51 protein-coding genes (2 of these 51 only partly in view) are annotated in these 57,671 nt (G+C 40.8%); 31 read left to right on the top strand and 20 right to left on the bottom strand.

The features are described from left to right. The 17 genes from QQK06_RS04290 to hppD form a co-directional block, all read left to right on the top strand. A protein-coding gene (locus QQK06_RS04290; protein ID WP_284243376.1) for an ATP-binding protein crosses the window boundary here: on the top strand, window positions 1–1,439 show its 3' portion. It extends 961 nt beyond the left edge of the window; only the last 1,439 of its 2,400 coding nucleotides appear in the window; its start codon lies off the left edge, out of view; the stop codon is at window positions 1,437–1,439. A gap of 508 nt (window positions 1,440–1,947) precedes the next feature. Continuing rightward, window positions 1,948–2,388, top strand: a complete 441-nt coding sequence (gene ndhC / locus QQK06_RS04285; RefSeq protein WP_284243375.1) for an NADH-quinone oxidoreductase subunit A — start codon at window positions 1,948–1,950, stop codon at window positions 2,386–2,388. Then, complete coding sequence (locus tag QQK06_RS04280; RefSeq protein ID WP_284243374.1) at window positions 2,388–3,026, top strand: NuoB/complex I 20 kDa subunit family protein; 639 nt, start codon at window positions 2,388–2,390, stop codon at window positions 3,024–3,026. Before ndhC ends, QQK06_RS04280 begins: the two co-directional genes overlap by 1 nt. Then, window positions 3,026–4,822 carry an NADH-quinone oxidoreductase subunit C/D gene (gene nuoC / locus QQK06_RS04275; RefSeq protein WP_284243372.1) on the top strand — a complete coding sequence of 599 codons (1,797 nt, stop codon included), beginning with the start codon at window positions 3,026–3,028 and terminating at the stop codon, window positions 4,820–4,822. The genes QQK06_RS04280 and nuoC overlap by 1 nt, the downstream gene beginning before the upstream one ends. A gap of 4 nt (window positions 4,823–4,826) precedes the next feature. Continuing rightward, window positions 4,827–5,363: an NADH-quinone oxidoreductase subunit NuoE gene (nuoE, locus tag QQK06_RS04270; RefSeq protein WP_284243370.1), complete on the top strand. Its 537-nt coding sequence runs from the start codon at window positions 4,827–4,829 to the stop codon at window positions 5,361–5,363. Beyond that, window positions 5,360–6,661, top strand: coding sequence for an NADH-quinone oxidoreductase subunit NuoF (nuoF, locus tag QQK06_RS04265; protein WP_284243369.1), 1,302 nt, complete (start codon window positions 5,360–5,362; stop codon window positions 6,659–6,661). The genes nuoE and nuoF overlap by 4 nt, the downstream gene beginning before the upstream one ends. Then, window positions 6,603–9,518: an NADH-quinone oxidoreductase subunit NuoG gene (gene nuoG / locus QQK06_RS04260; protein WP_284243368.1), complete on the top strand. Its 2,916-nt coding sequence runs from the start codon at window positions 6,603–6,605 to the stop codon at window positions 9,516–9,518. The genes nuoF and nuoG overlap by 59 nt, the downstream gene beginning before the upstream one ends. After that, the gene (nuoH, locus tag QQK06_RS04255; protein WP_431313633.1) at window positions 9,508–10,482 is read left to right on the top strand and encodes an NADH-quinone oxidoreductase subunit NuoH; all 975 of its coding nucleotides are present in this window, start codon (window positions 9,508–9,510) and stop codon (window positions 10,480–10,482) included. The genes nuoG and nuoH overlap by 11 nt, the downstream gene beginning before the upstream one ends. After that, window positions 10,482–10,997: an NADH-quinone oxidoreductase subunit NuoI gene (gene nuoI / locus QQK06_RS04250; protein ID WP_348541174.1), complete on the top strand. Its 516-nt coding sequence runs from the start codon at window positions 10,482–10,484 to the stop codon at window positions 10,995–10,997. The genes nuoH and nuoI overlap by 1 nt, the downstream gene beginning before the upstream one ends. Before the next feature lie 2 nt (window positions 10,998–10,999). Beyond that, window positions 11,000–11,524: an NADH-quinone oxidoreductase subunit J gene (gene nuoJ, locus QQK06_RS04245; protein WP_284246568.1), complete on the top strand. Its 525-nt coding sequence runs from the start codon at window positions 11,000–11,002 to the stop codon at window positions 11,522–11,524. After that, window positions 11,521–11,829: an NADH-quinone oxidoreductase subunit NuoK gene (gene nuoK, locus QQK06_RS04240; RefSeq protein WP_284243367.1), complete on the top strand. Its 309-nt coding sequence runs from the start codon at window positions 11,521–11,523 to the stop codon at window positions 11,827–11,829. Before nuoJ ends, nuoK begins: the two co-directional genes overlap by 4 nt. Before the next feature lie 9 nt (window positions 11,830–11,838). Beyond that, window positions 11,839–13,704 carry an NADH-quinone oxidoreductase subunit L gene (gene nuoL / locus QQK06_RS04235; protein ID WP_284243366.1) on the top strand — a complete coding sequence of 622 codons (1,866 nt, stop codon included), beginning with the start codon at window positions 11,839–11,841 and terminating at the stop codon, window positions 13,702–13,704. Further along, complete coding sequence (locus QQK06_RS04230; RefSeq protein ID WP_284243365.1) at window positions 13,701–15,137, top strand: complex I subunit 4 family protein; 1,437 nt, start codon at window positions 13,701–13,703, stop codon at window positions 15,135–15,137. Before nuoL ends, QQK06_RS04230 begins: the two co-directional genes overlap by 4 nt. Next, window positions 15,137–16,588, top strand: coding sequence for an NADH-quinone oxidoreductase subunit N (locus QQK06_RS04225; protein WP_284243364.1), 1,452 nt, complete (start codon window positions 15,137–15,139; stop codon window positions 16,586–16,588). Before QQK06_RS04230 ends, QQK06_RS04225 begins: the two co-directional genes overlap by 1 nt. A 171-nt stretch (window positions 16,589–16,759) precedes the next feature. Further along, entirely contained in the window at window positions 16,760–17,116 is a 357-nt protein-coding gene (locus tag QQK06_RS04220; protein ID WP_284243363.1) for a hypothetical protein, read from the top strand. Window positions 17,117–17,434: 318 nt separating this feature from the next. Then, window positions 17,435–19,198, top strand: a complete 1,764-nt coding sequence (locus QQK06_RS04215; RefSeq protein ID WP_284243362.1) for a DEAD/DEAH box helicase — start codon at window positions 17,435–17,437, stop codon at window positions 19,196–19,198. Window positions 19,199–19,511: 313 nt separating this feature from the next. Then, window positions 19,512–20,555, top strand: coding sequence for a 4-hydroxyphenylpyruvate dioxygenase (gene hppD, locus QQK06_RS04210; protein WP_284243360.1), 1,044 nt, complete (start codon window positions 19,512–19,514; stop codon window positions 20,553–20,555). 331 nt (window positions 20,556–20,886) lie between these two features. Here hppD and can read toward each other — a convergent pair whose 3' ends face one another. After that, window positions 20,887–21,498, bottom strand: coding sequence for a carbonate dehydratase (gene can, locus QQK06_RS04205; RefSeq protein WP_284243359.1), 612 nt, complete (start codon window positions 21,496–21,498; stop codon window positions 20,887–20,889). Window positions 21,499–21,636: 138 nt separating this feature from the next. On the opposite strand from can, the gene ppiC reads away from it, so the two are divergent. Beyond that, entirely contained in the window at window positions 21,637–21,915 is a 279-nt protein-coding gene (ppiC, locus tag QQK06_RS04200; RefSeq protein WP_284243358.1) for a peptidylprolyl isomerase PpiC, read from the top strand. 119 nt (window positions 21,916–22,034) lie between these two features. On the opposite strand, the gene QQK06_RS04195 is transcribed toward ppiC, so the two are convergent. After that, window positions 22,035–25,094: a carboxypeptidase regulatory-like domain-containing protein gene (locus QQK06_RS04195; protein ID WP_284243357.1), complete on the bottom strand. Its 3,060-nt coding sequence runs from the start codon at window positions 25,092–25,094 to the stop codon at window positions 22,035–22,037. Window positions 25,095–25,701: 607 nt separating this feature from the next. Further along, on the bottom strand, window positions 25,702–25,857 hold the full coding sequence (locus QQK06_RS04190) for a DUF2897 family protein (RefSeq protein ID WP_284243356.1): 156 nt from the start codon (window positions 25,855–25,857) through the stop codon (window positions 25,702–25,704). 220 nt (window positions 25,858–26,077) lie between these two features. On the opposite strand from QQK06_RS04190, the gene QQK06_RS04185 reads away from it, so the two are divergent. After that, the gene (locus QQK06_RS04185; protein ID WP_284243354.1) at window positions 26,078–27,244 is read left to right on the top strand and encodes a methyl-accepting chemotaxis protein; all 1,167 of its coding nucleotides are present in this window, start codon (window positions 26,078–26,080) and stop codon (window positions 27,242–27,244) included. A gap of 50 nt (window positions 27,245–27,294) precedes the next feature. On the opposite strand, the gene QQK06_RS04180 is transcribed toward QQK06_RS04185, so the two are convergent. The 3 genes from QQK06_RS04180 to QQK06_RS04170 form a co-directional block, all read right to left on the bottom strand. After that, entirely contained in the window at window positions 27,295–27,897 is a 603-nt protein-coding gene (locus QQK06_RS04180; protein WP_284243352.1) for a PilZ domain-containing protein, read from the bottom strand. 112 nt (window positions 27,898–28,009) lie between these two features. Next, entirely contained in the window at window positions 28,010–28,630 is a 621-nt protein-coding gene (locus QQK06_RS04175; RefSeq protein WP_284243350.1) for a TetR/AcrR family transcriptional regulator, read from the bottom strand. 13 nt (window positions 28,631–28,643) lie between these two features. Continuing rightward, window positions 28,644–29,873 carry a threonine/serine exporter family protein gene (locus tag QQK06_RS04170; protein ID WP_284243348.1) on the bottom strand — a complete coding sequence of 410 codons (1,230 nt, stop codon included), beginning with the start codon at window positions 29,871–29,873 and terminating at the stop codon, window positions 28,644–28,646. 102 nt (window positions 29,874–29,975) lie between these two features. Here QQK06_RS04170 and QQK06_RS04165 point away from each other — a divergent pair, with 102 nt between their 5' ends. The 3 genes from QQK06_RS04165 (at window position 29,976) to QQK06_RS04155 (ending at window position 32,235) form a co-directional block, all read left to right on the top strand. After that, window positions 29,976–30,152 (top strand): hypothetical protein, encoded by a 177-nt coding sequence (locus QQK06_RS04165; protein WP_284243346.1) that lies wholly within the window; start codon window positions 29,976–29,978, stop codon window positions 30,150–30,152. Window positions 30,153–30,259: 107 nt separating this feature from the next. Continuing rightward, a complete protein-coding gene (locus tag QQK06_RS04160; RefSeq protein ID WP_284243345.1) occupies window positions 30,260–31,030 on the top strand; it encodes a class II aldolase/adducin family protein in 771 nt (256 codons plus the stop codon). A 20-nt stretch (window positions 31,031–31,050) separates the two neighbouring features. Next, window positions 31,051–32,235, top strand: a complete 1,185-nt coding sequence (locus QQK06_RS04155; RefSeq protein ID WP_284243344.1) for a mandelate racemase/muconate lactonizing enzyme family protein — start codon at window positions 31,051–31,053, stop codon at window positions 32,233–32,235. 61 nt (window positions 32,236–32,296) lie between these two features. Here QQK06_RS04155 and QQK06_RS04150 read toward each other — a convergent pair whose 3' ends face one another. From QQK06_RS04150 to QQK06_RS04120, 7 genes are all read right to left on the bottom strand, one after another. After that, a complete protein-coding gene (locus tag QQK06_RS04150; RefSeq protein WP_284243343.1) occupies window positions 32,297–32,755 on the bottom strand; it encodes an Lrp/AsnC family transcriptional regulator in 459 nt (152 codons plus the stop codon). A 17-nt stretch (window positions 32,756–32,772) separates the two neighbouring features. Further along, a complete protein-coding gene (locus QQK06_RS04145) occupies window positions 32,773–33,645 on the bottom strand; it encodes an amidohydrolase family protein (RefSeq protein WP_284243342.1) in 873 nt (290 codons plus the stop codon). Window positions 33,646–33,652: 7 nt separating this feature from the next. Continuing rightward, a complete protein-coding gene (locus tag QQK06_RS04140; protein WP_284243341.1) occupies window positions 33,653–34,372 on the bottom strand; it encodes an SDR family NAD(P)-dependent oxidoreductase in 720 nt (239 codons plus the stop codon). Window positions 34,373–34,462: 90 nt separating this feature from the next. Then, window positions 34,463–35,719, bottom strand: coding sequence for an ATP-binding protein (locus tag QQK06_RS04135; protein WP_284243340.1), 1,257 nt, complete (start codon window positions 35,717–35,719; stop codon window positions 34,463–34,465). Continuing rightward, window positions 35,719–36,438, bottom strand: a complete 720-nt coding sequence (locus QQK06_RS04130; protein ID WP_284243339.1) for a response regulator — start codon at window positions 36,436–36,438, stop codon at window positions 35,719–35,721. Before QQK06_RS04130 ends, QQK06_RS04135 begins: the two co-directional genes overlap by 1 nt. Next, window positions 36,438–36,839, bottom strand: a complete 402-nt coding sequence (locus QQK06_RS04125) for a DUF3019 domain-containing protein (RefSeq protein WP_284243338.1) — start codon at window positions 36,837–36,839, stop codon at window positions 36,438–36,440. The genes QQK06_RS04130 and QQK06_RS04125 overlap by 1 nt, the downstream gene beginning before the upstream one ends. Further along, a complete protein-coding gene (locus QQK06_RS04120; RefSeq protein ID WP_284243337.1) occupies window positions 36,829–37,689 on the bottom strand; it encodes a MipA/OmpV family protein in 861 nt (286 codons plus the stop codon). Before QQK06_RS04120 ends, QQK06_RS04125 begins: the two co-directional genes overlap by 11 nt. Window positions 37,690–37,866: 177 nt before the next feature. Here QQK06_RS04120 and QQK06_RS04115 point away from each other — a divergent pair, with 177 nt between their 5' ends. Beyond that, window positions 37,867–39,930, top strand: coding sequence for a beta-propeller domain-containing protein (locus tag QQK06_RS04115; RefSeq protein ID WP_284243336.1), 2,064 nt, complete (start codon window positions 37,867–37,869; stop codon window positions 39,928–39,930). 105 nt (window positions 39,931–40,035) lie between these two features. On the opposite strand, the gene QQK06_RS04110 is transcribed toward QQK06_RS04115, so the two are convergent. Then, window positions 40,036–41,562 (bottom strand): dipeptidase, encoded by a 1,527-nt coding sequence (locus QQK06_RS04110; RefSeq protein ID WP_431313632.1) that lies wholly within the window; start codon window positions 41,560–41,562, stop codon window positions 40,036–40,038. A 275-nt stretch (window positions 41,563–41,837) separates the two neighbouring features. Here QQK06_RS04110 and QQK06_RS04105 point away from each other — a divergent pair, with 275 nt between their 5' ends. Continuing rightward, window positions 41,838–42,320 (top strand): GNAT family N-acetyltransferase, encoded by a 483-nt coding sequence (locus tag QQK06_RS04105; RefSeq protein ID WP_284243335.1) that lies wholly within the window; start codon window positions 41,838–41,840, stop codon window positions 42,318–42,320. Window positions 42,321–42,350: 30 nt separating this feature from the next. Here QQK06_RS04105 and QQK06_RS04100 read toward each other — a convergent pair whose 3' ends face one another. Then, a complete protein-coding gene (locus QQK06_RS04100) occupies window positions 42,351–43,991 on the bottom strand; it encodes a cytochrome-c peroxidase (RefSeq protein ID WP_284243334.1) in 1,641 nt (546 codons plus the stop codon). Between the two features lie 178 nt (window positions 43,992–44,169). On the opposite strand from QQK06_RS04100, the gene QQK06_RS04095 reads away from it, so the two are divergent. The 5 genes from QQK06_RS04095 to QQK06_RS04075 all read left to right on the top strand — a co-directional run bounded on the left by QQK06_RS04095 (window position 44,170) and on the right by QQK06_RS04075 (window position 48,499). After that, a complete protein-coding gene (locus tag QQK06_RS04095; RefSeq protein WP_284243333.1) occupies window positions 44,170–45,690 on the top strand; it encodes an ATP-binding protein in 1,521 nt (506 codons plus the stop codon). A gap of 17 nt (window positions 45,691–45,707) precedes the next feature. Continuing rightward, window positions 45,708–46,379 carry a response regulator gene (locus tag QQK06_RS04090; RefSeq protein ID WP_284243332.1) on the top strand — a complete coding sequence of 224 codons (672 nt, stop codon included), beginning with the start codon at window positions 45,708–45,710 and terminating at the stop codon, window positions 46,377–46,379. Window positions 46,380–46,504: 125 nt separating this feature from the next. After that, the gene (locus tag QQK06_RS04085) at window positions 46,505–46,744 is read left to right on the top strand and encodes a hypothetical protein (RefSeq protein WP_284243331.1); all 240 of its coding nucleotides are present in this window, start codon (window positions 46,505–46,507) and stop codon (window positions 46,742–46,744) included. A 94-nt stretch (window positions 46,745–46,838) separates the two neighbouring features. Beyond that, window positions 46,839–47,264 (top strand): DUF3010 family protein, encoded by a 426-nt coding sequence (locus QQK06_RS04080; protein WP_284243330.1) that lies wholly within the window; start codon window positions 46,839–46,841, stop codon window positions 47,262–47,264. A 248-nt stretch (window positions 47,265–47,512) separates the two neighbouring features. Then, window positions 47,513–48,499, top strand: coding sequence for an aldose epimerase family protein (locus QQK06_RS04075; protein WP_284243329.1), 987 nt, complete (start codon window positions 47,513–47,515; stop codon window positions 48,497–48,499). A 14-nt stretch (window positions 48,500–48,513) separates the two neighbouring features. Here QQK06_RS04075 and QQK06_RS04070 read toward each other — a convergent pair whose 3' ends face one another. Next, window positions 48,514–52,515 (bottom strand): PAS domain S-box protein, encoded by a 4,002-nt coding sequence (locus QQK06_RS04070; RefSeq protein ID WP_284243328.1) that lies wholly within the window; start codon window positions 52,513–52,515, stop codon window positions 48,514–48,516. A 17-nt stretch (window positions 52,516–52,532) separates the two neighbouring features. Beyond that, window positions 52,533–53,705: an EAL domain-containing response regulator gene (locus QQK06_RS04065; protein WP_284243327.1), complete on the bottom strand. Its 1,173-nt coding sequence runs from the start codon at window positions 53,703–53,705 to the stop codon at window positions 52,533–52,535. Between the two features lie 261 nt (window positions 53,706–53,966). On the opposite strand from QQK06_RS04065, the gene QQK06_RS04060 reads away from it, so the two are divergent. Then, complete coding sequence (locus tag QQK06_RS04060) at window positions 53,967–54,230, top strand: hypothetical protein (protein WP_284243326.1); 264 nt, start codon at window positions 53,967–53,969, stop codon at window positions 54,228–54,230. A 40-nt stretch (window positions 54,231–54,270) separates the two neighbouring features. On the opposite strand, the gene QQK06_RS04055 is transcribed toward QQK06_RS04060, so the two are convergent. Together QQK06_RS04055 and QQK06_RS04050 are read right to left on the bottom strand one after the other, a co-directional pair. Beyond that, window positions 54,271–54,651, bottom strand: coding sequence for a thiol-disulfide oxidoreductase DCC family protein (locus QQK06_RS04055; protein WP_284243325.1), 381 nt, complete (start codon window positions 54,649–54,651; stop codon window positions 54,271–54,273). Between the two features lie 160 nt (window positions 54,652–54,811). After that, window positions 54,812–55,210, bottom strand: coding sequence for a DoxX family protein (locus tag QQK06_RS04050; RefSeq protein WP_284243324.1), 399 nt, complete (start codon window positions 55,208–55,210; stop codon window positions 54,812–54,814). Between the two features lie 135 nt (window positions 55,211–55,345). On the opposite strand from QQK06_RS04050, the gene QQK06_RS04045 reads away from it, so the two are divergent. Further along, window positions 55,346–56,233, top strand: a complete 888-nt coding sequence (locus tag QQK06_RS04045) for a LysR family transcriptional regulator (protein ID WP_284243323.1) — start codon at window positions 55,346–55,348, stop codon at window positions 56,231–56,233. A 696-nt stretch (window positions 56,234–56,929) separates the two neighbouring features. Here the strand turns inward: QQK06_RS04045 and QQK06_RS04040 are convergent. Further along, window positions 56,930–57,671: the 3' portion of a DUF5677 domain-containing protein gene (locus QQK06_RS04040; RefSeq protein ID WP_284243322.1), read on the bottom strand. Its footprint extends 242 nt past the window's final position; 742 of the gene's 984 nt are visible here — the last part of the coding sequence; its start codon lies beyond the right edge, outside the window — the gene reads right to left on this strand; its stop codon occupies window positions 56,930–56,932.

Genomic DNA, 57,671 nt, shown 5'->3' with positions numbered 1-57,671 from the left:
CTGTCGTTTATGAGCAAAACCCAACCTTTCAAAATTTGTTTGGTCATGTCGATTTTTCAAGTTTTCAGGGGAGCAGTTATACCAGTTATCGTTTGATCCGCCCTGGCGCATTACATAAAGCGAATGGTGGTTATTTACTGCTAGAAGCGGAGAAATTACTGAACCAGCCATTAGTCTGGGGGCGACTAAAGCTGGCGTTAAAAACTCAGCAGATCACGATTGAAAATCCGTATTCAGAATTTGCTCAATCCAGTGGTGTCAGTTTACAGCCAGAGAAAATTCCTTTAAATGTCAAAGTGATATTGTTGGGCGATCCAGAAATTTATTACACTTTGCAAGATTATGATCAGGAGTTTACTGAGTTATTTCGAGTATTGGCAGATTTTGATCGTCATTTAGATAATAACGAGCAAAACCTGATCGAGTATGCGCAATTAATTCGCCAACGGGGTCAGCAGCGTGATTATCCTCAAATCACTGACGATGCCGTGGTGGAATTGATCCGTTATGCTTTAAGACGTGCAGAACATCAGCATAAGATATCCGTAAACATTGCTCAGGTGAATGACTTGTTGGATGAAGCGGTTTATTTTTGGCAACAGCAAAGTGAGCAAAGTCAAATAACCAGTAATTTTGTCTTGCAGGCGCTAGCAGCGAAACAGCGAAGAACTGGGCGTATCAGTGAAGCCTGGCTCAATGAAATTAAAGAAGAGCAGGTGTTAATTAGTACTCAGGGTGAGCAAATCGGTAAAGTCAATGGCTTAACGGTACTGGAAATTGGCGACAGTGTTTTTGGCACCCCTGCAAGGATAACTGCCACGGTTTATGCCGGTAGTCATGGTATTACTGATATTGAGCGCGAAGTCGATCTAGGGCGTTCGATACATTCTAAAGGCGTGTTATTACTTTCCGGTTATCTCGGTCATAAATACGGTCAAGGATTCCCAGTAGCAATTTCCGCTAACATAGCCATTGAACAGTCATATGGGCACATTGATGGCGACAGCGCTTCGATGGCTGAATTGTGTGCCTTAGTTTCGGCAATTTCACATTTGCCTATCAAGCAGGGAATCGCAATCACTGGCTCGATGAACCAGCATGGTGAAGTACAGTCAATTGGTGGGGTAAATGAGAAAATCGAAGGTTTTTATCGGTTATGTCAGGATAAAGGCCTCACCGGTGAGCAAGGGGTAATTATTCCGAAAACCAATATGATCAACTTAATGTTGTCACCAGAGGTGATTGCGGCGGTTGAAGCGGAGCAATTCCATATTTATGCGGTAGAAAATGTCGATCAGGCGTTAGAAATTTTGACGGGGCAAATGGCTGGAGCTGCAAACAGTGTAGGTCGTTATCCACGTAAATCCATCCACGGTATTGTGTTAGATAAATTAGCGAAACTCTCTGATCTGTTAAATGGTGAAGAAGAAGACGCTTAGCGTTTGATACAGTCGTGAGCTAATTTTTATTGAAAAAACTTTATTTGTTTAATAACTAAGCAAATAAAGTTTTTTTTTCTATACTGAGATTATCACCATAGTTTGTAAGCTATTTATTCTACTTAGTATTTATGAGGATGCCTATTCGGATAATAACAATAATATAATAATACCAGTGGAAGTTTATCAGATCTGATGCGCTATCAGTTAAGTGAATAAATATTCCTGCGTCAAATATTAGCGACGCTCACAATTATTCTAATTTGTTGACAGTATTATTTTACTGTCACAGATATTTATTTGTTTGATGTTATTCAAAGTTGTTGATTATTAAAGAAAATTTGCAATTTTATTGCCTTGTCTTATAGTGAGAGTAAGAGTTTTTTACGAGTTAGCTTGTGATATTTGTTGAGCGTCAAGCTCACCGTTGTCACCAGCACCATGTTCGGTAAGCCAGCTGTCTATCGATTTCATTAGCACTATTTGTGTTAAGGTTTTTGGAGGCGTTGTGGAAAAAGCAAATCTTATTGAGCAATTATGGCCAATAGCCGCGTATTTTATCATTTTAGCGCTGATGCTAGTGGTGATGATGGCGTTGTCATACATGCTTGGCCCTAAAACTCGTACTCGCGCCAAGAATATTCCCTACGAGTCTGGCGTAATTTCTGTCAGCGATAATAAACCCCGTTTTACCAGCCACTTCTTTCTCTACGCTATCTTTTTCGTGATATTTGATTTAGAAACTATTTATCTATTTGCTTGGGTTATTGCCTTTGATGAGGTCGGCTGGATGGGGTTTATTGAAGCCAGCGTTTTTATATTTGTGCTACTAGCTGCCTTAGTTTATATCTGGCGTATTGGTGCGTTATCGTTAAAAAAACGGCATTTACCTTATCGGCAGAATCAATTGGCAGCTTCCACCCACGGTAACTTAGTGAGAGGTGACTAATGGAATGGTCGTTAACTAAAGCTAAATTAGACCAAGCGATGTCTGCGGCGGAAGATATTGCCGAGCAGGAACTAAAACGCAATGTTTTTATGGCCAAGCTCGATGATATGATCAACTGGGGACGCAAAAATTCCGTGTGGCCATTTAATTTTGGTCTCAGTTGCTGCTACGTTGAAATGGCAACTAGCTTTACCTCTCGACATGATATTGCCCGTTTTGGTGCCGAAGTGATCCGTGCTACCCCCAGACAAGCAGATTTAATGGTTATTTCTGGTACCTGCTTTCGAAAAATGGCACCTGTGGTACAACACCTTTATGAGCAGTTATTAGAACCGAAATGGATTATTTCCATGGGCTCCTGTGCCAATTCTGGCGGTATGTACGATATTTACAGCGTGGTTCAAGGCGTTGATAAGTTTATTCCGGTCGATGTTTATGTGCCTGGTTGTCCCCCTCGTCCTGAAGCATTATTGGAAGCGTTATTATTATTGCAAAATTCTATCGCCCATCAGCCAAGGCCATTGAGTTGGGTGGTCGGGGAGCAGAATGTCAGCCAGATCAAAAAACCTTCCCTCCGTGATATTAAGCAGCAAGAGCGCATTAATGTCACTGAACTTGATCAACCGGATTCGGTGTAATGGTCAGTGTTAATTTAGCAGCGAGCCAAGATTGGCAGCCTAATCAGCCATTACCGATAGTGGACGAAATCTTAATACAGGATAGTGGTTTGCAGCTTACTCCTGTGACAGCTATTGAAAATATCGTTGATCAAATCCCCACTTTTTGGGTAACGAGAGAACAGCTTTGTCAGCTGATGCAGGTTGTAAGGTTTGATTTAGCAAAGCCGTTTGAACTGTGCTTTGATATTACAGCTATCGATGAAACTGAACGTGATGGCAAAGCGGGACATGTTAAAGATTTTACTGTGAGTTATCACTTAATCTCCTATGAACGTAATAGTGACCTCAGAATCAAAGTAGCGCTAAATAGAGCGGATAAATCACTTTCAAGTGTTTGTCATTATTGGCCAAATGCAAACTGGTATGAACGTGAAATTTGGGACATGTTCGGTATCGTGTTTGATAACCATCCATTTTTAACCCGTATTTTAATGCCACTAACCTGGCAAGGGCACCCATTATTAAAAACACATCCTGCGCGGGCGACAGAAATGGATCCCTTTACGCTACCGCCGTCAAAGCAAGATGAAGAACAGCAAGCATTGCAGTTTAATCCTGAAGCTTGGGGAATGAAGCGTCAGGGGCGAGATAATGATTTTATGTTTCTTAATCTGGGTCCTAATCATCCTAGTGTTCATGGTGCATTTCGGATTGTGCTGCAAATGGACGGTGAAGAAATTGTCGATTGTGTACCTGATATTGGCTATCACCACCGTGGTGCTGAAAAAATGGGGGAACGTCAATCATGGCATAGCTATATCCCTTATACCGACCGCATAGACTACCTCGGCGGAGTGATGAATAACTTCCCCTATGTGATGGCGGTGGAAAAACTAGCGGGCATTACGGTACCGGATCGGGCAAAAGTGATCCGCATTATGACGGCGGAAATGTTTCGGATCTTAAGTCACTTATTATTTTATGGCACCTTTGCCCAAGATATCGGCGCACTTTCACCGATCTTTTATATGTTTATCGATCGAGAAAAGCTGTTTGGCATTATTGAAGCCTTTACTGGCGCTCGTATGCATCCAAGCTGGTTTCGCATTGGCGGTATAGCGTCTGATTTGCCAAAAGGCTGGGATAAGCTTGTGCGTGATTATGTTAATTATCTGCCAAAGCGTCTCGATCAATATGAAAAAATGGTGATGCAAAACTCGATATTAAAGAGACGTACCGTTGGTATTGGTGCTTATAGTACTAAAGAAGCAATTGAGTGGGGAGTGACAGGTCCGGGCTTAAGAGCAACCGGATTTTCCTGGGATATGCGCAAACAGCGCCCATACAGTGGCTATGATCAATTCGATTTTGAGGTACCGATCGCAGAAAATGGTGATTGTTATGACAGGTGTCGGGTGCGAGTGGAAGAGATGCGCCAAAGTATTCGTATTATTGAGCAATGTTTAAATAACATGCCGGAAGGACCTTATAAAGCAGAACATCCACAAACCACACCACCGAATAAAGCACAAACGATGACAGATATTGATACTTTGATCCCTCATTTTGTCAATGTCTCTTGGGGGCCGGTGATCCCGGCTGGTGAAGTCTCGGTTGGAGTCGAAGCAACAAAAGGTATTATGGCTTATCACTTGATCAGCGATGGCTCTACCATGAGTTATCGCACTCGCATTCGAACACCCAGTTTTGCTCATTTGCAAATGTTACCCGTGATCAGCAAAGGACAGATGATCGCAGATTTAATTGCGACGCTTGGTAGTGTCGATTACGTCATGGCTGATGTCGACAGGTAGTCTTATGAATATTGTCAAACAACTGATCCCGCACCCGTTAAAATATCTTACTGCGACTGAGTTGGCAGAAATAGATCATGAGATCAGCATTATGGAAACTCGTGAAGCTGCTGGTATTGAAGCGTTAAAAATCGTCCAGGCTAATCGTGGCTGGATCAGTGATGATTCCCTGATGGCAATTGCTGCTTATTTGAAGATGTCGAGTGCCGAGCTTGAAGGTGTCGCTACATTTTATAACCTGATATATCGACAACCCGTTGGTAAACATGTGATCCACTTGTGCGATAGCGTCAGTTGTCATCTAACTGGTTATGCCGAAGTGCTGGCAGCGATTAAAGGTTATTTAAATATTGATTATGGCCAAACGACAGACGATGGCCTGTTTACTTTGCTGTCAAATGCCTGTTTAGGGGGCTGTGATAAATCGCCAGTAATGATGATAGGGCAGCAGCATTATCAGCAATTAACTGCCGATACTGCAATCGATATTTTACAGCAATATCAGCAGGGCGTTGAGCAAGTTAATGGAGAGCAACCATGAATGCAATGACTCAACCATTAACGCATTTGGTGAACTTGTCTGAACCGTTAAACTTTCAGCAGTACAGTGCTCAGGGCGGATATGCTGGTGCGCGTAAAGCCCTATGTGAACATAGCCCTGAGGAAGTGCTGGAGATAGTAAAAGCATCAGGATTAAAAGGACGTGGCGGTGCAGGTTTTCCAACTGGAGTGAAGTGGAGCTTTGTTCCTCAATTTGATGCCGGTGATAGCCGAGCTAGAGAGAATAAATACCTTGTTTGTAATGCGGACGAGATGGAACCTGGCACCTTCAAAGACCGGTTGCTGCTTGAAGGTGTGCCGCATCAGTTGATTGAGGCGATGATCATCGCCGCTTATACCATAGGAGCGAACAAGGCCTATATCTTTTTACGTGGTGAATATCACCTTGCAGCCAAACGGTTGCAAAGTGCGATTAATGAAGCTTATCAGGCCGGTTGGCTTGGCGAAAATATTCAACAGCAAGGTTATCAGTTGGATTTGTACTTACACACTAGTGCTGGCCGCTACATTTGTGGTGAAGAAACGGCGTTGATTAATGCGCTTGAAGGTAAGCGGGCAAATCCGAGAGCAAAACCACCATTTCCTCAAGTTGCTGGCCTATTCGGTAAACCGACGATTGTTAACAATGTCGAAACGTTAAGTAACCTTCCTCACATTTTAAAACATGGCATTAACTGGTTTCAGGAAATTTCACCTGATAGTGATGCTGGCAGCAAAATTTATGGTGCTTGCGGTCGGGTTAAAACTCCTGGTCTTTGGGAGTTGCCGATGGGAGTGACTATAGGACAGGTACTTAATGAACATGCCGGTGGTTTATGTGATGGCCTTAAATTAAAAGGGCTGCTACCAGGCGGCGCATCGACAGATTTTCTTTTGCCAGAGCACTTAGATACACCGATGGATTATGACTCAATTGCTAAAGTTGGCAGCCGGCTTGGTACTGCTGGATTAATCGTGCTCGATGATAAAAATTGTCCTGTTGCCATGGTGCTAAATTTATTGCAATTTTTTGCGCAGGAATCTTGTGGTTGGTGTACACCGTGTCGAGATGGTACGCCCTGGGCGGTAGAAATCTTAACTCGCATCGAGCAAGGAAAAGGCACGCTCAATGATATTGATGAGCTATTAAAGCTTTGTGATTTTATGTGGATAGGAAAAACCCATTGTGCACTTGCCCCCGGGGCGGTAGAGCCACTTAGAAGTGCCCTAAAATACTTTAATGATGACTTTGTTGAGCATATCGAGAAGCACTGTTGTCCTTATCATGGGGGGCATTAACATGGTGGAAAAAGAAAATAATAAAGTCACTATCTATATCGATGATCAGCCATATCAAGTGGCAAGCGATAATAATTTACTCGCAGGCGTTTTATCGCAAAAACTTAATTTACCTTATTTTTGCTGGCATCCTTCTATGGGCTCGGTTGGTGCCTGCCGCCAATGTGCAGTGACGCAATATCAGGATGAAAATGATCAGCGGGGACGATTAGTGATGGCCTGCACTACTCCTGTAACTGAAGGGATGCGCATTGGCTTAACTGATAAATCTGCGGTTGAATTTAGAGAGCAGGTGATTGCGGCGATGATGACAAATCACCCTCATGATTGTCCGGTTTGTGCTGAAGGTGGTGAGTGTCATCTGCAAGATATGACGGTAATGACAGGGCATACGCAGCGTCAATATCAGGGAGAGAAGAGAACCTTTACTAACCAGTATCTCGGGGAATTTATAGGTCACGAAATGAATCGTTGCATTACTTGTTATCGCTGTGTCCGTTATTACAAGGATTATGCCGGCGGTGATGATTTTGATGTCTTTGGGTCAAAAAACCAGGTCTACTTTGGCCGGCAGCAAGACGGGCAACTGGAGAGTGAGTTTAGTGGCAACTTAGTGGAAGTGTGCCCAACCGGGGTTTTTACTAACAAGTTATTTTCTGCCCATTACACTCGAAAATGGGATTTGCAGTCAGCTCCTTCTGTGTGCGCTCATTGTACTGTTGGTTGCAATACTAGTGTTGGTGAGCGCTATGGTAGTGTTCGGCGGGTGATGAATCGTTATAACCAGCAGATTAACGGTTATTTTCTCTGTGACCGCGGGCGCTTTGGTATAGGTTTTGTTAATAGTGAGTATCGGCTCAAATCTGTAAAAGGCATTGCTCAACATGCACCTGATAAGTTAACTAAGTTAGATGTCAGTAAAGCATTAGTGCATTTTAAAAATAAACGTTTCTTAGGTATTGGCTCTGCCCGAGCGAGTTATGAAGCTAATTATCTATTGAAGCAGTTAGTGGGCAACGACAGGTTTTCACTCGGACTTAGCAAAACTCAAATGCAGCTTGCCGCGCTACACCATCAGTACCTTGCAAAAAATAACCCTGTCAGTATTGCAGAGATAGAACAAAGTGATTTTGTGCTAATTGTTGATGAAGACATAACACAAACAGCACCAAGAATGGCATTAGCTGTGCGCCAGGCATTGCGTAATATCAGCGTTGATAAAGCCGCTAGGTTAGGTGTGCCGAGCTGGCAAGATAGTGCAGTCAGGACTATCGGAGGTAAGCAACTATCACCACTATACCTGTTGCAACGTCAGGACACTAAGCTTGACAGTGTTGCACAGCAAGTATTATTGCAATCGAGTCAATGCACCATTGAATTGTTAATCTTGATGGCAGAGTTGGTTAAAGGTCATACACCATTAACTGAATTAACCTATGAAAACGAAGGGGTATCATCGTTATTAAATAAGTTGGTGCAAGCGAAAAAACCGTTAATTATTGGCGGTTGGAATAGTGGTTCTGCTCAACTGTTTGCTGCTGTTTTAGCTTTTATTGACGCATTAACTGAGGCCGATATTCCCGTGCGCAGTGTGATGGTAGCGCCACAGGCAAATTCCGTTGGACTGTTATCGTTGTTGGATGAACAGTCTTTACCCGTTGAAACTGTACTTGAGCAGCTGAAAGAGGGCAGCAAGGAAACGTTTGATGGGGTGATCTTTTTGGAGCAGGAGTTATCTCAGTTTTCTACAGAACAACTCATTAGCCTGCAACGACAAGACCTTACCATAATTGCTTTAGATCATAGTGAAAATCAAATAACGGAAATTGCCGATATTGTCTTGCCAGTAGCACCTGTTACGGAAAGCGATGGTCACTTTGTTAACTATCAAGGTGTTATCCAAAGCTTTTATCAAGTACATCCAAGTGTGTTACCGGTTCAAGAAAGCTGGCGCTGGTTAGGGATAATGGCAGAGTCGCTATTTAATACTCACCCACTGGCAAATGAAGCACAGTCGTTAGCCGCATTACACCAAATGTTTCGACAACATGATAACAACTGGCCTGTTTCACTAGCTGATAATGAGCAGGCGATTGCCAGAGAAAGTCACCGGGTCAGTGGTCGCACGGCAAAAATGGCCAATATTAGTGTTCATGAAACAAAAGCAACACAGTCATCGGATAGTTATAGATTTTCCATGGAAGGGACTAAAGCTAAGCATGGCGATAGTATGCCGTATACCTGGGCACCCGGCTGGAACTCTAATCAGGCTATTACTCAATATCAGCAACAGGTGGCAGGCCCATTACTGAATCAGGGGCAGCAACAAGTACTGAATTTTAGTTTGAACCCTGCCTTACTTGCTCAGTTTTATTATCGAGAACAAATATCTGATGAAGCGAGTGAATTTTCAAGCTTTGCCTTGAAAACTACTTGGTATCAAGGGGAATGGCAAGCGAGCTTAACGCCTGAATTTAAGCTACTTGAGCAATATAATCAGTTGGTTATTTCTAATGAAATGGCGGTTACGCAAGGCTGGCAGCAAGGACAGTGGTTAGCTGTTAATTGTACCTTGGATAATTCACCTGATCCTGTACAAGTGATCGCTGTGCTTGATATCGATGAGCGTTTAGTTGGTGACTTAACTTATGGCCAGTTTAACGAGTTAGTCAATCAGCCTGTCAGTCAGGTGACAATTGGCGAAGCATCTGAGCAGCAGGTTAAAGATTATCAAACTGAGTTTGAGCAAAAACACACGGAGGCAAAAGTTAGCCAAAGTACAATGCTAGCTCAGTTGAAGCAACAAGATCAGTATATTCCGATTCGATTAGTGAGCGGAGGGTTGGATGATGTCTGATATAATTTGGAAGCTGATTGAAATCACCATCATTATTTCATTGTTGATCCCTATTGCAGCGATGTTAGTTTGGGTTGAGCGACGACTGATAGGAATTTGGCAGGACAGGTTAGGACCTAATCGTGTTGGTCCTTTCGGTGTGCTGCAGTCGCTGGCTGATCTATTGAAAATTTTAGGTAAAGAAGATTGGATCCCACCATTTAGTGAACGATTAGTGTTTACCATCGCACCGGTGATCGGAGCCATGTGTGTGTTAATGAGCTTTGCTGTTATTCCTTTTGCACCAAGTATTGGGGTGGTCGATTTAAATATTGGCTTACTATTCTTTCTGGCGATGGCTTCTCTGGCGGTATATTCAGTAGTTCTGGCGGGCTGGGCGTCTAATTCAAAATATGCATTGTTAGGTGGCATGCGGGCAGCAGCACAAACGGTGAGTTATGAAGTTTTTATGGGACTTTCTGTCATGGGAGTGGTGATGCTAAGCGGTAGCTTTAATTTGCGTGAGATTGTCTTAGCTCAAACGGACGGTTGGTTTATCAGTACTCAATTTATCGGTTTTGTGATTTTTCTAATTGCCGGCATCGCAGAAAGTCATCGGTTGCCATTTGACCTGCCGGAAGCGGAAACGGAATTAACCGCAGGTTATCACACCGAGTATTCTGGGTTGAAATTTGCTTTGTTCTTTCTTGGCGAGTATTTAGGGGTGACGCTGATTTCTGCGATGTCAGTAGTGCTGTTTTTTGGTGGTTGGTTGATGCCAGAGCCTTTCTCTTTATGGCTACCCCCACTTGTTTGGTTTATTGCCAAAGTGATGTTTTTCGTGGTGTTTTTTATCTTACTACGCACTTCCTTACCTCGGCCAAGGTTTGATCAATTGTTAGCGTTTGGCTGGCAGGTGATGTTGCCGCTGGCATTGTTAAATTTAGTGGTAACTGCTGCTTTGAAATTATCGGGAGGGTTGTAATGCTTAGTCAATTGCGCACCATCTGGTTAGTACTTAAACATACATTTACCAAAGCAGATACCGTTGAATATCCCGAGCAAAAGCCTTATTTGGCGCCAAGATATCGTGGCCGCATTGTGCTAACACGGGAGCCTGATGGACAGGAACGCTGCGTTGCTTGTAACTTGTGTGCTGTGGCGTGTCCGGTGGATTGCATTGCACTGCAGCAAACTATTGACGATGATGGCCGCAAACGCGCAGAGTTTTTCCGCATTAATTTTTCCCGTTGTATTTTATGTGGCTTTTGTGAAGAAGCTTGTCCAACTTATGCGATTCAGTTAACGCCAGATGTAGAACTTGCTGAGTATGATCGACAAAATTTGGTTTATGAAAAAGAGCACTTATTGATTAATGGTGTGGGAAAATACCCGGATTACAGTTTTTATCAGCAGTCAGGCATTGCAATAAAGGATAAAGGCAAAGGCCAAGGGGCACAGGAGAAGCCGCCGATAGATATTAAGGGGTTGATGCCGTGATCATGCATTTATCTGCACTTGAAATATTATTTTACTTGGCGGGACTGATTGCCATTGTTGCCAGTATTAAAGTAGTCACTCATAAAAATACCGTACATGCCTTGCTATATCTGGTGGTGTCAATGTTGGCGGTGGCAATTTGTTTTTATTTGATGGGGGCGCCATTTGCTGCCGGACTTGAAGTGATTGTATATGCCGGGGCGATATTAGTGTTATTTGTTTTTGCGATTATGCTATTCGATTTAAAGCAAGATGAAACTCTATATGCGCCACGAAATAAAGGGGGATCTGTTTGGTTTGGTCCGTGTTTACTGGCGATTATCTTGTTGATAGAAATTCTTATTTCTATCGATAACAGTGATATTCAGCAGCGACTTAGTGCCACAGTGGTCGATTCTAAGCAAGTCGGCATTTTGTTATATGGCCCTTATCTATTGGCTGTTGAAATTGCGTCATTTTTGCTATTGGCGGGTTTAGTTGCCGGTTACCACTATGCTAAACCCGATAGCCAGGGAGGACACCTATGAGCACTATTCCGTTAACTCATGCCTTAATTTTGGCAAGTATTCTGTTTGTCATCGGCTTTATTGGTGTCGTGGTACGCAAAAATACCCTGTTTATGTTAATGAGTCTGGAAGTGATGCTTAATGCGGTTGGCGTTGCTTTTATTGGCGCGGGCAGTGTCTGGCAAACGGCTGATGGCCAAGTGATGTTTATTTTGATTTTAACTTTGGCGGCCTCGGAAGTCGCTGTTGGTTTGGCACTGCTTATCCGAATGCAGCATACCTTTAAATCACTAAATATTGACTTTCTCAGTCGATTAAAAGGATAGGGGGAGATTATGTTGCTGGCATTGCTACCTGTTTATCCCTTGATCAGTTTTTTGCTTCTGATCACGCTAGGAAAAAGGCTTTCTTGGTTACCCATTTTTATTTTAAGTGTTGGTTCATTGTTGTTATGTGCACTCTCTAGTTTGTTTTTGAGTTATAGCCTAGCAAATACCGAGCAAGGGGTATTGATAGTGAGATTGTGGCGCTGGTTTAGCTTGAGTCATGATAGCGGCATAGCACACGTGAACTTTTCTTTTTACTTGGATGGACTTTCAGCGGTCATGATTTCAGTCGTTTCTGGTGTTGGCTTTTTGATCCATCTGTTTGCCAGTATCTATATGAAAGATGATGAAAATTTCAGCCGTTTTATGGCGTATATGAATTTATTTATCGTTTCCATGCTGATCTTGGTACTCGCCGATAACCTGGTGTTACTGTATCTAGGTTGGGAAGGCGTTGGCCTTTGTAGTTTCTTATTGATCGGCTTCTGGTATCAACAGCCAGATAATGTACTGGCAGCGCGTAAGGCATTTATTGTCACTCGTATTGGTGATACCGCGATGGCAATTGGTTTATTTTTGCTATTCAAGCAATTAGGTAGCGTTAACATCAATGAAGTGAGTGAGCTGGCCTCCAATCAGTGGGCTGTTGGGAGTGAATATGCTTATTGGATTTGTCTGCTATTACTTGGTGGTGCGGTGGGAAAATCAGCGCAATTACCGCTTCAAACCTGGTTACCTGATGCGATGGCTGGGCCTACGCCTGTTAGTGCACTGATCCATGCTGCGACTATGGTGACTGCTGGAGTCTATTTAATCGCTCGGATGAATAGCCTGTTCTTATTGTCACCAGAGATGATGCATTATGTTGCCTGGGTTGGCGCTGCCACATTATTACTGGCCGGAATCGCTGCTTTGGTTCAAACGGATATTAAGCGAGTGTTGGCTTATTCTACCATGAGTCAAATCGGTTACATGATGCTAGCATTAGGTGCTGGAGCTTGGTCAGCTGGGATTTTTCATTTGATGACGCATGCGTTTTTTAAAGCGTTATTATTTTTAACTGCAGGTGCGGTGATTTACGCGCTTCATCATCAGCAAAATATTTTTAAAATGGGTGGTTTGATAAAAAAACTACCGCTAGAAACGGCGTTATTTGTTATCGGTTTAGTTTGTTTAATGGCGTTACCTGGCACTTCAGGCTTTTTCTCTAAGGAAGCGATAATAGCGCAGCTTTGGGCGTCATCTACCGCAGGCCCTACTTTGTGGTGGTGTGCAATTGTTGGGGCATTGCTAACCAGTATTTATAGTTGCCGGTTATTTTTTCTCGCGTTTTTAGGGAAGGCACGTTTTAACGAAACAGTGACGCAATCAAATAGCGTGTTGCTTAAAACAGCTTTGCTTGCGTTAGCATTTTTATCATTAATTGGTGGGCTGTTAGCGCCTGATTTAGAAATATTATTTGAACACGCATTAGTGCCATTAGCACACTCTTCTCCTGAGTGGTTACATACGGTGGCGATAGCGACGCCATTTGTTGGTATCGTTTTTTCTTGGGTGTATTTTAAAGCATATCGCCTCGGTGAGGCTAATGATATTGCACGCGCCGAGATGGAGCTAAACACCAGTTTAGTACAACGTTTTTGTCGGGCGGGTCTTGGTTTTGATTTTATCTATTCATTATTTGTCGTAAAACCTTTTGTTGCTTTAGCGCAATTAAACCGTCGTGACATTATCGATCAGTTGTTAATGAGCCTTTCATGGTATGTCGGCTTATGGCGCGATGTGCTGGTTTATAGTCAAAATGGCTTGTTACGTTGGTATGCAGCTGCCTTTGTCTTTGGTTTGGTATTGTTACTTGGGGGCTGGTTGCTATGATCATTTCCTTGTTAATGATTGGGTTAGTGCTCGGCGGTGGTTTTTCCTGGTTTATGGAAGAGAAACGGGCCGAGAGTGGCAAGCTGATCTGCTTGCTTTTTATCTTGCTATTTATGGCTGCATTTATCATTTATTTAATGACTAGTCCGTTAAATTTTGCTCAATTACAAATAACTGCTGATCTTGCCTGGATCGATGTTTTTAACGTCCGCTATCGACTAGCACTAGATCACTTAAGTAACTTGTTGCTGATTTTAACGTTTATGTTATCGATTATTGCGGTGTTGATTTCATGGCGGGAAATTACCTATCGTCGAGGTTTCTATTATTTTAACCTGATGCTCACTATTGCAGGTATTGTCGGGGTATTCACCGCGGTGGATATGCTGTTGTTCTTCTTTTTCTGGGAAGTGATGTTGCTGCCGATGACGGCATTGATTGCAATTTGGGGGCACGAAAATCGACGTTTTGCGGCAATTAAGTTTTTTATTTTTACCCAAGTTAGTAGTTTGCTGATGCTGATTGCCATTATTTTGATGGCGTATTTGCATCAACAGCAAACAGGCACATTAAGTTTTGCTTATCAAGATTGGCTAGCATTAGAACTGCCACCAGAATTAGCCACTTATATGATGTTGGGGTTTTTTATCGCCTTTGCGGTTAAATTACCATCATTTCCGGTACATAGCTGGTTACCGGATGCCCACACTCAAGCACCGACAGCGGGCAGTGTTTTATTGGCTGGAGTATTACTTAAAACAGGCGCTTATGGCCTGATCCGTTTTGTTATTTTGTTATTTCCTGATGCTAGTCAAAATTTTGCTCCCATCGCTGCTCTGTTAGCTTTAGCCAGTATTTTATATGGTGCAAAAATGGCGTTTGCTCAAAGTGACTTTAAGCGTTTAGTGGCATACAGCAGTATTAGCCATATGGGATTTGTGATGCTGGCGTTGTTCTCATTTAATGCGAATGCTTATCAAGGAGCGGTGATCACAATTGTTGCGCATGGCTTAAGCAGTGCAGCCTTGTTTTCCTTTGCTGGTATGCTTTATATGCGTATTCGTTCAAGAGACTTAGCAAAAATGGGGGGGTTTTGGCATTCTGCCCCAGTAATGGGAGGTTATACGCTTGCCTTTGCTGCTGCAGCCTTTGGTTTACCTGGACTGGCGAATTTTATTGGTGAGTTTTTTAGTTTGATTGGGGCATTTCAGCGTTTTCCATTGATCACTATTGGCGCTGCACTCGGCATAATCGGCTCAGCGGTTTACGCTATGGTGCTGTTTCAATCCAGTTTTCATGGACCAATTAAGCAAGGCTTTATTGATCTCTCTATTAGGGAGCGCATTATTGCCGTGAGTTTGCTGGCTGGATTATTGATTATTGGGATATTCCCAAATGTGATTTTACAATTTTCTTTTAATGGAGGCGGTTAATGGATATTGCTACGCTTCTTGCGCTAACGCCTCAGCTGATCATTGCTGCAGGGATAACTTTGGCCTTACTGTTAATTGCTTGGCAGCGAACACAGCGGCTTATCGCTAATTTTTCATTAGTGGTGTTGTTGTTAGCGACGATAGCGACAATGAATAATATTGGTCAAGGGCAACTTGCGGTTACTAGCTTGTTGTATGTTGATGATTACAGTCGTTTTGCATTATTACTGATGTTGCTGTCTGGGATGTTTGTTATCGCCTTAAGTACTCAAGTGTTGGGTAAAGCGGTGGAGGTGCATGATGAATATTATCTGCTGCTGTTGTTAACTATGCTGGGGGCAAGCATATTAGTGGTTAGTGATCACTTTGCCAGCTTGTTTCTAGGATTTGAATTATTAAGTATTTCGCTGGTTGGTTTAGTGGGCTATTTCAGATACCGGGAACATGCAGTAGAAGGGGGCTTTAAATATTTAATTTTAAGTGCCAGTGCCTCAAGCTTTATGCTGTTAGGTATCGCTTTTATCTATGCTTATACTGGAGAGCTAAGTTTCGCTCGCCCAGACAATAGTCATTTGCTTAATACAAATGAATTTTTGCTGCAATTAGGCTTTATTTTATTTTTTGCAGGCATGGCGTTTAAGCTCTCTTTAGTCCCATTTCATTATTGGACACCAGATGTATACCAGAGTGCTGCTACGCCGGTGACCTTATTATTGGCGACTATTTCTAAATGCGCTATTTTCGTAGCACTACTTAAATGTTGCTTTGCCTTTAGTCAGCAGCAAATTATACAAACAACTAACTTGGTTAATGTGTTATCGGTGGTGGCGGTGTTATCTATGATTGCAGGCAATAGTTTAGCGCTGAAGCAGCAATCGATAAAACGAATGCTCGCGTATTCATCGATAGCTCATATGGGCTACTTGCTGATCATTGTGCTGATTAACGTTACACAGCCACAGCAGGCGTTAGCCATGGCATGGCAAAGTACCTTGTTTTATTTAGCTGCATATTTGCTGGCTTGCGTGTCAATATTTACGGTGATCAGCTTTACTGAGCTTAATGAAAATAAGCAAGATATTGAGCTAGCAGACTGGCATGGGCTGTTTTGGCATAAACCACTGTTAGCTGTGCTGGTGATCGTCTCCTTGTTAAGCTTTGCGGGAATTCCGTTAACAGCTGGTTTTATTGGTAAGTTTTATTTGATCAATCTTGCGGCGAATCAGTCGTTGTGGTTATTATTGTCGGCATTAATTATTGGTAGTGGTATTGCGCTGGCGTATTACCTACCCGTAATTTTTGCATTGTTTAATGAGAGAGAGCTTACTACCGTACAACAACCGGTAGAAGCTACTGTCGTTAATCGCACTTTAGTGGGCGTCTACATAGCGACAGCATTAGTGTTGGGGATTTTTCCTGATTTGTTAGGCCAATGGTTGTTAACTTTCTAATAACGTAAATAACAAAAGGTTAGTCAAAAATACTATTTTATTATCCTTACGCTTTTGTCCTAACAGAGAATAACCCCTAACTATCTGATATTATTGTGATATATTGGCTTAATAATTGATTATCAAGAGGCTAATGAGTCAAACTATGATAATAATTATTAAGGATATGCTATGGCATTTAGCCGCTTATTTTTTACTCTCGCTTTTACTTCAATATTATCTGGCTGTATTGTGGTCACAGTACCATCAGCGTCAGCCCGGCTATCGCATCATCAGCAGCAAAAGCTATCACTTGATAGCGAATCGTTAACCTCATTACAGATCAATGCTGGGGCTGGCTCTTTGCTTGTTGTAGGCGTTGAAGAAGCCAAAACTATTCGTGTTATTGCTGATGTCTATAGTTCACAACCTGATTATGATAATGTTGAGTTGGCATTAACGGGTACTGGTGGTTTAACTATTGTTGAAGCTGGTTCAGGCGGCTTAACGATAAAAAATGTTAATGGCGCATTAAATATTGATGATTAGATTATATTACTGTTTTTTTGCTATAGATTAATAGGGGAATATTGCTAATTTCCCCCTTATTTGTGGTTAAAAAAACTAAAGTCATCGGATTAATTTCTTGCTTCTATTTTGAACATCTGTATAATGCGCGCCTCTGTATCAGCTGCTCGGATGTGTCTGATACCTGATAAACTTGTGGGGTTATCCCAATAGACTTGCCCAGCTAGCATCCTTAACTAGCAAATAGAATGTGCCTAAAGTCTTCTTGGCGGTTTCCTCGAAATGTACGCAGGGGTTGTTAGTTTACAACTTGACCTGCCATGAGAAGACAAAATAATTATGTTAAATGTAAACAATGCCGATACCGGCTTTGATGCCCTTGGTTTGCCTGAATTTTTATTAACAGCGGTAAAAAACTTAGGTTTTGATTCTGCAACTCCAATCCAGCAAAAAACCATTCCATCTTTACTTGAAGGATTTGATGTCCTCGGTGAAGCACAAACTGGTACCGGTAAAACAGCTGCTTTTAGTTTGCCAGCATTAACTAAAATTGATGTTTCTGTTAAAAAGCCTCAGTTGATGGTGTTAGCACCGACCCGTGAATTAGCGATTCAGGTGGCAGAAGCAATTGAGTCATTCGCAAAGAATATGAAGGGGTTGCGCGTAGCAACCTTGTACGGCGGACAATCTTACGGACCACAGTTTCAACAATTAGAGCGTGGTGCTCAGGTAATTGTTGGTACGCCTGGCCGTTTAATGGATCACTTACGTCGTAAAAGTTTAAAATTATCAAACTTATCCTTTTGTGTGCTTGATGAAGCAGATGAAATGCTTAATATGGGCTTTTTAGAAGATATTGAGTGGATCCTTGAACATTTGCCTGAATCAACGCAAATGGCGTTATTTTCAGCTACTATGCCAGCTCAAATTCGTAAAGTGGCGAATAGATTCTTAACTGATCCTGTGCATGTAAAAATTGAAGCCGTTAAAAAAGCGAAAGCCAATATTGAACAGTTTGCCTGGAAAGTCAGCGGCATTAATAAGATCACAGCATTAGAGCGTATTGCAGAAACGCTTGAATATGATGCGATGATTATTTTTGTTCGTACCCGAAATGATACCGTTGAAGTAGCTGAAAAACTTGAACGAGCTGGTTACCCAGCGGTTGCATTAAATGGTGATATGAACCAAGCACAACGTGAGCGGACGGTTGATCAAATCAAATCAGGTAAATCTTCTATCTTAGTGGCGACGGATGTGGTTGCTCGTGGTTTAGATATACCACGCATCTCTACCGTGATTAACTATGACTTACCGGGTGATAACGAAGCTTATGTTCATCGTATAGGTCGAACAGGGCGCGCTGGCAGAGAAGGTATTGCGATCTCATTTGTTCGCCCTCGTGAAATGTATTCATTACGCCATTACGAAAGATTAACCTCTGGTGTGGTTAAGCAATACGAACTACCAAGTATTCAAGAAATAGGTAAAGCGCGTATTGAACGTACGCGCCAAGAAATGGCTGCTATTGTTGCTGAAAAAGAGCTCAGTGCCATGCGTGAGATTATTGAAGCAATGGCCAATGAGTCTGAATTATCGATGACTGATTTGGCGGCAGCTTTGTTATATCAAAAACAGTTAAAACAACCATTGCAGCCAAAAGAAGATCCTAAACCTCGTCGTGAAACGCGTGAGCGTAACGATAGAGATGGCCGAGGACGCAATGAAGGGCGTCGTGATGCCCGTGGTGGTGAACGCGGCAATCGCGCGGAACGTGCACCACGCAAAGCTAAAGCGGTGAGAAATGACGTTGATTGGCAAACTTACCGTTTAGAGGTAGGTAAAGAACATGGTGCAAAACCAGGTGATATTGTTGGTGCAATAGCCAATGAAATATCTTTAGATAGCAGCTACATCGGGCAAATCAGTTTGCATGACCGTCATGCTTTAGTGCAATTGCCTAAGGGGATGCCAGATAAATCGTTTAAACAATTGAAACGTGTTCGCGTGCGTCGCCAAGCATTAGAGATTTCGGTATCAGAAGCGCCGATTGTCACTGAACATCGTCCTCGTCGTAATGATCGCCCAAGAAAAGCGAACTAGTTTTGATTGGTTTGATGAAATAATCAGTAGAAAAAGGCGCTATTAGCGCCTTTTTTATTGGCAATTTGTTTGCTGTGGTGGATCTTTATACCCCTTTAAAAAGGGGAACACTAGCATTTAAATTTTTGGTGTAACGATTATTGTACGTGCGTGGTGCAGGCACTATAGGCGCTAACATCGAGTCGAAAAATAATTGCTCAAATTCAACGTACATAATCTTTTACATATGCTAAAAACGCTAGATTTTATCAGCTCTTCCGCTTCATTGCTTAGCCAGTAATAATGGAGTCATTGATGTTGGAGAGAGACAACTATGACTGAAGTAACTAACCCTTTAAAACTTTGTGGTATCGAGTTCACTGAATATGCAACGCCAGATTCAGATTTTATGGAAAAAGCCTTTTATGGTTTTGGCTTTTCAAAAGTGAAAAAGTTTAAAGGTCGTGATATCGATTACTTTAATCAAAATGATATTCATTTTTTATTAAACAATGAACAAAAAGGTTTTTCACGTGAATTTGCTAAAAGCCATGGCCCGGCTATTTGTTCTATGGGTTGGCGCGTTGAAGATGCACAGTTTGCTTTTGAACAAGCAATTGAACGTGGTGCTAAGTCAGCTGAGCATGAAGAAAATAAACTACCATATCCTGCGATTTATGGTATTGGTGACAGCCTAATTTACTTTATCGATAAGTTTGGTGATAAAGGTACGATTTATCAAGATGACTTTGAAGATTTGGCCGAACCTGTAGTGGTTAAAGATAAAGGCTTTAAAGCGGTAGATCATTTAACTAACAATGTTTATCAGGGCACGATGGAACATTGGGCTAACTTTTATAAAAACGTGTTTGGTTTTACTGAAGTACGTTATTTTGATATCAAAGGCGAAAAGTCAGCTTTAGTTTCTTATGCATTACAATCGCCTTGTGGTAAATTTTGTATCCCAATTAACGAAGGTAAAGGCACAAATAATAATCAGATTGATGAATACTTGGAAGAATACAATGGTCCAGGCGTTCAGCATTTAGCCTTTATTACCGATGATTTGGTGGGCTCGTTAGATCAATTAGATAAAGATATTATAGATACACTAAACATTGTTCCTGAGTATTATGATGACGTGTTTAAACGTATTCCTTGGGTAAAAGAAGATCACAAACGTATTCAAGAACATCAAATTTTAGTGGATAGCCAGAAAGAAAATTCTTACTTGCTACAAATTTTCACTAAAAATATCTTTGGGCCTATCTTTATCGAGATGATCCAACGTGTTGATGACCGAGGTTTTGGTGAAGGTAACTTTACTGCTTTGTTCAAATCGATTGAATTAAATCAAATTGAACGTGGTGTGCTGTAAGTTTCACTAACATCAGTTAACAAAAACCGGCGAAATCGCCGGTTTTTTTATGTACAGGATGTACGGTATAACGTGAGCTCATGGATGAGCAGGAGCCTATATGTACAGGATGTACGGTATGTCGAAATTGCAGGAGCATAATTTCGTGTATATATTGTGTCGAGCCTCACTGCGTTCGTGGCGACCTACATCGATGCAGGAGGGCGAAGCAGGATGCTAGAGTCGAGGATAAACGGTCAGTTATTTGCTACAGATAAAACTAAGTACTTACATCCTTGTAAGTAAAGTCGCGAATATATGGAAGTATAAGAGCGCTAATACACCAATTTATCTATCGGTCTAATGCTTCTTTACCTGCTGAGACCTTTAAATCTTTTAAGATACCATCGCCTAGATTGTAAACAAAACCATGTACAGTTAGTTCTTGACCTGATTTCCATGCATTTCTGACAATAGTAGTGTTACAAACGTTAGCCACTTGCTCGATAACATTCAGTTCACAAAGTGTATTAAATTTTTCGCTATGATCTGTGATGGCATCAAGTTTTTCTTTATGGAAGCGATGAACGTCTTCAATGTGGCGAAGCCAGTTATCTATCAGCCCATAACTTTCATTATCCATTGATGCAAGCACACCGCCACAGCCATAATGGCCACAAACGATAATATGTTTGACCTTCAAATAATCGACAGCAAACTGAATGACAGATAAACAGTTAAGGTCGGTATGAATAACCTGATTAGCAATATTACGGTGAACAAATACTTCGCCAGGTAACATGCCTAGTAGTTCATTAGCAGGAACTCGTGAATCAGAACAACCTATCCAGAGATATTCCGGTTTTTGCTGCTCAGCAAGGGTATCAAAAAATGTAGGATCTTCCTGATTGATTTTTTCAGCCCAGGCGCGATTATTTTTAAACAAATATTCAATGTTTGACATAGCTGACTCTTATTTTAAGTTTATTTTTGACATTTTATGTCGATTTGACACCTAATGTAAATCCGACCTCTAAGCAATTCGTTAAATTTCGATTAATTTCTATTACAATAGATAAAAAATCGGTTATTAGGAGAAAGCATGACGATTGCATGCGCAAGGCATATTTTGGTTAAGCAGGAAAAACTGGCGAAAGAGCTGCTTGCTAAACTTGAAAAGGGTGCAGATTTTGGCCAACTGGCAAAGAAGTTTTCTATTTGCCCTTCAGGCAAGAAAGGTGGAGATTTAGGTGAATTTAAACGTGGTCAGATGGTAAAAGCGTTCGATGACGTGGTGTTTAAGAAAGAAGTGTTAAAAGTGCATGGCCCAATAAAAACCAAATTTGGTTATCATCTGATTCAAACCATTTATCGAAACTAGTTATCATCGTTTTTCATTTAGTGGTTTGAATTAATTTATAAAGCGTAATGTAAGTAAAAAGGCCAGCAATTTAAATTGCCGGCCTTTGAATTGTCCAGAGAGTTACTTCGTTAAATTGCTTAGAAGCGAGCTTCTAGACCGAAACGAACGTAACGTGGTGTTTGCCATGAGTATGCAGCACCGTACCATTGGTTCACACTACCTTCAGAACCCGCTTCATAATGTTCGTTTAATGAAGTTGCTTGCTGACTGTTCAAGATGTTGAATACGTCAACAGAAGCTCTCATGTCAATACCTGATACTTCAAACATATAGCTTGCAGACAGGTCAACATTGAATGTCCAAGACGTTCTGCCTGCTGTACCACGTGGATGCTTAGTATAGTTCTTGTTCTCGTTCAAACATACATCATCACCGTTTTCGTCTGTTGTTAAGTCACAGCCGTGATAAGTGTAGAAGAAGTCACCCCAACCACCGAACAGGTTAGGATCGTCACTTGGGTGACCTTGACCGTAGATAGACAGTGGACGACCACTTGATAACGTTGCATTGATACCAAATGTTAAGTCATCATTGTAGTCATAGCTACCGAAGAACTTGAATACGTGACGACGGTCGTTTGCTTGATAACCATCAGCACCATCCATTAATGCCGCAAAGTCAAAGTCTTGTGTTAGACCCGCATCCGCTTGACCGATATCAGACTTAACCGCACCTTCGAAGTTACCTGTACTGCGTGACCAAGTATAAGTGAAATCAAAACGGAAGTTGTCTTGGTTATACTTAGCACCTAATTGCCATGCCAGATAATCGTTCTTCGCTTCTGGTAAGCCAATTTCTGCTTTCGTATGCTTACGTAATGAGCCTGGATCTGCATGACCATCAGATGTATTACCACCTGCATCACCCCAAGCTGAACCATCCCAGTACAAGCCATCTTTGTACCAGCTTGATGCTTCACCTGGGTTCAACATGACACAGTGTGGGTAAGCCCACTTACCACAGTAATCATCTAACGCCGTTAAGATAGTACGGTAAGTACCACGGATTGAAATTGATAAGTTATCATTAATCGCCTGATCATAACCTAAGATAAGCTCTTGCTTAGAAAACGGATCTGCTTCTTTCGCTTGGAACACTTCTCTATCAGGTGCTACCGCTATGCTACTAACAGCTGTTGACGAAGTGATGTCACCGGTAATTGGTGAAATGTTTAATGGGTTACCGGTTGCAGGATCAATACCATCAAACGTATAGTAAGCCGTTGTATCACTGATACCAGAACCGACACGGTAGATAGTGTTGTTTGCCATTGGCAAGTAGTAGTGACCGAAAGTACCATAAAGTTTCGATTCACCATCACCGTTTACGTCCCAGCTGAAACCTAAACGTGGTGCGATATCTGTTTTAAACGACGTTAATAGACCACCACCAACAGCGTAAGCGTCAAACTCATCGATACGACCACCGATTGATAACAATAAGTTATCAGTGATTTGCCAGTTATCTTCGATATAGTAAGCTTTCAGGTCTGAATAGAATGATCCACCACCGATAAAGATACGGTCAGAAACATAATCATGGGCTGCGCCCGTATTATTAGCATAATTAATGCCATCACCAGTTAAGTCAGCATTGGCTTCAAGTGTGTTGTAAGTCCATGAATGATCACCGGCCATTCTATCAATTTTATTGGTAGACTTACGTTTTTGATAATCGTAGCCAGCAGAAATAGTGTGATCACCTAACTGGTATTCGATATCAATACGTGTTTGATTGTTCTTGTCGAAGTTTTGGCCGATACGACCACCTGAGCCACAAGGCAATGCCGGATTACTTGTACTACGCTCATCAACTACTTGTGGACAATCTTGGTTCGCAATGTTTGTGGTATATTCAGTGCGAATTTCACCTGTCATCGCACTAACGTTCAGATCGTCTGTGATATAACCTGTGTAGCTGATGCTCCACGCTTTACCACCACGGTCGCGGATTTCGGTATCGATAAGATCTTTACCCACTTTACCCGTTTGACCATCAAAACGGTAGATTTTTTCTTCCGCGGTGTTTTCATCTGAATAAGCAAAATAGCTTAAACGGTGATCTTCGCTAATATCCCAGTCAATTTTACCACCCCAGAATAAATTATCTGAGCCAGAAGACTCACGTTCACGAAATTCTGTCACACCAGTTGTTTCATTACTGTTACCAACGAATTGAGTGTAACTTCTCTCTGTATCTCTTGGGTTAACTAATGCGTAGATAAATAACGTATCTTCGATGATAGGGCCAGCAGCAGAAAGCGTGAACTCTGAACTACCATTTACATCAGAACGGGTATCACGGAAAATACGACCTGTACCGCCATTTGCGCGAGAAACGGAACCTTCTTCTCTTAAGCTGTCAGGGTTGAAAGTAGCGGTTGCTGCAAATTCCCAATCGTTAGTACCACTTTTGGTGTTTGAGTTGATAATACCACCAGTTGCACGACCAAACTTAGCAGAATAACCACCCGTTTTTACTTGGAATTCGTTATAGAATTCAAACGGTACAGAACCACAACCTAAACCCTGACGAGTGTTAGTTACTTCTAAACCGTTAATGTAACATGAATTTTCTGATACAGATGAACCACCGAAGGAAGCAAAACCAACACCCGCACCGGCGAATTTGTTATCACCTAACACAACACCTGGTGCTAATAATGCAACAGAGGTTAAGTTACGAGCAACTGGCATTCTATCGATATCACCTTCACCGATAGTTAAACCTGAATCCATAGAAGATACATCAACCATAGAAACACGTGAACCAGTAACACTGATAACTTCTACTGAAGACTCAACGCTAAAATCAGCGTTCGTGTTATTACCTAAAGAAACACGAATCGTTTCTTTGGCTAAAACCGTATCACCTTTAGAAACGGTTACTTCATATGAGCCTGTAGGAAGTTTAGCAAGACGGTAAGAACCATCTGCGTTCACGTCTACAGTACGAGTAGTATTTGTTGCTTTGTTAACAGCTTTCACTGTAACGCCAGTGATAGTGCCGTCTGTTACAACAACATTACCTTTAATATCTTCTGCGTAAGCTGAAGACATGCCAATAACCGTAGAAATAGCAGCTGCGGTTAATGAGCGCTTGAAAACTTTCAAATAACTAGTATTAGAACTTTTCATTATTTACTCCCTGATGTCACCTGAGTGACTTTGGTGTTAATTATTATTTTGCCTACAAAACACTTTTTGTAAGTGGTCTTGTAAGTTTTTATATTTGTTTTATGACTGATATCACTAGTCAGCCTGCATACTACGCCTAAATTTCTTTTCTATTCAACTGGATGCAACTGAAAACTAACAGTTTTGTAACAATATGAAATATATTTAGTAATAAATAAAAGCAATAAAAACATGCTATTACATATTTTTGGTCTTTACTTGTTACAGGAAGTGAGAAAAGTTGATGATAAATTATAGCGTGAGTTAAGTTGTTTTAAATAAAGGTTAATATAATCAATTGTTTAAATTGTGTTTTTTTGTAAATTATAGAAAGGGAGGGAGAGTGGTTTTATTTGTCCTACTCGGCAGATGTTTTGGATTATTTGTTTTTAATCAGTGTGTTATGCAGGGAAAGTAATAATTCCTTTAATGTGAGACAATAAAAAGTGCGAATAATTCATCAGTAAAATGTAACAAATGTAAAAGCGTAAAGTAGAAGCAAAAATAGTTTGGTTGCTGATAAATAGCAAATGGGGATGTTTGCTATTTTGATAAAGTTTTTAAAAATTTATTCTTTATCTTTTAATTGCTGTTCATGCTCTCTGGCTTTTATCTGTTTTAATTGCTCATCGCTTAATTTGAATTTTTTCGCTGATTGTAAAATCAACATCAATGCGCCTACCACTATGGAAACACAGCCAAGGATAAGAATAAAAGTTATCATGCAATGCCTACTATTTGTTTTACGATACTTACAGTTTACCTTAAAGAAGACGACTTTAGTGTTTTTCTGGTTTTGAATTAATTTCTTGATTTTTAATAGGACTTACCGGCAAAAAACAGTCGCAAAATTATTCATTTCACTGTAAGTTTGAATGAGCTGTTTAATTTGTGCTAGTTAAATGGCAATAATAACGAACTATATCAAAAGAGTAAGATGCTTTATGTTCAATCGATTACATATAAAACTACTTATCCCAGGCTTGGCTGTTGGATTACTTGCTATGTTGTTAGTTGCGCTGTTTTTCGGCGAAATGACTAAAGGCGGTATTATCCTATTTCTAGCTGTTACTGTGACAGGACAATTTGCAGTGAGTTTTGTTTTTTCTGAGCGCTTTCTTAATAAGCGAATTGCTGGATTAAAACATTATTTAGGTTTAGTGGTGAGTGTCGATCATGCGCCAACAGCGCCATTAAAAGATAACAGTAATGATGATTTTGCTCAGGTAGTTAATGAGCTCAGTCAATTTATCGATAACCTATCAGATGTTATTAAAGATATACGCAGTGAATCTGAGACACTTAGAGAAGGTGCCGGTTCGCTAACTAGCCAAATTAGTGATTCTGTTATTGCTGTTGACCAATCTTCTGAACAAATATCTCAAATGGCGTCATCTATTGAGCAAGTTGCTTCTACGTCTTCCACACTATCAGAAAGTGCGGCACAGGTTAGCGAAACCACTAATCAGGTATTATCAATATTGCAGCAGGGGACGTCATCCTCTAATACCAGTCAGCACACTGTAGAAGAGTTTGCCAAAGAAGTAACCGAAATGGCTAATGACCTAGCGTTATTGCAGGAAGAGTGTTCACGGATAGGTTCAGTGTTAGATGTGATTAGAGGTATTGCCGAACAAACGAATTTGCTGGCATTAAATGCTGCGATTGAAGCCGCACGCGCTGGAGAGCAAGGGCGAGGCTTTGCTGTGGTAGCTGATGAAGTTCGAGCATTGGCACATCGTACTCAGGAATCTACGGTAGAAATTCAATCTATGGTGGAAGGATTACAAGAAAAGTCTAACAATGCGGTTAACGCTATTGCTAAAGGACAAACATTAACGCAAGACAGCTTGCAGCACTCAGCAGAAGTGGTTGAAGCATTAGAAAAAATTGGTCAGGTCTTTACCGAGGTTGATACCTTAACCTCACAGATCGCCAGTGGTACTCATGAACAGCAACATTCAACTTCATCGATTAACGATAACATGAGTGCTGTAGTGGCATTAAGCCAGGAAATTAATCATGGCCTTAATCGCGTTGCTGAGCATGCTGAACAGCAAAAAGCGACCGCAGAAGAAGTGGATGTGACACTTAATCGAATTTGTGTCTAATGATGACTAATTAAAAAGCGCTGGGTTAATGCAAGTTATCCTGGCGCTTTTTAATGTTCAGTGTTCTGCTGGCGTTGTTGTGCCAGCTGCTGTAATTGCTTAGTTTGTTTATGTAAACTTGCTCTAACTAGTAACTCTCTGTCTTCATCGCGAATAAAATGAAATAATAATTTATGATGAAACTGCTGTTCCTGTGGTGAAATATCGATCACTTCAGCAAAGCAATAAATAGCGGCATTTTCCTCAGGTAAAAATAACTTAAGTTCTACTAACTGGTTTAATTGCCACGGTTTATCGCTAATAAAGGCGATTCCAGCTCCGCCAAAACTCACTCCCTGAAAACGAGCGTTGTCTTCGTTTTGTTGCTGTAAAATATAGTTCATTAACAGGTCTATTTTCTGTGCCTGATGTTTGAGGTAATCAACTAATTGTCCCGCTACGCCAGTAAGTGCCTGTAGTGGTTTTAGTGCCGCCTGATCGATAGTAGACATTTCACCAACCATTTTAAACGGTGTTGGCATTTGCTCTAAAAATTGTGAAAAATCGCTGACTTGCTTGTTATCAAGCGTTTTAACATTAATGCTAAATGAATGCTCTATAGTAAAAAATTGAGCATATTGTGCCAATTTGTCTTGATTAGCCTGCATTGTCATTTATATTCCTAAAATTATAAATTGTGCGATTGTCATTATTCAATAATGCCATAGAGATAACAAATAACTGTAATACCAATTTGATTAAATAATTCATCAACTTGGTATTAATTTAAGAATTAGTTTGAGTTGATACAAATAATTGAACAGCGCAATCACACATTTCATCAACATTCGTGTTGTCTTTGTAGATACCATCGATTAAAAGTTTGGCTATGCCATGTAAGGTGCCCCAGATCACTTGCGCTAACCTAAGTGCAGACGTGGTTTGTGGTAATAGACCAAGTGTTTGCCAATGCTGAGTGATTTTTACCTGATAATCAAAACTTGGATAGGCCGCTTGTCTTAATGTTTCATTGCTGCCTTGATCTTTCCAGATGGTGCGGCCAAACATTAAATCATAAAGGTTCGCATTTTCGGTAGCAAAGTGAATATAAGCGGAGACAAATTCTCTATAGGCCTGTTTTTTGACGGCATACTGTTTAGCCATTAGTTGTTCTGCCTGTTGTTGCCATTGGCTAAACCCTTGTGCTGCTATTGCGCACAGTAAATCATGTTTATCTTTAAAATGATGGTAAGCCGCAGTACGGGAAACGCCAACATTTTCGGCAATTTTTCGCAATGATAAACTATTAATCCCCTGAGTATTGAGCATCTCGGTTGCTGTAACCAATAACGACTGGCGTAGGTCACCGTGATGGTATGAGCTTTTTGCTTTTGAAATATGGTTCATGGTTAATATATCGTTACAGAGACTTACGTGCGGGGAAAATAACATTAGCAAAAATTAATCCTGCCACTAACGACATAAAGATCAAAAATGCCTGTGAACTAATACCTGCGCTATTACTAATAATTTCCTGACCTGACACTGCGATATTAAGGCCCATATAAACTTTACTTCCCGGGACCAATACAACTAACCCAAGTAGCTTTACTATGCTTGATGGTAAGTTCATTAAACGCGAAAAGATATTACTGTAAATGCCTAAAGCAAAGGCACCAACAAAAGCGCCTAAGGCAACACCTAAATGTATTGCTCCCCACATACTCGCTGCAAAAGCAATGTAACCGGATAAAATCCCCCAGGGCGCGTCTTTTTTCCGTACCTTAAATAAAATCACTAGGCTGATAGATAAGGTAGTAACCGCCGCCCAGGCGGCCCAGTTTGGCATAGCTTCTGGTTTGATATATTCGGCAATCCCCCAAAATTTATTACCCAAAGCCATGCCTAAAACCGCGCCAAAATAGAGCTTAAATAGCACCATAATCGCGTCCATTACCCTGGCCGTTCCTGACATTAAATTTCGAGCAGCGAGCTCCGATAAGCCTAACGTCAGCGCTAATCCGGGGATAAAGGCGATAATGGAAGATAAGATCACTAGTGGTGCATTTATACTGGGATCGATAAGGGTAATGCCTGATGCAAGTAAAGCACAGGTGAGTGCGGAAAGTGGTTCCAGCATCTCAGTAACGCGTTTGGAGCGCTCAGACCAAAAGACAAAGATACAAACTAACAACCCGAGTAACGTAGACCAAAAGACATCGTTCCAGCTGGTACGCATCAGCATGGCAAAAGCCCCACTTGAAGCGCCAAAAGCAAAGAAGGTTAGTAATCGACCGTAGGGATTCGGTTTATTGGCTATTTCATCTAGTCTTTCAATTGCTTCGCTTAAAGTTCGTTGCCCCGAACTTAACTCATCGACTAATTCATCGGTACGTGCCAGCGAGCCTAAATCCATATCACCGGGAGTAACCCTTAGCATATGGTTATATTCCTGATGATCATCATCACCGGATAAGATAAAAGTTAATGACGTTGGCGTGACAATAAAACTTGCTTGCAGTCCAAGGAAAGTCGAAACACTTTGTAAATGGGCTTCCATTCGATAGGCTGGCGTACCAAATTTATGCAATGCTTTACCGAGGCGAATGATAAAGCGACGTTTTTCAGTGAAGTCTTCGGGAGCGGTCATTAACGCATATTTCCATGGTTATATAAGGCATTTTTTATAAACACCTTAACTATTTGATATTTTATGTTAAATTTGACTTTTATCAAATAAAGATTTGTTGCTATGACTCTTTTAATTATTTTAGCCGCTGTTTTTTCGTGTGTGGCACTGATGGTGGTACTCGGAGAGAAATATGGTAAACCGATAGCACCTGAAGAACAGGCCAAATACAGTAAATGGCTGCGTATTCTGGTATTTGCTTTATTATTTATCGCCTTGTTTAAAGCAATCTTGGTATAAGCTATCAATATAAGTGCTCAATGATTGCTTTAACTCAAATCAGCGTCCTAGTAAAATAGTGTAACTTAGCTTGAATTAATAGATGCTGAGCTAAGCAAGGAAACCTAATGTTTGAAATTCCACAACTTGATTTAAAAAATAACGTCTCGCCACAAGAGTGGCAAACTCGCGTTGACTTAGCCGCTTGTTATCGTCTCGTGGCGATGCAGGGCTGGGATGATTTGATTTATACTCATATTTCAGCGCGCATTCCGGGAACTGACTACCTACTGATTAACGCATTCGGCTTAACGTTTGAGGAAATCACCGCCTCGAACTTAGTGAAAATAGATATTGACGGCAATATTATTGATGCTAACTGCCCATTTGAAATTAACCCGGCAGGTTTTACCATTCATAGTGCTGTACATCAGGCCCGTCATGAAGAACAATGCGTATTACATTTGCATACTAACGAAACTATTGCGGTAGCTAGTCTAAAAGAAGGTTTGTTACCGCTGAGTCAGTATTCTGCCTTTGCTTTGGCGTCAATGAGCTATCATGAATATGAAGGCCTTGCGGTTAATTCCGATGAAAAATCGCGTTTACAGCAAGATTTAGGTAGTGCAAATTTTATGTTATTGCGCAATCATGGCGCATTAACCTTAGGAAAAACAATCGGTGATGCTTACATGCATATGTATGATCTCACCCGAGCTTGCCAAATCCAGTTACAAATCATGGCCTCAGGTATGCAACCGATTGAAATCGAGCAAGCTATTGTCGATGGTATTAAAGCGCAGGCGAATGTAGTACATACCGGATTAACCGGTGGTCAAAAATCTTGGCCGGCAATGCTACGCCGTGTTTATCGTGCCGATCCATCATTTGCCAGCTAATAAGAATATAGAGTGTAGCAATGAAAATTACCCATGTAGAAATATTTGATATTGAATGTCCTGAGCGTCCGCCATGGAATCCGGTGTTTATTCGGGTACATACAGATCAAGGGATCACAGGTGTTGGTGAAGCTGGCCTGGCATATGATTGGGGACACAGCGCTGCTGCCGCCATGCTGAAAGAAATTAGTGAAGCGGTATTAATAGGTTTTGACCCGTTTCAAACGGAATTGCTTTGGTCGAGAATGTTGCGGGAAAGTTTCTGGGGGCTAGGTGGTGGTCCAGTATTGTATTCGGCAATGAGTGCAATCGATACTGCGCTCTGGGATATCAAAGGCAAAGCGCTTGGCGTTCCTGTTTATCAATTACTTGGTGGCAAGGTGAATAGTGAATTGCGCACTTATGCCAGCCAGTTACAGTTTGACTGGGATAAAGAGTGTAGAAAATTAATTGAGCCACAAGAATATGCTGAGGCGGCATTAAAAGCCGTCGCACAAGGGTATGATGCCGTTAAAGTAGATCCGATTGTTTATAACCAAGATGGCAGTTCATCTTTTGATCGCACCAAGTTATTTACCCAGCCGCAAATGCGTTTATTTGGTGACCGTTTAAGGGCAATCCGTAATGCGGTTGGTACAGATGTTGATATCATCTTTGAATCTCATTCGTTAATGGGAGCAGCGTCTGCTATTCAAATGGCTGAGGTAGTCGAAGAAGTCGGTTGCATGATGTATGAAGAGCCAGTGAATTACTTAAATGCCAAAGTACATCAAAAGGTAGCGGATCGCGTTAATGTACCGATTGCTGGTGGTGAACGTTTATACCATCGTTGGGATGTTCGTCCTTACTTTGAAGACCAAAGTATTGACGTACTGCAACCTGATGTTGGCTTGTGTGGTGGCTTTACTGAAGCGAAAAAAGTGTGTGACTACGCGGATGTTTATGATATTCGGATTCAGGCCCATGTTTGTGGTGGTCCGGTAGCAACTGCGGCATCGCTACATTTGGAAACTGCGATTCCTAATTTCTTAATTCATGAACATCATACATACGCGATTAAGGCATGGAACAGAGAGTTGTGTTTACAAGATCCACAGCCGGAAAATGGTATTTTCAAGGTTTCGGAAACACCGGGCGTTGGCATCGAACTTAATGATGAAATAGTAAAACGTTCACCTAATGTCACGGTCAAATCATTGAAGTAAATTAATTTATTAAGTGCATAAAAGGATGGTAGCTGCCATCCTTTTTTATTGTCGGGATAAATTATAGATAGTTGACCGGCAGGGCAGTGGTGTATTTCATTTCTTCCATTGCAAAGCTGGAACTGATATCGGCAAAATTGGCTTTATCGATCAGTTTTTTATAGAAGCTATCATAGGCTTTCATATCGGAGACTACCACCCGCAATAAGTAATCGACCTCACCACTCATGCGGTAGAATTCAATTATTTCAGGAAACTCATCAGCAATTTGACCAAAATCATTCAGCCATTGTGGGTTGTGTTGATTGGTTTTGATCATTACAAACACAGTTAAGCCGACATTAAGTTTTTCCGGATCGGCTAACGCGACACGACCTCTAATAATGCCGTTTTTTTCCATCGCTTGAATACGTCGCCAGCACGGAGTCGTTGATAATCCTACCTGGGCGGCTACTTCACTTACCGCCAATGTGCAGTCATGCTGTAGTATGTCGAGAATTTTTTTATCGAACTTATCCATATTAAATCATCAAATAGTTAGGTGATCGAAATGCTGTCTAATTTGTACCAGTTTTTGCTGTTGTTGTAACATAAATTTTCTAATAGCTGTGGTTGAAATTGTGTACTGATTTGGTGCCAGTAACCCTGATAGCTACAACTAAATAAGGTTAACGGAAAATTGCTAGCAAGCATCACTCGGCTTATTCCAAAAACGTTAATGCAAGTTTCGGTAATGCATTTAATAGCCGAAGCTTGATAGTGACGATTTTGCATTTCCCAGCCGGAGCACTTTATTACCACCTGAGGAAACTTCGCTAGACGCTGCAGGTTATGATGCCAACCGTGAAATTCTGGCGTATTTGTTGTTAGTGGTGCAAAACCTGCGTGATTAATAATACAAACAAGTTCAGGTATTTGAGTTAACACTTGGCATAGTGCAATGATCGCCGCATCATCAGCAAATGATAGCTGACAGTCAAAGCTTAATTGTTCTGCTGCCAAGTAGTTAAAATTGTCTATCGCTTGGGGCTTTGATAACAGCGTCACAGCGTCATCATCTAAGATATGTCGGATCCCTATCAGCGATTTTTGTTGTTGTAACTGACTTATTTGCTTAATAAATTGCTCTGTGGGTAAACCGATATTCGCACAGGCTACCGCTTTAAATGGTAGCTGGCAATTAGCTTCAAGCCACTGCAACTCTCGCCACGGCTGGACGTTATCAAACCCTGCTTCTATATGGACAAATCCGACTAATGTTAACGGTGAATCAAGAGCTAGTTGGTGTTCATTAAAGTTTTGCTGGATCACTGATTTGTCAGGCCAGTTCGGCGGATTTTCCGGACGAAGCCAATGATATTGACCTTGAGTTAGGTCAAACAGGTGTAGGTGAGGATCTATGATTTTCACTGTTTGTCTACTGAGCGGTATAACCGCCGTCGATAACCTGTAAACTGCCGGTGATAAATGTTGCTTTATCTGACGCGAGAAACAATGCCAGTTCAGCTACTTCATCTGGTTGACCGATGCGGTTAAGTGGTTGAAGCGCTGCTTCTTCTTGATGAACGCTTGCTTTATCGGCGCCTGAGCGTTGGCAGTAATTATCTATCGCTTGATGATATAGTGGTGTTTCTATGGTGCCAGGACAGATGGCATTAGCCCTAATGTTAAATTCTGCATAATCAAGCGCCGTTGTTTTTGCCATTGACGCTAGTGCATTTTTACTGAGGTTATAAGCAAAAGAATTACGTTTTGCAATCAACGCCTGATCTGAAGCTATTAAAATTATTGCGCCTGAGTGTTGTGCTTTCATGCTTGGTAGTACTGCTTGAATGGCAGAATAAGCACCTTTGACATTAATGTTAAATACCTTTAGTAAATCCGCTTCGCTGGTATTTTCAATGGTAGCAGAAAAGTGAATACCAGCGTTTGACACTAGCACATCAATTGGAGCGGCAATATCTTTAACTATGGTCTGTAACTGTGCATGGTCAGTGACATCACAATAGTGGAACTCGCCGACGCCGCTGTCCACTATATCCAGGTTGATGACACGATAATGGTTTGCAAGAAAGAGTTTAACAATACTTAAGCCAATGCCGGAGCTACCACCGGTAACAATACATTTTTTTTTCATAGTGACTGGATAATAAGTTTTTTTGCTATCTTACCTGCTCTTAATAGTAACAGCTAGGATAATCAGGATATTACCACGGCAAAGTGGATATTACTCTACAGGTAAAGTAATGGTAAAACAGGCACCACCAAGGGGGGAATGGTTAACATGACATTGTCCCAGATGCCAGTCACAGGCTTTTTTAACAATTGCTAAGCCCAGTCCGTAGCCGCCCTGATTTTTGTTACGACTTTGCTCAACTCGAGAGAACGGTTCAAACAAGGTCGGCCAGTCTTCTTCTGCAATGCCTGCTCCATCATCTTCGATTGAAATGGTCAATAGCTGCTGCTTAATTGCGGCAGATATTCTGACTTGTTGTTTAGCATACCGTAACGCATTAGTGATCAGATTTTGGCAGGCACGTTCCACTAACTCACCGTTACAGGTGATTACTAACTCAGTAGGGATATCGGCAATGATTTTTTTACTGTGTAATCGACCGTGTTTTTCTAGCTGATGGCTCAGTAGTTCACTGACGTTAGCTAAGGTTTTATTTTGCTGAACTGCCAGGTGTTCTATCCGCGAATAGCTGAGCATCTCATCGACTAAGGTTTCAATTTCTTGTAAATCTTGTTCGATTTCATCACGCTGTTGATCATTAATATTGGTTAACATGGCTAACGAAAAGCGTAGCCTGGAAAGTGGGGTTCTAAGTTCATGGGAAACTGCATTGACCAGCTGTTTTTGTTCGTTGATCAAGTGTTTGATTTTCGCCGCCATTTGTCCCATGGTTTGCACTACATTGGCAATCGGAGAGCGGCTCTGAATAGGGGGCTCGGGAATATCTTTTAATGAATCGATATTGTTTGCCAGCTGTGTCAGCCGAGTCAGATCCTGCCAAACTGGGCGAGTCCATAATATTAAAATCAGTGCTAATAATAAGTATGATGCGATCTGCAACAGGGTTTTAGTGATAGAGGAACTATGTTGCTGGTTGATTGGACCAAGCTGCAATAAATGTTTGCCATCGCTGGTTTTAGCATAGAGATAGAGTTGCTGTTGTAAATTATAAAGTGGTAATACCTGGCCGGATGCAAGCTGTTGCTGCTGCTCTGGCAGCCAAGCAATATCATTGAATTCAAGTAATTGATAGCTGAATTGCTCTGGTTGTAATTGGGCTGATGTTAACAGAGCAAGTTGCTGCTGACTGGTGATGAGTGTCGCCAGATCTTTTACCAGCGCGATGGTCGTGGCTAGTTCGCTTTTTTCATCTTGATTAAGTTTCTGCCAGAGTAATTCTGAGGCCCAGTTGATGGTAAAAATGCCAGAAATTACTACCAGATATAAACTAACGAACAGTCTGAGCACTAAGCGCTTTCCTTAGATGATGACTCGTTATGCCAGGCATCCGTATTAAATAAATAGCCTTTGCCCCAAACCGTGATGATTTTATATGGATTGTCGGGATCATCTTTTAATTTTTTTCTTAATCTTGAGATGCGAACATCGACACTACGGTCTAGACCATCATATTCTCGGCCGATAATATGCTTATGAATATAATCGCGGCTTTGTGGTTCGCCAGCATTTTTAGCTAATAGCCATAATAGCTCGAATTCATGAGTGGTGAGTTCAACATTTTGTTGCTGGTATATTACCTGACGTGATTTTCTGAAAATGCTGAGTTCACCAATGATAATATCTTGTTCTTCGGTACGCTTATGTTGTTTTATGCGGCGTAGTACAACATTAATATGGGCCAGTAATACATGAGGTACCACTGGCTTGATAATATAATCATCGGCGCCAATTTCTAATCCTAGCACATGGTCAAAATCACTGTCTTTGGCGGTCAAAAAAATAATCGGGTTATCGAAAGATTTACGTAACGTTTTGCAGATAGTGAAACCATCCATTTTGGGTAACATAATGTCGAGGATCACTATGTCAGGTTCACTGGCTAAAATAAGTTCAGGTGCGTTTTCACCGCTATTAAATACGGTCACCTGAAAATTATGCTGCTGCAAAAATTGCTTAATTAGGTTGGCCAGGCGAACATCGTCTTCTACTAATGTAATACGTGTCATTAAAAAAGGCTCCATTGAGCGCGTAGCCTTCGGCGATATTTCACCGGTTGGCTAATATTAATTTTTACTCGTTGACTTGCCAATACCTTACCTGATGAATTTTTAAGGGTAAATAGCATGTCATCTTGCAGGGAAATGTTCAGTTGTTGTGATGCATAGCGTTGCTGCTGCCAACAGCTGAGGGATTGTTGTTGTTGGAACAGGCAGGCGTTAATTGGCTGCTTGCTTTGCCACTGGGCGGTAACGGTCATTTGACAACTTTCACCTGCACTTTTTACGACACAAGCCAAAGGTTTTATGGTTAGTACCACAGTTTCATTATTTTGTTGTGAGCTTGCTTGAGCAGTAACATTTATTAGTAATATCATCCCTAACATCAATAATAGGTAGTTAAAACGCATAAACCACTCCAATAAATGCAGAGGTTACTTGCTGATCTTTAACTAAAGGGCTATCCGTAATTTTTCGGCTAAGACGCTGCTGTTTAAAGCGGATCTGTGCTTGCCATTTGCTAGTTAACTGGTAATAAAAGCCTAGTGAAACAAACGGGTTGATTCCGCCTTCAGCTTGATAATAATTACTCAGTCCAACCTGATCTTTTTCATCTAGCCCGTAATAATAGTCATTTAATTTGGCACTGTGCCAGTTAGCGCCAATACCTAAGTTTAGTTGTGCGTTATCAGAAATGTTAATGCGGTGATAGAGTGCTAGTTGGCTGTTAAGCCCTTGATATACTTGGTTAATGTCGTGTAGTAGTTGTACTTTTAACTCTGTGGATTGATTGATAAACCAGTTAAGCTGGATGCCGCCATCCACAGCCCATTTGCGTTTGCTGACATCATCTTTGCTAATTGTTTTATGATCTGACTCTGTCAGCATACTGTCAGAAAAGTTCGGGACAAATAAATGGCTTGGTTGCCAGTCGGTAAAAAATGCTTTTTCTCTGTTTAATTGGCCAATCGCGCTTAGCACCAGCTGATCTGATTGATAAAAGCTATAGCCTATTACATTATTTTCGATAAAGAATTGTTCACCGTAGTAGTTGATATACGGGAGGATCAGCAAGGGAATATCGTCTCCCCCTTGTAATGGATTGCTCAATTCTCCAATACCCAGGGCAAGTGAAAATTGCCAATCACCGACGGGCACACAACTCTCGCTTTCAGGCTGGCATTGCGCGTAGCCGGAACCAGTAAAGCTCAGCAGGGATAGCAATAAGCAAATTGTCAGTAAATATGAGCTGATGTTCAAAACCGTTATAAACCAAAACCTTTAATGCCAGTTAATTTACCACTGATTGGCGGAGATTGTAGTGCTAATAACATAAAATTACATTTGATAGCATTTGAACACAGTAAAAATTTTTTATCGGGGTAGGCTAATAATTGTTCAATAACAATTAAACAATCAGTTAAGGAGAGCGAACAAATGTTTATCAGAAAATCGCTAGTGGCAATAGCAAGTTTGTCATTATTTGCATGCGGTAATGATGATGGTGGCGGGACATCGATTGTTGGGCCAGCAGAGTCAGTACCCGAACTCAACTCGATGACGATGCCGTTAAGTTCATTGACATCGGCACCAAGCAATGAATTTGAACGACATTTGAAAAATGGTATTTATTTGCGTAATCAATCTGAATTTCGTGTCACTTTTGGTGATGTACCTGAATCAGTTGCAAGCGCCGATATGTCATTCTCCGGTACCAATGTGCAAGAACAAGGAGTCGATGAAGGGGATCGCATCAAATATGACGGTGAATTTTTATTTATTGCTAATAATCAGGCTGGTGATGTTAGCATTTTAGAAGAGGATCGCGGCCAGCCTTTGACTTCTATCCGTATCATGCAACGTCAATCACAAGGAGAGATGTTGGAGCTTAATACGGTGACAGTGAATGAAGAAGCAAGTAGCATTAATGGGATGTATTTAAACGAAAATACACTTGCCGTGCTATCTGATATTTATCAATACAATATTGCGGCTGCCAGCTTTGATGAAATGTTTTTTCCTGTTAATAGCTCGTTTAATTTATCGTTAGTGGATGTAACATCGAAGCAAGCACCTCAAGTGAACTTGTCATTTACCATAGAGGGCTCAGTGGTTGATAGCCGACGTATAGATAATATGCTCTATATTGTCAGTAGTTATCGCCCATGGCTTGAAGATGTTGTCTATGCGGATACTGAACAAGGTAAACTTGATAATTATAATAAGATCATGCAAACCGATATTGCTGAGTTATTACCTCATTACACCGATGCTGACGGCAATAATTTTAATTTAGTTAATGCTGAAAACTGTTATTTACCGGAAACGGCAACCGAACGAGATGGTTTTGATGGCGTAATCACTTTAACAGCGATTAATTTAGCTCAGCCGACTGAGATTAATTCGATTTGTGTTAATGCTGAGGTTCAGGGCTTATATGCCAGTCAACAATCGCTCTATCTATATGGTACTGAATACCAGTATTTAGAAGGGAAATCGAGTGAAACTTCTGTAGTACATAAGTTTAATTTTAATGCTAATACCATTGACTATCGTGCCAGTGGTACGTTAGATGGTCGCTTTAACTGGAGTCTATCAAATTTACGTTTTAGTGAACGTGGAGATTACCTACGGGTGGTAACTACCACAGGTGATAGTGTGATAGGGTTGACTCATCGTTTGAATGTATTGGCTGAGGACGGCAATAAACTTAGTTTAGTGTCGCAATTGCCTAATGATATTAACCCGCAGCTACTTGGAAAAGTAAGCAACGATGGTAAGGTTTATGAAGATATCCAGGCGGTGCGCTTTTTTGATGATCAAGCCTATGTCGTGACCTTTTTAAAAAGCGATCCGTTATATGTCATTGATTTAGAAGATAACCTTAATCCTGTCATTGCCGGAGAGCTAGAGATTCCAGGTTATTCAGCGTATTTACACCCAATTTCTGAAAATTTATTATTAGGGGTAGGGCAAAATGTACAAGCCGGAAAAATCCAGACCCTTGAAGGTGACGTTGATACTGCCAGCAGTGATGATTTCGCACCGATTGTAGAAGGGGCTAAAGTATCGTTATTTGATGTCAGCGATATTAGTGCACCGAAAGAAATACATTCTATCGTTTATCAAGACGCTTATACGCCTGTAGAATTTGATTATCATGCGCTTAGTTATTTAACTAACAGTGATGGCTCAACACGTTTTGCCATTCCTATTGAACGTTGGTTAACTGAAACGCGTGTTGATAGTGAACAACAGAAATATGACGTTTGGTATAGAGAAAATGAGCTCGCGGTGGTAGAAGTGACCAGTCAGCAAACAATAGCTGAGTTGCAGGAAATAGGTCGTATTAAAGCAAGCTTTGATGATGAAACGCAAAATACGTCCTCGGGTTGGCAAGATAGATCGATATTTCATCAGGACGACATCTACTATATTCACGGTGCTCAGATTTGGCACAGCCAATGGTCAGATCTAACGCAAGTATTGGGACCATATTAAGTGATAGCCGTGTAACAATCACTTGTGCAGCAAATAAAAAGGAGAGCCAAAGCTCTCCTTTTTATTTGCTGTTTCTTTTTATTTGCTGTTTCTTTTTATTTGTGGCTATTTTGCCAGTTCTATCATGGCTGCGGTGTACATTTTTAAGTTCAGGACAAACTGCTTAACCGTGATAAATTCATGTTCTGAATGGCCAGTGTATTCAGCACCTGGCATTGACGGGCCAAACGAAACTGCGGTTGGGAATAAACGGGAGTTAGTTCCACCACCAACGGAGACCGGCTTAGCGTCTTTAATGCCAGTAAAGTGAGAAAATACTGATAGTAAAGTCGCTGTTTGAGGTGCATTTTCCTGGACAAATGGGTCACCAATGACGTGGTCTAATTCTGTCATATCGGCCATGTTTTTCAGCTTCCATGTTGCAATAGCGTGATTAATTTCTTCGCGTAATTGCTGTGCTGACTTACCTTTTGGACGACGAATATTGATGTTAAGTTCAATATTATCTTTATGCTGCTTAATGACCGTTGGAGAGACAGTCATTGGGCCCATAAAGTCATCACGGTAGGCGATAGAACCAAATTTTTTACCTTCTAAACCTAAGCCTATATTATCGTTAATAAAATTGACTAAAGTACCCGGACCATTATTTGGCCACGGTGTACCAGTTCCGGCAAGTAAATCGGCTAAATAAGGAATGGCGTTAACACCGTTTTGTGGAGTCGATGAATGAGCGGATTTTCCTAATGCCGTCACTGTTAACTGGTTATCTTGTAAATTAAAATCAAAGTTGATGCCAGTGTAGCCTTGTGCTTTTGCCATTAACATTTCTAATAGCGCAACATCAGCATTATTAATGATGGCCTTAGCATCTTCAGGAATTTGCGAGCCAAAATAGCCTCCCTCAAAATGGCTGATATAAGGGGTTAACAGTGATTGATGTTTTACCTTGTTAAAGGCTATTTTCAAAGTGCCGTAACCTTTTTCAGCAGTCACGACTGGGTAGTCAGCATCTATGGTGATATTGGTTTGGGGTAATTCATGGTTTTTAACATATTCCTCTAACGGAGCCCAGTCCGACTCTTCCGCCATATAAACATAAAGCTCTAATCGTTTACTGAGCTTAATGCCTTTATCTTTAATTGCTTTCATCGCATATAGCGCAGTTGATATCGGGCCTTTATCGTCTTCGGTACCACGACCAAGTAATTTACCCGGTTCGCTGGTGCTATCTAATTCGAACGGTGATTGTGCCCATTTGCTAGGATCTACGGGTTGAACATCGCCGTGAGTGATAATACCGACTCTGTCTTTGCTGTCACCTAAACCAATAATCACCACATAACCATCGTCTTTAAAATCTAAGCCTAGTGCATGAGCTTGTTTTTTTAGTTCCTTTTTAAAGGCGATATGGGCTGGGTTTTCCGTTGCAGCCACGCCTGCTTTTGCTACTGTATTATGCTTAATTAATTGCGCTAAACTGTTAATCATTGCCTGTTGGTAAGTGCTGGCTGCGTACTGAGCGGTACTGTCTGCAATATTACTGATTTCTGTTGCGATTGCAGATGAGGTGAGTGCCAAGCTAATAACAGAACCGATAAAAAATTGTTTCGGGTTAGTCTTAAAAAACACAATATTTCCTTAAAGTAATAGGTGAACAAAAACTATGGACAGCTACTATATAGTAATGTTCGCTATTTAAACAGATACAGTATTTAGTAAATAAAACCTATACAGTTTTTAAGTGTAAAATAATATTACTAATGAATATAAAAGCTTATGGTAAATTGTTTAATAATATTTATTGAACTATTTCGTTAATAAATACGGCACACTGTTTGTATTTTGCGATGAGTGGCTAAATAAATTAGAGTGTATTTATTTTTCTTTATTTAAGTGAGGTTTTAATGGCTTCTGTTTCAATTCGTCCAGCCACGGCTGATGACGCGGAAATTATTCTTTATTTTATCCGGGAACTGGCAATTTATGAAAAAGCCGAAGATGAGGTGTTAGCGACAGTTGAAACGATAAAATCTAGCATGTTCGGCGAGCATAGCGGTGTTTATGGTTTAATCGCAGAGTTTGACGGTAAAGCAATTGGTTTTTCTGTGTATTTTTATAATTACTCTACTTGGTTAGCTAAGCCGGGACTTTATTTAGAAGACTTATACGTTTCACCTGAGTTTCGTGGTAAAGGAGCAGGAGTTTCTTTGTTAAAGCAACTGGCAAAAATCGCCTTAGAGAAAGGTTGTGGTCGCTTTGAGTGGAGCTGTTTAGATTGGAATACGCCATCACGTGAATTTTATGAATCGTTAGGTGCCGAGCCTCAACATGAGTGGCTCGGCTATCGTATGTCGGGAAAAACCTTAGTAGACTTTGCCGATAAGTAAAGGAGCAGGAGTGCAGGGCACTCCTAATTATTACAAGTTATTACCTAAGTTATCTTTTGCCGTTAAAACCTGATCATCAGGAAAGCTAGCGATATCATCATCGGATAACAACCAAGGAGCAAGGCAGGCTTTGTCTTTAACACAAGGATCGGTTAATGCGGTTAAAAATGCACTGACTTGTTGCACCTGAACCGCAGAGAGATTCGCTCTAGCTCTTAATGGTGCGGATGCAGAAATTTGATTGTTTCTTGCTCGTTCTAAGTAATCAGCCACTTCAATCGAATTAGCAAAAGAATCAGAAAATACTTGCTCGCAGTTGAGCTGATGCTTGTCGATTAATGCCGTTATTTGTGGTAATTGGCAATAGGGGGCTTCACCATCAACAAACGCTTGTTGACCTTGTGCGGCATACAAGCGTTCGATAGCGCGCCTTGGATTGTTATAGTGAGCAACGACTTGTTCTAAGGTTTGATAAGCACCGCTGTGGCCATAAGGTGCTGTTACTTCGACATTGAGTAAACTCGGTGTTCTAAAATGGAATCTGTCATTGCTGTTGTTAGTGACGTTTTCGCGGCCGAAATCTTGTGCGGTAGCATTATTACTGCTATTGCCGGCACCAACGCCAATTTGCGGAAATGCGACCAAATGATGGCGTTGATCAGTAAAGTTGGTGCCATTATGGCAAGCAACACAGCCAGCACCGCCTTGTTGGCTTGGGGTGAAAAACAAAATTGCTCCTTGCTTTTGATCAACAGATAAAGCGTCATTATCACCGGCTAAGTAATGTTGCCAGGGATTGTTAACAAAGACCATCGAACGTTCATAATCACTGATGGCTTCAAAGACGTGATCTACGGTGACTTCTTGTTGGTTAAATACTTGTGCAAACTCTGCCGGCCAGTTACTGGCAATGGCGTTAACTTGATCATCGAGCCGGCTAACCAGTGCTGTGCGTATTGTTTGATTGCTACTGCCGGTTTGAAAGTTACCACGCATTTCTATGGTTGAAACTACAGGGAACCTTGCTTGTGCATCAGTTAATGCGACATTTTGCGGGATGTTATTGTCAGGCAAGCGCCGACCATCTGCGGTTTGCTCTGAATCTGGCGTGACTAGGACACCGTTTCTTAATCGTTCAACCCGACCGTCCCAGAATAATCCTCGATTATAGAAGGCGATATTAAAGGTAGTTGGCGCATTGCGGCCGACCACAGGATGATCATCATTTCCGTTAAACCGGCCAATACCAAGTAAATCATGCGCTGAATTATCGAGTTCATCAACCGCTGCAACTCCCACTGATAAGGATAAACTATCCCCACCGCCTAACAGTGGATGATGGCAGCTAACACAGGCCACGCTTTGCTCACCGCCAAGGTTTTTGGTAAAAAACAGCTTCTTACCTAATTGGGCCTTTTCACTGGTGATGTGCGGCAGGGCTAAAGCCGTTGTGTCTATCGCTTGGATATTGTTGTCGCTGATGATTTGTTGTAAGCGCTGATCAATATCCTCTGGACCAGGTTGTGTAGGTGGTTGTCTCGGAGGTTGAGTTGGCGGCGGTGGGTTTGGTCTGTCTGGTCCGGGTCGTCTCGGTGTTTCTTGAGCGTTTACCCATTGAGCAGTTAATAAAGTGGTGACTAATAATGAGCTAAGCAGCAACGGCTTTTTCATAATGCCTATTCCTTTACAGGTCGAGAGTGTTATTTCACTGTACAGTTTAAATGTGCAAACAATGTGTAAATAATTGGCAAATATCGTGGAAACTTTTGAGTCGACTATCTTATTAGGCAGTGAAATAGTAAGGTTAATGACAGGCGTTGACACAAGATAAATCAGTATTAGTGAGAACATGAGTATTCAAAATAAGTTATTTGCTGTTTTTATTATTTTTGGCGCTTTGCTGGTGGTGTCGCTAGTTGCCTTGATGCAATGGAGTATCGGTAAGGGCATGGTTGACTATGTTAATCAGAAAGAAGTCAGCTCGTTACAGCCATTAATGCAGCAGTTAGTCAGCCATTATCGCTATCGCGGTAGCTGGGAGGATTATCAATCTGCCCATCGCACTTTTGAACGACAAATACGGCAAACGCTGGAGGGCAGTGATTTTTCTGCTGAACTGCCGCCTCATGAGCGCCGTCCCCCACCTCCGCCACCACGAGAACGGCAAAAACGCTCTGAGCGACTGAAAAATAAAGGTTTTACATCTAATAAAACTCATCAGTTTCACGGCAGAGAAGATGATAAAAGAGTTAAAGGTGAGCCGCCAAGACCGCGTCAACGGAATCATCCGGTGAGTTATGCCTTACTGGATCAGGATAAAAAATACATTGTTGGTCATTATCCACCGGAGCGAAATTACAGTTATACCCCGTTAGTTCTAGATGAAAAGGTGATTGGTTATTTTGCCATCTCAAAACGTGACCGGCTGACCAAAGGTTATGAGTTTGATTTTGTTGAACAACAAAAAGATTATCTCTGGCTGATTGCTGGTGCGGTGTTATTGATGGTGTTAGTGATAATTCTACCATTTGCCAAACATTTAATCGCGCCAATAAAACAGCTGACAAAAGGAATGCACTTATTAACTCAAGGTCAGTATCAAAGTGAGTTATCCACTAATCGTCATGATGAGTTTGCCGAACTTACGCGAGATTTTAATGAACTGGCGAAAACGCTACTTGCGAATGAATCAGCACGTAAACGCTGGTTAGCGAATATTTCTCATGAGTTGAGAACGCCGGTAGCTATTTTAAAAGGGGAACTTGAGGCGGTGCTAGATGGTGTCAGAGCATTATCCATAGAACAGATCCAATCTGCCCATCAGGAAGTCAGTCACCTGCAGCGTTTAATTGAAGATTTACACGCCTTAACCAGTGCGGATATTGGCGGAATGAGCTATAAGAAGAAAATGCTCGATATTTTGCCATTTATTGAGCAACAGGCAAATAAATTGCAGAGCTATTTAGCAGCTCATGGCTTTACGTTTCAATTGGTTAATGACATTACGCAGCCAAGTGTCGAGTTGTTTGTTGATCCAACGCGCTTATCTCAGTTGTTGGAAAACTTAGCAAATAATTGCGTAAAATACGCACAATCTGGTGATCTGGTGCGCTTAACCGTAGCACTGGAACATCAGCAGCTAATATTAATCATAGAAGATAACGGTGTTGGTGTAGATGAGGAACATTTATCCCACTTATTTGAGCACTTATATCGCGTTGAACATTCGAGAAATCGTCAGCTTGGTGGCAGTGGGCTGGGGTTGTCGATATGTGCTCATATTGTTAAAGCGCATCAAGGCAGCATACATGCTGAGCCTTCTAAACTGGATGGCTTAGCGATTCATATCGCTCTGCCATTGCCTAATTAATATTATAGGTACATTGCATGAATGAACGGATACTAATAGTGGAAGATGAAATTAAGCTTGCACATTTACTGAAAGATTATTTTACTTTGGAAAAATTTGCTTCTTATTGTATACATGATGGCGCTGAAGTTGTGGACTGGGTGAAGGAAAATCAACCTTCAGTCATTTTGCTCGATATCATGCTGCCAAATAAGGACGGCATGCAGCTGTGTCAGGAGTTACGTCAATTTACTAATGTACCGATTTTGATGGTGACCGCGAAGGTGGAAGAAATCGACCGCTTGCTTGGACTTGAATTAGGGGCGGATGATTATATTTGTAAACCTTTTAGCCCGAAAGAAGTGGTGGCTCGAGTAAAAGCCGTACTGCGGCGAATTAACGGCAATTACCAGGTGAATTCGTCTTTTGCCTTAGATCAGAACCGTTTAAAAATCAGCTTTTCCGGGCAAAGCTTAGAGCTTACGGCGGTAGAATTTTATCTACTTAAGACCATGTTTAAGGAAAGTGGCCGGATATTTACCCGCGAACAATTAATGCAACATATGTATGAAGATAACCGTATCGTCAGCGATCGCACTATTGACAGTCATATTAAAAAGCTGCGTAAAAAGTTAGCAACACTCTGTCCTGAGCGGGAAATTATTCACTCGGTTTACGGCGTCGGCTATCGACTAGATGTTGATACGTAATGCCTGTTGAGCTTATCGATTATCAGGGGTTATCTCAATATAGTTCTCTTAAGTGTAATTACAAACGCTGAAAATAGAATTTTCACCTATACTTGGCTTATTGATGTTAGCGCTTTGGAGAGCTAATGGCGGTGGAAAAAGAAGTAAAAATCCTTTCACAAAAAGATCTTGATGACCTATTAAGAATTAATGAGTTTATTGAGCAGCAAGATGACAGTTCCTTAGTGGCCGAATTAAAGCGGGCCATTCTAGACTCAGGTAAGCTAGAGCTGGTGCAATGGGAGTCGTTACGGGATCATATTCGCGAGATAGAAGAATTGATCCCTCATATCGATTTGATCATTAAACTGAAAAAAGGAAAATAGTTTTATTCGTTTGCTCTTCGAATTAAATAGAAGAAAGCGCAGCAATTCAGGTATTTCTGCTTTATAATACGCTTGATTTTAAAAGAGGGCTGTTATGAAAGTTTGCGGTGTAGAACTAAAAGGAAATGATGCGATTATTTGTGTAATGTCAAAAGCTAACGGCTTGTATGATATTCCTCATGTTCGCGTTCCAAAAATAAATATTGCCGATGCCAGTGATGCTGAGCAAGTGCGAAAATTTCAATTTACTTTTACTAAATTATTATCGGATTATCAGATTGATGCGGTAGTGATCAAAGGCCGTGCACTGAAGGGCAAGTTTGCTGGCGGCCCAGTCGGTTTTAAGTTAGAAGCGGCCATTCAATTGATTGATGAACTCGATGTTGAAATTGTTTCAGCCAGTTATGTGAAAAATGCGTTGGCGAAAACTCAAGTCGCAATTGATTTTCGTGATACCGGGTTAAAGAAATTTCAAGAAACGGCATTTCAAACGGTTTTTGCTTATTTGGAAAATCACTAGCTCACCTAGGTTTATCAATAAATAAAACAGTTGTTACTGGGATAAGAGTATGTATCACATGTAAAGGGGGGAAGTCGATCTTCCATCAAGTGATTGGCTTACTAATCAGATAACAACAGCAGAAAAAGCACTGTCTATTTGATGGTGCTTTTTTTTAACTTGATGATTTAGATAAAAAGGTTTGATTTTAAGTTGTTTAGCTGGCTATTATCAGCAAATTGTAATAGAGAGTTTTCTGGACGTTATGTATGACTGAATTACGCTCATTTTTATTAACTAATCAAAATGGCGATGAAGTGTGTATCACTAATTATGGTGCACGCATCGTGCAATGGCATACGTTAGTAGAGCAGCAGGAGCGCAATATCGTCCTTGGCTACTCCTCACTGGCTAACTACCTGGAAGATCCTGCATATTTAGGGGCTATTGCTGGGCCTTTTGCTAACCGTATTGCCAAATCTTGCTTTGTCCTACCTGAGCAGCAAACAGTAATTCAGTTGGCAGCAAATGAAGGTATACATCATTTGCATGGGGGTCCGGATGCGCTTAGCAATGTGGTATGGCACTTAGAAGCTCAGGATGAACAAACTATCGAATTTTCTTATTTGTTTGCTGATGGACGCAATGGGTATCCAGGTGATATTCAGTTTCGCGTGCGCTATCAGCTGACGGATAATAGCGAATTAAAAATTAGTTTGGCAGCTACCAGTGAGCAGGCAACTGTTATCGGGCCAACCAGTCACGCCTATTTTAATTTAGCCGGTGTCGAGCAGTCGTCGAATGAGCATCTATTGCATATTAATGCCAATTATTACACGGAAGTTGATGAGAAAAAGCTACCAACTGGCAATATAGTAGCAGTGGAAGAGACACGACTGGATTTCACCAAACCAAGAATATTAAAGCATGATGATGAGCGAGATCAGATAGATCACAATTTTATCCTCAATAGTAAAGATGACTGGCAGGCGATATTGATCAGTCCGGATAAAAAGCTGCAGTTGCATGTCAGTACCACTTACCCGGGGCTTCAGGTCTATACCGGTGATTACTTATCGGGTAAATTTAGCCCGCGGCAGGGATTTTGCCTTGAGCCACAGTACTTCCCGGACAGCCCTAATCAAAGTGAATTTCCATTTCAATTTACGACACCAGAGCAGCCCTTTGAGCAAGAAATTGTCTATCAATTGGTTAAACTGGAAAATATATCTAGTGAGCCTAATGACCTTAAATAAACAATGATATTCAGTTAATTAGAGGCTAGCTGCTTGCGGGTTGAATTAAATGTCTGCTTATCTGTTAAACTTTGGGCGATACGGCGTAGTAACTCATCGGCATTGTAAGGTTTTTTGATCACTTGCTCGCTCGGAATTTTAGCCGTTTTCGTTGAATCCTGCTGGTAATAGCCACTGACAAATAAAATGGCAATATCCGGATACTGTTTTTGTATGATTTCAGCCAGTTCATTCCCCCCCATATTCGGCATGATAATATCGCATAAAATGGCATCAATTTGATGCTGTTTTAATTGTGCCAACGCTTGCTCAGCATTGTTAGCGGTCAGTACCTGATAGCCTGCATCGGATAATATGGTTTTTGATAATTCCACTAATGACGACTCATCATCTACTACCAGAATAACGGCACCTGCTATTGTAGCTATCGGAGATGACTTTTTCACTCGGCTCTCAACTACCTGATCAAAGGCAATAGGTAGATTTATCGTGACGGTTGTTCCTTTGCCTAATGTTGAATCTATTTCGATAAAGCCATTTGAACGTTCAACAAAGCCATAAACCTGACTTAACCCTAAACCAGTACCTGTATTGCCTTTGGTTGAGAAAAAAGGTTCCAGTGCTTTTTGTTTCGTTTGTTCATTCATACCGATGCCGTTGTCTGTTACGGATAACTGGATAAACTTTCCGGGTGCTATTTTGCGTAAATTAGCCTGCTGCTTACTGAATTGTTTAATGGCGGTCGCAATGATAATTTCACCGCTTTCTTCAATAGCGTGCATCGCGTTTATAGCCAGGTTTAAAATACAATCTTCTAACTCCGCTTTGTCGATATTAGTAAGTGGTAATTCATCGTTGAGTGAATAGGTTAGATTAATACGCGGCGTGATAGTTTTTTGTAGCATATCAAATTCATCAAGCAATAAATGGTTAATGTTAACCAGTTCTTTTTCTTCAGTATTTTTGCGGGAAAAAGATAGTAATTTTTGGGTTAATTTTGCGCCGCGGGCGCTGGCTTTTAAAATATGATTGACATATTTCGCTAGGTTTTCGTCATCACGGGTTTTGAGATTTAACAGTTCGGCATAGCCGTTGATAATGCCGAGTAAATTATTAAAGTCATGGGCTATCCCTCCGGTTAAGTTACCTAGTGCGTCCATTTTTTGTGACTGGCGTAACGACTCCTGCTGTATTCTAAATTCAGTTAAATCATGACAGGTTGCTAATAGGCGTTTTCGTCCTAAATTATCGATAGGTAAGGAGGTTAGTGACAAATTAATGGGGAACAATTCGCCATTTTTTTTGCGGCCCATTAACTCTTGAGTAATTGGAACGTCTTGCGCTGGTAAGCATTGAAACAGGGTGTTTATGTATCTGCGATATCCTTTGACAAATTTACCTGTGAGTAAGCATGATGCTTTTTGATTGATTAATTGTTCAACCGGATAATCAAATAAGCTTTCTGCTGCCGTGTTTGTGGAAAGTATTTCTCCCTGTTGATCAATAATAAATACTGCATCCATCAATGCGTTAAATATTTCGCGTTGTTCCTGCTCTTTAATATAGAGTGCGTTAAGTGCATTGTGCTCAGCGGTGACATCATTAACTAGAGATGCAACCCCAATCAGTTTTCCTTCACTATTTAATAACGGCGTGTTGTACCATTCACATAATATCTCTTTGCCGCTTAAGGTCAGGTTTTTATTTAAACTATAACGGCCGCCTTTTTTCGCTTTTAGCTCCTTACTGACTTCAACTATATTGGGGATTTCTTCTTTAGGTAATAATACTTCTAACGGGTTCTTACCTTTAAAATGTTCCAAGGTAAAACCAAAAATTTTTTCTGCTGCTTTGTTCCATTTAGTGACATTGAAGTGTTCGTCCCATTCAATAACACCGAGTGGAGTGTGGGTGATATGAAAATCGAGTTTTTCCAGTGCAGTTTTAAGGGCTTCTTGTGATTCTTGTTGCTTTAATTCGTTACCTATTCTGGCGGCAAATACGTCAAGTACTTCGATAAAATAGTTATCTTCCTCTAATGGTCTATCATCCATTACAGACAAGAAACCTATGATGTGATTGTTGGAATCTTTGATATTAACACCAAGGTAGCATTCGATGTCGTGTTCTTTTAACCACTCATCTTCAGGGAAGCTTTGTTGGACATCTTTGGGATAATTACACAAGTGATTATTTATGAGCTTTTCGCTCGGAGAGCCTTTAATGGCGTAGGTAAAGTTCTCGCTCTGGCGTTTATTTTGAGTAATAGCAACTGTAGTGGCAGTTGGCGGATTGGTCTCATTTAATTGACTGAGTACCACGTATTTAGCGTTATATATTTGTGAAATTTCAATCAGAAATTTTTTGAAGAAATTTTCCGTAGATAACCCTGCTATACCTACTACCATATCCTGTATCGCTTTAAAGGCTTGTGCCTGCTTGGTTATATCACGTACTTGGATCAGCACATTATCTACGGTCGTTTGTTGTTTAACATAAGGTTGAAAAGAGAGCTCTAAATTTTTTAAATTGCCATTGGTGGAATAGGCGACAATATTCTGACTGACTAATTCTCCCTGAAGTGCTTTTTCGATATTCTGTTTCATTTCATTCTGGTCGAATATACCTTTTAAACTGGAAAATATGTTAGTGAAGTTTTGCTTTAATAGTGTTGATTTTTTTTGATCTAAAAAGCGTAATGCTTCGTTGTTTGCTGAAATTACAGTGCCGTCTTTTGCAATTAAAAATAGCATTTGATATGCCTGATCAAATACCCGTTTAAATTTATCTTCTGCTTGTTTAACCTTATTTAGAGTCTTTTGCTGCATTAACTGAAATTGCCTGACATAGTCCACTATCGCGATACTGAGCAAGGTGGTCAGAATAATGTTACCTAATTGATTAACTTCGACAGAAATATGGTTAACACTCGCGATAATCCCTAGTTGTTGACTCATTTGCATAAAGTGGGCGATAGTCAAACTGCATAAGCCAAAAAAGATAAAGCGCGCTTGATGTCGCTTATAAAGCCAGGCATAGCCACTATAAAATACACCGATAAAAGGTAGTATAAACGCGCCGATAACATACATTTTATATGGAAGTTGCATAGTGGTTGCATAACTTAATATGATCACTAGCCCCCAATAGCTGATGACGGTATACCGTAAGACGTTTTTGGTCGTTATCGATACGTCTTTTAATAACAAGAGTTCAACATAATAGTACAGACTAATTAACGCTAGTGAGCTAGCGGTTAAAAATATAAAGCTGTCGTACGGGAGTAGGAAGTCTGGAAAAAAGTACAATAAGTAGCCGTCGTAGGCACTATAAGCAAGCAAGCTTCCTAGAATATAACCGATTAAATAAAGTTGACTTTGAAACTTTAACATCGCATAAAACAGCAAATTGACCATGAGCAGCACTAACATAATGCCTAATATTGTGCCTGAGATAACATTGTGAGTTGATTCCGATTGTAATAATGCGGACTCCGACTTTAATGAGAGGTTGAGAATAACGGGTGTTAATGAATGTACTTTTAAATAATAGTCACGTTGCTGATTGGTGGGAATATTAATCGGTAATATGACACGATGACTGTGATAGGGCCTTTCAAATAGGGGCGTGAGTGCACCAGAGGTATAGTGTTTAATGGTGGCATCATATGCCCGTTGATAAAGTTTTACATATTGAATGGAATTGTCATTGTTTTGCAAAAACCAGTTAGTAGTCTTACTGGTGTTTTTCAGAGTGAACTTAAGCCAATAGGTTGATTGAGACAAGCCGATACTGTTTCTTTGTTGGGAAAATTGTGAATAGCGGATAAATTTTTGTTTAAATGCCGGTGACAAAATTTGTGTAAGAGTCAGTTTTGAGGTGGGATCTTCATAAATAAACAGCTCTGGCGATAATTTAATAACAGGTTGATTCTCATATATTTCTGTCCATTGCTCGGCAAAGCTGATTTGACTAAACAGCAGCAATAAAATTACCCAATATAATTTAGTAATCACAATAACTGAGCCTTAGTTTATTGGCTTAACAGCCATTCTGAAAATTGATTGAACGACAATGGTTTTGAAACAAAATAGCCCTGGGCGTAGTCACAGCCCAATTGTTTTAACTCATTTAATATTTCTTCATTTTCGACACCTTCTGCCAGGGTTTTCATGTTCAACATTTTGCCGAGCATAATGCATATTTTTACAATCACCATCGCTTCATTATCCACTAGCATTTTAGACGTAAAGGTGCGGTCTATTTTTAGTTCATTAAATGGGGCTTGATAAAGCTGCTGTAGTGATGAATAGCCAGTCCCAAAGTCATCTATTGATAAATGAAAGCCTTTCATTCTTAGGCGACTAAGTACATCTAGTGAAGAAGTTAAGTGGCCCATTACCGCACTTTCTGTCAGTTCAAGCGTGATATCATTTGGTTTGATATTGTTTTCATCACTGATATTTTTCAGTAATTCAGGAAACGCTAAGGAAACAATATTGTCTGAGGTGACATTAACTGATAGATTTAATTGTGGCTGGTAAACTTTAAACTGTTTTAAATCTTCACAGGCCGCGCTTAACACTGAGCTGGTAAGCTCGTCGATTAAGCCAAAACCTTCAATCAGTGAAATAAATTCATCGGGATAAACCAATCCTAAATGAGGATGTTGCCAACGCACTAAGGCTTCAATACTACGGACCTTGCCTGAAGCAATATCAATTTGCGGTTGATAATGCATAGTGAACTCATCATTAGCTAACGCTGCTTTAAGCTCCTGTCTTGAAAAAGTAATCTTTTTACCTTGAACCAGTTCTTTTCGGGTGTAATTGTTCTTAACATTGTGTAGCAGTGTAATAAATCTATCTAACTCGAATGGCTTAGTTAAGGTCGCGATAACTGGCATTCTATGAGCCTCTGCTAATTGCTGAGCAGAATGCAGCACTTTATTGTCAAAGCCGCTGATTAAAATGAGTGGGCAAAAGCATTCGCGTTTGGCTAACGCACGGATCACCTCGATGCCGTCAATATTCGGCAAAATTAAGTCGAGTACCAATATCGTGTGATCTGATACTTGCTGTTGTAAAAATGCTACTGGATTGGTAGAACTCTCTACTTGCCACCCGTCATCTTTCGCTATTACAGTTAACAGCTCAGCATACTGAGGGTCATCATCCAGGACGAAAATACTATAATCTTCCAGCATTAAATGAGTCTTATTATTGAAATCTAAATGGCTTTAGCTTAACTATAGAACAATATTGCTAAAATAATATGCGAGGGATAATTTATGAAGAAAAATGAATTAATTAGTGGAGAAAATAATACCATTAATCCATGCTACCTATAAGGTTATTTGACGGTTTCATTAACATTATAATGAACAGTACGTAAATAAACATTGCTCTATAAGATCGTCTTAAGTACATTCGTAGATGTTAGTAAATAACATGGATATGGATGACGGATGAAAATACTTTCCTTTATGATACTTTGCTTGTTCGTTACTGGCTGTGTGGTAGTACCAACTACTGACACTGCTGAAGTTAAGCATTGTGAGATTTCAAGCGATAAAAAAACATTAAAAATTGTCGATATTGCAAAAGATACCAATAGTTATTATTCCATTAGTGGTATCATTTTGTTTCCTATCACTGGCGTGGTATCTGGCGCCTATGTTGCGGTAAACAATATTTATCATTATGGTGAAAATAAAATTGTCTGCGGCTAACATTATCGCAGTTTTAGCTAAGAGGAAATTACGCGTCAAGCTATAGCCGACCACTGGATTTTAAACGCTTAATTACCCGTTGATGGTAATGTTTTGCTAGCCATGGCCGGATAATTGGCAGGGCAATGAACCAGGCAAGGGGTTTTAATAACCACACACGAGACATTAATTGTATGTAGGCATCGAGCTCGGATAATATGCTGCCGTCGCTAAGCTGAATATGAAGCTCAGTGAGTGCCTTATAAGGGGCGATACCAAGCTTAGTTAATGTTTCGTCCTGATTTGTAATATCAAACCAAACCACCGAATGTTTGCCTGCCCCAGCCAGTCTTTCATATAACCGCCTGTCTTTTACGCAGCGCGGACAACTGGCATCGTAAAATACCGTTATTGGTTCTGATACCGTGTTTGAATCTGCCATCTTAAATACCCTACTGATCTTATTGGGTAGTATCAGTATAGTTAATCATCCTTGATGAACGGTTGAATCGAATATTGGAAAGCTGGTTATTTAAAAATAAAAAGACGCTCGAAAGCGTCTTTGCCAGGTTATGAATTTTTCACTCAGGTTTGTCAAGGTATTAGTTTTCTTTCATTACCGCATATCTGCCACTACCGAGGAAGAACTGAATAATTGCCATTAGCGTGAGTACTAATGGGTATTCCCAGCCGCCGCCCTGATTCGTGAATAACCAGCCGGCATTCCAGTGTGCCCAGGTCGCACCAAGTAATATTGGTACCAGTGCTAAGGCAAAGTAGCGGGCTTTAACGCCAAGTAGTAAAGCGATGCCACCAATGGCTTCAATAGTAAATACCAGATAAGCTAACGCTGCTGGTAAGCCGATTGAGGTAAAAAACTGTGCGGTGCCCGGCAGGGTAAAAACCACCAGCTTTAAATATAGGCTATGTGCGATTAGCACACCGCCTAAGGTGAGTCGAAATAGTAATGTTGCAACATCAGGATTTGTTTTAAATTTCATATTAGTTACTCCAGTCATTTTTTAACTATTCTAACTATTGCGTATTTGCATTTAAATTGGTAATAATTGCAAATAATTAATGCGCTTTTGCAATGCGGTGGTAATAGTGTAGCAATGGTGCTTTGAAATAAACTTTTGGATGAATTATTAATGGACTGGAATGGCTTAAAAACCTTTATCAAAGTGGTGGAAACTGGCTCGCTTGCCGCTGCTGCAAAAGAGCTCGGGGTTAATCATTCTACGGTGTTTCGACGCTTACGCGGACTGGAACAGGATGTTGGCGCTAAGTTACTCGCTCAACAGGCCAATCGGTACCACTTGACCGCTATTGGTGAAGAATTTGCAGCGCTTGGTCGCGATATCGATGCAAAATATAATGATATCGAACGACTGATTGTCGGTAAGGAATATCAGCCTAAAGGCCATGTTCGTATTACTGCGCCGTTTAATATTGCCAACCGTTTTATTCCACAGGCGTTAAAAGCGTTGAGAAAGGCTTATCCTGAGATCACGGTTGAGCTGCTTGCCAGTAATCAGGAAGTTAACATGAACACCCGCAATGCCGATATTGCCGTACGGGCAACTCAGACGCCACCGGGTCATCTGGTGGGGCGAAAAGTCACGTCATTTGCCTGGGGGCTGTTTGCCGGTAAAGAATATTTAAACAGTCAGAGCTTTCAAACAGTCAGCGATCTCAAGCATCATAATGTTATCGGTGCAGCGGGGCAAATGTGCCATCTGCCAGCGTTTAACTGGCTGGAGCAACATTATAGTGGGCAAATTACCATTCGCTGTGATGAGCTTATTACCATGTCGCATTTTGCAGAAACTGGGCAGGGTATTGCCTTGCTGCCGATGGATCAGCTGCGGGATAATATTGAGTGTGTAATGTTAGTACCAGATATTCCAGCCAGTGAACTCTGGTTGCTAACGCATCCTGATCTGAAAAATGTCGAACGTATTCGCGTGGTGATGAAGTTTTTAACGGAATATTTTAGTGGGTTAACGGAAATGGTTAATTAATTTGAATAAAGTAAATACTTTCTAATTTCGGTTCTTTGAGCTGGTTATATTGTCGCGGTGGCGACGGCACCCAGAAAGGGTTTACGCGAACCCTCTCTGGACTCACCCGCGCTGCTGCAAAATGTTACTCTTTCTGAAAAATTCAATCGTCGAGCAAACGCTTAGATGGCACGTCCATGTGCCACTGCGCTTCGCCATCATCCATGATGGCAATGGCTGTGATTGAATGTTTCATCCAGACATTTTGCTTAGCAGGCTAATGCTTCGTTTTAGTTTTGTGATGAAGTTCGTTGTAATAACGAGTGTTTAAAGCTACACCTTTCCCATTACATCGATTTGATAAATAGCAAGTAGAGGTAGCCTTTGGCCTGAGACAGGACGTCGAAGGCTGCCGCTGTTCATGGACGATAAATCGGCAGGATTCAAAGGTTACACTTGGTATTTTTCAAAGTATTTCGCTGTGCTGGGTGACGAGGAGTTTCCAAAGAGGAAACAGTCGTTTTTTCCTCTTTGGGTGCAGCCGGCACCTCGGCAATATGAGTAATCAAGAAAACAAAAATTAGAAAGTATTTCTTTCAAACTAAGTAACCAATTTTGTTAACTGATTGGTATTCTCCTATGATATATTTATTTGTAATACTAAGGGCCTCTAAATATTTCTCTTTCTGAAGAATATTATGTCAGTTATGTTCCTTGTTAGGGCGTTGAATTTTGGGTGTTGCCGAGCTTCACTAATTTTGTTTTTATACTCTCGATTTCTTCCTTTGGTATATTGGCGTCTAGGACTTCCTTTATGAATTCCAAAGCATAAAGAAAAACCGCACAGAGTGTATTTATAAATTCGTCTAAATCTTCGAGTTCTGGTTCGTTTTTAATATGTTCTACCAATAGATCTTCTCCTAATACAAAATGACTGTCTTCAAGAGATTTAGCGTCAGAATGTACAGAAGAACTCCCCCATCGATATAGAAGATCGTACCAATCAATTAGCCCCGCGTTATTGGCTAAAAGAGAGGCAGGGAGACTGAATTTATCAATAGCAGTTTTCCCCTTATCCTTAAATAAATCTGGGCGGAGCTTCCTAATGTTAGAGAGAGTCGTCACCTTTAATTCAGGGTGACTTTCTAGGAGTTTTTCTATTGCAATTAAATGCTTATTTTCTTTAAATAAATCAGGGCGGTGCGCTTTTAACCTTGTTATTAATTCGGCTTCTTGATTGTCACATTGTTCGGATACTTGCTTAATTAAAGTATTATCCTTTGGCTTTTGTCGCTTTTGATAGGTAATAAAACTTCTGCCGTGTTTTAATCTATCTTTACGTTCTGCTAGGTCGTAATCTTTAATCAGAGAAGGGTTATTCTTTAAGGCTCCTAAAGTAAATAAGGGTTCTAAAGCGCATCTAAGTTGAGTCTCGGCTTGAACTCTCATTCCTATAGAG

This window comes from Thalassotalea insulae (assembly GCF_030161395.1).
In the GTDB taxonomy this organism is placed as follows: Bacteria; Pseudomonadota; Gammaproteobacteria; order Enterobacterales; family Alteromonadaceae; genus Thalassotalea_E; species Thalassotalea_E insulae.
Note: the sequence above shows the minus strand (reverse complement) of the source record. Positions and strands in the feature narration are given on the sequence as shown.

Coding starts and splice junctions, on each gene's coding strand:
- QQK06_RS04280 (WP_284243374.1), top strand. CDS start 2,388: ATGGAATGGTCGTTAACTAAAGCTAAATTAGACCAAGCGATGTCTGCG.
- nuoC (WP_284243372.1), top strand. CDS start 3,026: ATGGTCAGTGTTAATTTAGCAGCGAGCCAAGATTGGCAGCCTAATCAG.
- nuoE (WP_284243370.1), top strand. CDS start 4,827: ATGAATATTGTCAAACAACTGATCCCGCACCCGTTAAAATATCTTACT.
- nuoF (WP_284243369.1), top strand. CDS start 5,360: ATGAATGCAATGACTCAACCATTAACGCATTTGGTGAACTTGTCTGAA.
- nuoG (WP_284243368.1), top strand. CDS start 6,603: ATGATGACTTTGTTGAGCATATCGAGAAGCACTGTTGTCCTTATCATG.
- nuoH (WP_431313633.1), top strand. CDS start 9,508: ATGATGTCTGATATAATTTGGAAGCTGATTGAAATCACCATCATTATT.
- nuoI (WP_348541174.1), top strand. CDS start 10,482: ATGCTTAGTCAATTGCGCACCATCTGGTTAGTACTTAAACATACATTT.
- nuoJ (WP_284246568.1), top strand. CDS start 11,000: ATGCATTTATCTGCACTTGAAATATTATTTTACTTGGCGGGACTGATT.
- nuoK (WP_284243367.1), top strand. CDS start 11,521: ATGAGCACTATTCCGTTAACTCATGCCTTAATTTTGGCAAGTATTCTG.
- nuoL (WP_284243366.1), top strand. CDS start 11,839: ATGTTGCTGGCATTGCTACCTGTTTATCCCTTGATCAGTTTTTTGCTT.
- QQK06_RS04230 (WP_284243365.1), top strand. CDS start 13,701: ATGATCATTTCCTTGTTAATGATTGGGTTAGTGCTCGGCGGTGGTTTT.
- QQK06_RS04225 (WP_284243364.1), top strand. CDS start 15,137: ATGGATATTGCTACGCTTCTTGCGCTAACGCCTCAGCTGATCATTGCT.
- QQK06_RS04220 (WP_284243363.1), top strand. CDS start 16,760: ATGGCATTTAGCCGCTTATTTTTTACTCTCGCTTTTACTTCAATATTA.
- QQK06_RS04215 (WP_284243362.1), top strand. CDS start 17,435: ATGTTAAATGTAAACAATGCCGATACCGGCTTTGATGCCCTTGGTTTG.
- hppD (WP_284243360.1), top strand. CDS start 19,512: ATGACTGAAGTAACTAACCCTTTAAAACTTTGTGGTATCGAGTTCACT.
- can (WP_284243359.1), bottom strand. CDS start 21,498: ATGTCAAACATTGAATATTTGTTTAAAAATAATCGCGCCTGGGCTGAA.
- ppiC (WP_284243358.1), top strand. CDS start 21,637: ATGACGATTGCATGCGCAAGGCATATTTTGGTTAAGCAGGAAAAACTG.
- QQK06_RS04195 (WP_284243357.1), bottom strand. CDS start 25,094: ATGAAAAGTTCTAATACTAGTTATTTGAAAGTTTTCAAGCGCTCATTA.
- QQK06_RS04190 (WP_284243356.1), bottom strand. CDS start 25,857: ATGATAACTTTTATTCTTATCCTTGGCTGTGTTTCCATAGTGGTAGGC.
- QQK06_RS04185 (WP_284243354.1), top strand. CDS start 26,078: ATGTTCAATCGATTACATATAAAACTACTTATCCCAGGCTTGGCTGTT.
- QQK06_RS04180 (WP_284243352.1), bottom strand. CDS start 27,897: ATGACAATGCAGGCTAATCAAGACAAATTGGCACAATATGCTCAATTT.
- QQK06_RS04175 (WP_284243350.1), bottom strand. CDS start 28,630: ATGAACCATATTTCAAAAGCAAAAAGCTCATACCATCACGGTGACCTA.
- QQK06_RS04170 (WP_284243348.1), bottom strand. CDS start 29,873: ATGACCGCTCCCGAAGACTTCACTGAAAAACGTCGCTTTATCATTCGC.
- QQK06_RS04165 (WP_284243346.1), top strand. CDS start 29,976: ATGACTCTTTTAATTATTTTAGCCGCTGTTTTTTCGTGTGTGGCACTG.
- QQK06_RS04160 (WP_284243345.1), top strand. CDS start 30,260: ATGTTTGAAATTCCACAACTTGATTTAAAAAATAACGTCTCGCCACAA.
- QQK06_RS04155 (WP_284243344.1), top strand. CDS start 31,051: ATGAAAATTACCCATGTAGAAATATTTGATATTGAATGTCCTGAGCGT.
- QQK06_RS04150 (WP_284243343.1), bottom strand. CDS start 32,755: ATGGATAAGTTCGATAAAAAAATTCTCGACATACTACAGCATGACTGC.
- QQK06_RS04140 (WP_284243341.1), bottom strand. CDS start 34,372: ATGAAAAAAAAATGTATTGTTACCGGTGGTAGCTCCGGCATTGGCTTA.
- QQK06_RS04130 (WP_284243339.1), bottom strand. CDS start 36,438: ATGACACGTATTACATTAGTAGAAGACGATGTTCGCCTGGCCAACCTA.
- QQK06_RS04125 (WP_284243338.1), bottom strand. CDS start 36,839: ATGCGTTTTAACTACCTATTATTGATGTTAGGGATGATATTACTAATA.
- QQK06_RS04115 (WP_284243336.1), top strand. CDS start 37,867: ATGTTTATCAGAAAATCGCTAGTGGCAATAGCAAGTTTGTCATTATTT.
- QQK06_RS04105 (WP_284243335.1), top strand. CDS start 41,838: ATGGCTTCTGTTTCAATTCGTCCAGCCACGGCTGATGACGCGGAAATT.
- QQK06_RS04100 (WP_284243334.1), bottom strand. CDS start 43,991: ATGAAAAAGCCGTTGCTGCTTAGCTCATTATTAGTCACCACTTTATTA.
- QQK06_RS04095 (WP_284243333.1), top strand. CDS start 44,170: ATGAGTATTCAAAATAAGTTATTTGCTGTTTTTATTATTTTTGGCGCT.
- QQK06_RS04090 (WP_284243332.1), top strand. CDS start 45,708: ATGAATGAACGGATACTAATAGTGGAAGATGAAATTAAGCTTGCACAT.
- QQK06_RS04085 (WP_284243331.1), top strand. CDS start 46,505: ATGGCGGTGGAAAAAGAAGTAAAAATCCTTTCACAAAAAGATCTTGAT.
- QQK06_RS04080 (WP_284243330.1), top strand. CDS start 46,839: ATGAAAGTTTGCGGTGTAGAACTAAAAGGAAATGATGCGATTATTTGT.
- QQK06_RS04075 (WP_284243329.1), top strand. CDS start 47,513: ATGACTGAATTACGCTCATTTTTATTAACTAATCAAAATGGCGATGAA.
- QQK06_RS04065 (WP_284243327.1), bottom strand. CDS start 53,705: ATGCTGGAAGATTATAGTATTTTCGTCCTGGATGATGACCCTCAGTAT.
- QQK06_RS04060 (WP_284243326.1), top strand. CDS start 53,967: ATGAAAATACTTTCCTTTATGATACTTTGCTTGTTCGTTACTGGCTGT.
- QQK06_RS04055 (WP_284243325.1), bottom strand. CDS start 54,651: ATGGCAGATTCAAACACGGTATCAGAACCAATAACGGTATTTTACGAT.
- QQK06_RS04050 (WP_284243324.1), bottom strand. CDS start 55,210: ATGAAATTTAAAACAAATCCTGATGTTGCAACATTACTATTTCGACTC.